Annotated in this window: 44 protein-coding genes (2 of these 44 running past the window's edge); 24 read left to right on the forward strand and 20 right to left on the reverse strand. The window is 62.4% G+C overall.

From position 1 onward, the window contains the following. Positions 1-385: the final stretch of a fatty-acid--CoA ligase gene (locus LB520_RS12705; RefSeq protein ID WP_224637717.1), read on the forward strand. Its footprint begins 1244 nt before the window's first position; 385 of the gene's 1629 nt are visible here — the last part of the coding sequence; the start codon falls outside the window, past its left edge; its stop codon occupies positions 383-385. Positions 386-466: 81 nt separating this feature from the next. After that, a complete protein-coding gene (locus LB520_RS12710) occupies positions 467-1252 on the forward strand; it encodes a DUF1499 domain-containing protein (protein ID WP_224637718.1) in 786 nt (261 codons plus the stop codon). Here LB520_RS12710 and LB520_RS12715 read toward each other — a convergent pair whose 3' ends face one another. Further along, positions 1253-2161, reverse strand: coding sequence for an MBL fold metallo-hydrolase (locus tag LB520_RS12715; protein WP_224637719.1), 909 nt, complete (start codon positions 2159-2161; stop codon positions 1253-1255). A 221-nt stretch (positions 2162-2382) separates the two neighbouring features. On the opposite strand from LB520_RS12715, the gene LB520_RS12720 reads away from it, so the two are divergent. The 6 genes from LB520_RS12720 to LB520_RS12745 all read left to right on the forward strand — a co-directional run bounded on the left by LB520_RS12720 (position 2383) and on the right by LB520_RS12745 (position 11565). Further along, entirely contained in the window at positions 2383-2973 is a 591-nt protein-coding gene (locus tag LB520_RS12720; protein ID WP_224637720.1) for a biotin transporter BioY, read from the forward strand. Positions 2974-3194: 221 nt separating this feature from the next. Then, complete coding sequence (gene rfbA, locus LB520_RS12725) at positions 3195-4085, forward strand: glucose-1-phosphate thymidylyltransferase RfbA (protein ID WP_224637721.1); 891 nt, start codon at positions 3195-3197, stop codon at positions 4083-4085. Beyond that, a complete protein-coding gene (gene rfbC / locus LB520_RS12730; protein ID WP_224637722.1) occupies positions 4078-4632 on the forward strand; it encodes a dTDP-4-dehydrorhamnose 3,5-epimerase in 555 nt (184 codons plus the stop codon). The genes rfbA and rfbC overlap by 8 nt, the downstream gene beginning before the upstream one ends. Positions 4633-4646: 14 nt before the next feature. Continuing rightward, entirely contained in the window at positions 4647-5807 is a 1161-nt protein-coding gene (rfbB, locus tag LB520_RS12735) for a dTDP-glucose 4,6-dehydratase (protein ID WP_224637723.1), read from the forward strand. Continuing rightward, a complete protein-coding gene (gene rfbD, locus LB520_RS12740; RefSeq protein ID WP_224637724.1) occupies positions 5804-6712 on the forward strand; it encodes a dTDP-4-dehydrorhamnose reductase in 909 nt (302 codons plus the stop codon). Before rfbB ends, rfbD begins: the two co-directional genes overlap by 4 nt. Beyond that, positions 6709-11565, forward strand: a complete 4857-nt coding sequence (locus tag LB520_RS12745; RefSeq protein WP_224637725.1) for a glycoside hydrolase family 99-like domain-containing protein — start codon at positions 6709-6711, stop codon at positions 11563-11565. Before rfbD ends, LB520_RS12745 begins: the two co-directional genes overlap by 4 nt. Before the next feature lie 110 nt (positions 11566-11675). Here the strand turns inward: LB520_RS12745 and LB520_RS12750 are convergent, their stop codons facing one another. From LB520_RS12750 to LB520_RS12785, 8 genes are all read right to left on the reverse strand, one after another. Then, positions 11676-12617 carry a hypothetical protein gene (locus LB520_RS12750; protein ID WP_224515514.1) on the reverse strand — a complete coding sequence of 314 codons (942 nt, stop codon included), beginning with the start codon at positions 12615-12617 and terminating at the stop codon, positions 11676-11678. Positions 12618-12997: 380 nt separating this feature from the next. Beyond that, positions 12998-14527, reverse strand: coding sequence for a glucosyltransferase domain-containing protein (locus tag LB520_RS12755; RefSeq protein WP_224637726.1), 1530 nt, complete (start codon positions 14525-14527; stop codon positions 12998-13000). Further along, on the reverse strand, positions 14503-14883 hold the full coding sequence (locus tag LB520_RS12760; RefSeq protein WP_224637727.1) for a hypothetical protein: 381 nt from the start codon (positions 14881-14883) through the stop codon (positions 14503-14505). Before LB520_RS12760 ends, LB520_RS12755 begins: the two co-directional genes overlap by 25 nt. Then, complete coding sequence (locus LB520_RS12765) at positions 14873-15823, reverse strand: WxcM-like domain-containing protein (RefSeq protein ID WP_224637728.1); 951 nt, start codon at positions 15821-15823, stop codon at positions 14873-14875. The genes LB520_RS12760 and LB520_RS12765 overlap by 11 nt, the downstream gene beginning before the upstream one ends. After that, positions 15820-16758, reverse strand: a complete 939-nt coding sequence (locus LB520_RS12770) for a glycosyltransferase family 2 protein (RefSeq protein ID WP_224637729.1) — start codon at positions 16756-16758, stop codon at positions 15820-15822. Before LB520_RS12770 ends, LB520_RS12765 begins: the two co-directional genes overlap by 4 nt. Next, positions 16755-17885, reverse strand: a complete 1131-nt coding sequence (locus LB520_RS12775; protein ID WP_224637730.1) for a DegT/DnrJ/EryC1/StrS family aminotransferase — start codon at positions 17883-17885, stop codon at positions 16755-16757. The genes LB520_RS12770 and LB520_RS12775 overlap by 4 nt, the downstream gene beginning before the upstream one ends. Before the next feature lie 195 nt (positions 17886-18080). Next, positions 18081-18824 carry an ABC transporter ATP-binding protein gene (locus LB520_RS12780; RefSeq protein WP_224637731.1) on the reverse strand — a complete coding sequence of 248 codons (744 nt, stop codon included), beginning with the start codon at positions 18822-18824 and terminating at the stop codon, positions 18081-18083. Positions 18825-18831: 7 nt separating this feature from the next. Further along, positions 18832-19701: an ABC transporter permease gene (locus tag LB520_RS12785; RefSeq protein WP_224637732.1), complete on the reverse strand. Its 870-nt coding sequence runs from the start codon at positions 19699-19701 to the stop codon at positions 18832-18834. Positions 19702-20016: 315 nt separating this feature from the next. Between LB520_RS12785 and LB520_RS12790 the strand changes: the two genes are divergently transcribed. The 3 genes from LB520_RS12790 (at position 20017) to LB520_RS12800 (ending at position 23594) form a co-directional block, all read left to right on the forward strand. Next, on the forward strand, positions 20017-22050 hold the full coding sequence (locus LB520_RS12790) for a UDP-N-acetylglucosamine 4,6-dehydratase (protein WP_224637733.1): 2034 nt from the start codon (positions 20017-20019) through the stop codon (positions 22048-22050). A 92-nt stretch (positions 22051-22142) separates the two neighbouring features. Beyond that, complete coding sequence (locus LB520_RS12795) at positions 22143-23054, forward strand: glycosyltransferase family 2 protein (protein WP_318012090.1); 912 nt, start codon at positions 22143-22145, stop codon at positions 23052-23054. Between the two features lie 3 nt (positions 23055-23057). Continuing rightward, positions 23058-23594: a sugar transferase gene (locus LB520_RS12800; protein ID WP_224637734.1), complete on the forward strand. Its 537-nt coding sequence runs from the start codon at positions 23058-23060 to the stop codon at positions 23592-23594. A 13-nt stretch (positions 23595-23607) separates the two neighbouring features. Here the strand turns inward: LB520_RS12800 and LB520_RS12805 are convergent, their stop codons facing one another. Together LB520_RS12805 and LB520_RS12810 are read right to left on the reverse strand one after the other, a co-directional pair. Then, positions 23608-24552 (reverse strand): NAD-dependent epimerase/dehydratase family protein, encoded by a 945-nt coding sequence (locus LB520_RS12805; RefSeq protein ID WP_224637735.1) that lies wholly within the window; start codon positions 24550-24552, stop codon positions 23608-23610. Continuing rightward, complete coding sequence (locus LB520_RS12810) at positions 24549-25841, reverse strand: O-antigen ligase family protein (protein WP_224637736.1); 1293 nt, start codon at positions 25839-25841, stop codon at positions 24549-24551. Before LB520_RS12810 ends, LB520_RS12805 begins: the two co-directional genes overlap by 4 nt. A 446-nt stretch (positions 25842-26287) precedes the next feature. Here LB520_RS12810 and cysD point away from each other — a divergent pair, with 446 nt between their 5' ends. Genes cysD through cysQ form a run of 3 tightly spaced genes read left to right on the forward strand, consistent with a single transcriptional unit; the run spans position 26288 to position 29920 of the window. After that, positions 26288-27193 carry a sulfate adenylyltransferase subunit CysD gene (gene cysD / locus LB520_RS12815; RefSeq protein WP_224707448.1) on the forward strand — a complete coding sequence of 302 codons (906 nt, stop codon included), beginning with the start codon at positions 26288-26290 and terminating at the stop codon, positions 27191-27193. A gap of 2 nt (positions 27194-27195) precedes the next feature. Then, positions 27196-29133, forward strand: a complete 1938-nt coding sequence (gene cysN, locus LB520_RS12820) for a sulfate adenylyltransferase subunit CysN (RefSeq protein WP_224637737.1) — start codon at positions 27196-27198, stop codon at positions 29131-29133. Between the two features lie 7 nt (positions 29134-29140). Beyond that, positions 29141-29920 carry a 3'(2'),5'-bisphosphate nucleotidase CysQ gene (gene cysQ / locus LB520_RS12825; protein ID WP_224637806.1) on the forward strand — a complete coding sequence of 260 codons (780 nt, stop codon included), beginning with the start codon at positions 29141-29143 and terminating at the stop codon, positions 29918-29920. A gap of 118 nt (positions 29921-30038) precedes the next feature. Here cysQ and LB520_RS12830 read toward each other — a convergent pair whose 3' ends face one another. The 7 genes from LB520_RS12830 to LB520_RS12860 all read right to left on the reverse strand — a co-directional run bounded on the left by LB520_RS12830 (position 30039) and on the right by LB520_RS12860 (position 38443). Continuing rightward, positions 30039-30335 carry a DUF982 domain-containing protein gene (locus tag LB520_RS12830; RefSeq protein ID WP_224637738.1) on the reverse strand — a complete coding sequence of 99 codons (297 nt, stop codon included), beginning with the start codon at positions 30333-30335 and terminating at the stop codon, positions 30039-30041. Positions 30336-30535: 200 nt separating this feature from the next. Beyond that, positions 30536-32704, reverse strand: coding sequence for an amylo-alpha-1,6-glucosidase (locus LB520_RS12835; protein ID WP_224637739.1), 2169 nt, complete (start codon positions 32702-32704; stop codon positions 30536-30538). A 189-nt stretch (positions 32705-32893) separates the two neighbouring features. Next, positions 32894-33988, reverse strand: a complete 1095-nt coding sequence (locus tag LB520_RS12840) for a glycosyltransferase family 4 protein (RefSeq protein WP_224637740.1) — start codon at positions 33986-33988, stop codon at positions 32894-32896. Between the two features lie 466 nt (positions 33989-34454). Next, positions 34455-35597 carry a DegT/DnrJ/EryC1/StrS family aminotransferase gene (locus tag LB520_RS12845; RefSeq protein ID WP_224634033.1) on the reverse strand — a complete coding sequence of 381 codons (1143 nt, stop codon included), beginning with the start codon at positions 35595-35597 and terminating at the stop codon, positions 34455-34457. 254 nt (positions 35598-35851) lie between these two features. Continuing rightward, positions 35852-36775 carry a carbohydrate kinase family protein gene (locus LB520_RS12850; RefSeq protein WP_095766827.1) on the reverse strand — a complete coding sequence of 308 codons (924 nt, stop codon included), beginning with the start codon at positions 36773-36775 and terminating at the stop codon, positions 35852-35854. Then, positions 36772-37218 carry an RbsD/FucU family protein gene (locus tag LB520_RS12855; protein WP_095766828.1) on the reverse strand — a complete coding sequence of 149 codons (447 nt, stop codon included), beginning with the start codon at positions 37216-37218 and terminating at the stop codon, positions 36772-36774. The genes LB520_RS12850 and LB520_RS12855 overlap by 4 nt, the downstream gene beginning before the upstream one ends. A 1-nt stretch (position 37219) precedes the next feature. Beyond that, positions 37220-38443: an ROK family transcriptional regulator gene (locus LB520_RS12860; RefSeq protein WP_140845712.1), complete on the reverse strand. Its 1224-nt coding sequence runs from the start codon at positions 38441-38443 to the stop codon at positions 37220-37222. A 212-nt stretch (positions 38444-38655) separates the two neighbouring features. Between LB520_RS12860 and LB520_RS12865 the strand changes: the two genes are divergently transcribed. The 10 genes from LB520_RS12865 to LB520_RS12910 all read left to right on the forward strand — a co-directional run bounded on the left by LB520_RS12865 (position 38656) and on the right by LB520_RS12910 (position 55068). After that, positions 38656-39690, forward strand: a complete 1035-nt coding sequence (locus tag LB520_RS12865; RefSeq protein WP_224637741.1) for a sugar ABC transporter substrate-binding protein — start codon at positions 38656-38658, stop codon at positions 39688-39690. A gap of 162 nt (positions 39691-39852) precedes the next feature. Further along, the gene (locus tag LB520_RS12870; RefSeq protein WP_095766830.1) at positions 39853-40914 is read left to right on the forward strand and encodes an ABC transporter permease; all 1062 of its coding nucleotides are present in this window, start codon (positions 39853-39855) and stop codon (positions 40912-40914) included. Between the two features lie 2 nt (positions 40915-40916). Next, a complete protein-coding gene (locus LB520_RS12875; protein WP_176477005.1) occupies positions 40917-41699 on the forward strand; it encodes an ATP-binding cassette domain-containing protein in 783 nt (260 codons plus the stop codon). Between the two features lie 142 nt (positions 41700-41841). Continuing rightward, positions 41842-44304 carry a glycogen/starch/alpha-glucan phosphorylase gene (locus LB520_RS12880; RefSeq protein WP_224637742.1) on the forward strand — a complete coding sequence of 821 codons (2463 nt, stop codon included), beginning with the start codon at positions 41842-41844 and terminating at the stop codon, positions 44302-44304. Positions 44305-44458: 154 nt separating this feature from the next. After that, positions 44459-46672, forward strand: coding sequence for a 1,4-alpha-glucan branching protein GlgB (glgB, locus tag LB520_RS12885; protein WP_224637807.1), 2214 nt, complete (start codon positions 44459-44461; stop codon positions 46670-46672). A gap of 63 nt (positions 46673-46735) precedes the next feature. Further along, positions 46736-48004 carry a glucose-1-phosphate adenylyltransferase gene (gene glgC / locus LB520_RS12890; protein WP_140635175.1) on the forward strand — a complete coding sequence of 423 codons (1269 nt, stop codon included), beginning with the start codon at positions 46736-46738 and terminating at the stop codon, positions 48002-48004. A gap of 152 nt (positions 48005-48156) precedes the next feature. After that, on the forward strand, positions 48157-49602 hold the full coding sequence (gene glgA, locus LB520_RS12895; RefSeq protein WP_224637743.1) for a glycogen synthase GlgA: 1446 nt from the start codon (positions 48157-48159) through the stop codon (positions 49600-49602). Positions 49603-49605: 3 nt separating this feature from the next. Continuing rightward, the gene (locus tag LB520_RS12900; RefSeq protein WP_140845715.1) at positions 49606-51234 is read left to right on the forward strand and encodes an alpha-D-glucose phosphate-specific phosphoglucomutase; all 1629 of its coding nucleotides are present in this window, start codon (positions 49606-49608) and stop codon (positions 51232-51234) included. A 196-nt stretch (positions 51235-51430) separates the two neighbouring features. Further along, positions 51431-53428, forward strand: coding sequence for a glycogen debranching protein GlgX (glgX, locus tag LB520_RS12905; protein ID WP_224637744.1), 1998 nt, complete (start codon positions 51431-51433; stop codon positions 53426-53428). Beyond that, entirely contained in the window at positions 53428-55068 is a 1641-nt protein-coding gene (locus tag LB520_RS12910; RefSeq protein ID WP_224637745.1) for an alpha-glucosidase family protein, read from the forward strand. The genes glgX and LB520_RS12910 overlap by 1 nt, the downstream gene beginning before the upstream one ends. A gap of 473 nt (positions 55069-55541) precedes the next feature. On the opposite strand, the gene LB520_RS12915 is transcribed toward LB520_RS12910, so the two are convergent. Further along, positions 55542-57272 (reverse strand): TadG family pilus assembly protein, encoded by a 1731-nt coding sequence (locus LB520_RS12915; RefSeq protein WP_224637746.1) that lies wholly within the window; start codon positions 57270-57272, stop codon positions 55542-55544. Positions 57273-57418: 146 nt separating this feature from the next. Continuing rightward, positions 57419-57671: the 3' portion of a TadE family protein gene (locus LB520_RS12920; protein WP_245340453.1), read on the reverse strand. The gene runs 113 nt beyond the window's last position; 253 of the gene's 366 nt are visible here — the last part of the coding sequence; its start codon lies beyond the right edge, outside the window — the gene reads right to left on this strand; the stop codon is at positions 57419-57421.

The following is a 57671-nucleotide window of genomic DNA, read 5'->3' on the forward strand; positions in this document are numbered from 1 at the left end:
CACCGGCGACGTCGCCCATATCGACGCCAGCGGCTATATGCAGATCACCGATCGCGCCAAGGACGTCATCAAGTCCGGCGGCGAGTGGATATCGACCATCGACCTCGAGAACCTTGCCGTCGGCCATCCGGACGTGGCGGAGGCAGCGGCCATCGGCATCCCGCATTCCAAATGGGGCGAGCGGCCTTTGCTCGTCGTCGTGCGCAAGCCCGGCAAGGAGCCGACCAAGACCGACATCCTCGCCTTCATGAGCGGCAAGGTGGCGAAGTGGTGGATGCCCGACGACGTCGCCTTCGTCGGCGAAATTCCGCACACCGCCACCGGCAAGATCCAGAAGACCAGTTTGCGTGCCCAGTTCAAGGATTACCGCCTGCCGACGGATTGACGAAAAATGTTCGATCTTTCGGCTTCAAGCCGGCGCCAAAAACCGCTAACTCTCGGCCGGGTTGGGGCGATACGGCAAAGAATGGCATCTATTCCTGAACGGCAGACGTCAAGGGCGGCCGGCTGGTCGCGGCGGATCGGGGCATTCTCTCTCGTCCTTTTGCTCACCGCCGTTGCCGCTTACAGGCTGGGTCTCGTCGAGACGCCGCCTTTCCTGTGGGTGCTGGCGCTCGTGGCGCTGCTGGCTGCGCTTGCCCTGTTGCTGGCCGGTCTCGGCCTGGCCAGGGTCTGGAGCTTCGGCGATCGCGGCGGCCGCGATCTCTCCATCGGCGCGCTGCTGGCGCTGCTGGTGCTGGCACCCTACGGCGTCGCCGTCTACTGGGCGACGATCTATCCGCCGCTGCGCGACATCTCGACCGATCTCGACGATCCGCCCGCGTTGGACACCAGCGACCGCACGGCCGACATGAACGAGCTGTCGCCGCCGACCCCGGGCGAACAGGCCCTGCAGGCCGAGGCCTATCCGCTGGTCAGCGGGCGCAGCTACAATCTGCCTTTCGAAACCGTCGTCGACGCTGTCGAAACCGTGCTCGACCGCCGCGACTGGCAGTTGACGGCGCCTTATCCCGACATCAACGGGCAGAGCGAGGCGACGATCAACGCGCTGGCCAGGGGCTTTGTGCTCGGACTACCGGCCGACGTCGCCATCCGCATCACCGACGACGGCGAGCAGGTCATCGTCGACATGCGCTCGGCCTCGCGCTACGGCCGCTACGACCTTGGCGACAACGCCGCCCGCATCACCGATTTCCTTGGCGAGCTGGACCAGCAAGTCGCCGGGCAGGTCGGCGCGGCGCCGGCTGAGTGATCACGCGGCGGGGCTGAAAATGCCGTCGATCGCCGGATCGCCTTCTGTGGCCACGAGGCCGCGTGCAACCAGATCCTCGAGATGGGCAAGCACCGAAAGACCGGCGGCGCCGTATAGCCGCGGGTCGGTGTCGCGATAGATCGCCGCGACCATTTCCGCGATCGTCCGGTCTCCGGCGCGGATGCGCTCCAGGATCGCCCTTTCGCGCATCTTGCGATGCGTCTTCAGGCCGCTCATGAAGCTTTGGGGCGCGGCCACAGGTCCGCCGTGGCCAGGCAAAAGCAAGCGATCGTCGCGCGTCAAAAGCTTGTCGAGGGAGCTCATATAGTCGGCCATGGCGCCGTCCGGCGGCGCGACGATCGAGGTCGACCAGGCCATGACATGGTCGGCTGAAAACAGCGTTCCGGTTCCCTCGAGGGCAAACACGGCGTGGTTGGCGGTGTGGCCGGGCGTCAGCACGGTGCGGATGGCCCAGCCGTTGCCCTCAGTCAGCGCATTGTCGGCCAGCACGACATCGGGAACGAAGGCGAGATCGGCGCTGGCGTCGAGCGGATTGACCTCGCCGATGCGCAAGGGGCGCGCCGGCCGATGCGGGCCTTCGGCAAGCGTTGGCGCGCCGGTGCGCTCCTTCAGCCGCGCCGCCAAAGGCGAATGGTCGCGATGGGTGTGGCTGACAAAGATGTGGCTGACCGGTCGGCCGCCGATCGCCTTGAGCAGTGTTTCGAGATGGGCGTCGTCTTCCGGCCCTGGATCGATCACCGCCAGCGTGTCGCTGCCGACGAGATAGCTGTTGGTGCCGTGGAAGGTGAAAGGACCCGGATTTCTTGCGGTGATGCGCAGCACATCCGGCGCAACCGGAACCGCCCGGCCGTAGGCGGGATCGAAGCTGGTGTCGAATTCAAGGGCCATGCCTGCGGGCTCCGTTGCGATGCGGCAAAGTGATTGCCGTCCGATACGGAAGCCAATATAGGAAAATCAATGGATGTCGCCCAAACTGCGCAGCGGTTTTTGGGAGAACGACATGCATCAAGACAATTTTTAAAGCGCGTCGCCTGAATGCGTTTCTGCGCGATGCGCTTTAAGAGCCAGCTAATCAGCCACCCGGCAAATCAGCCAGAATGGGGAAGACCATGGCAACTGCAACCACGATGCGCCCGCTTGTTTCTCTCAGCCTGCCGGATCGGGGTGTTGCCCGGCTGGCGACCCAGCTTTTCCTGGCGCTCGCCGGAACCCTGCTGCTGACGCTTTCGGCCAAGACCAAGGTGGTGCTCGGCCCGGTCGACATCTCGCTTCAGACGCTGGCCGTGCTGTTGATCGCCTCGGCATTCGGCCTGCGCCTTGCCGTCGCGACTCTCCTTCTCTACCTCGCCGAGGGCGCTTTTGGTCTGCCGGTCTTCCAGGGTACGCCGGAAAAGGGCATCGGTATTGTCTATATGCTGGGCTCGACGGGCGGCTATCTCGCCGGCTTCGTGGTCATGGCGGCGATCGCCGGCTGGGCCGCCGACCGCGGCTGGGACCGCGACCCCTTCAAGCTGTTCGGCGCCATGCTGATAGCGGAGGTTGTCATGATGGCCTTGGGCTTTGCCTGGCTGGCCACGCTGATCGGGCCGGAAAAGTCCTGGCAGTTCGGCGTCCTGCCCTTCATCGTCGGCGACCTGATCAAGGTGGCTTTGGCCGCCAGCCTGGTGCCGGCCGTGTGGACATTGCTCAAGCGCGGCTGAGAACGATCGACGAGAAAAGGGCCGGCGGGCGACAAGCGCCCGCCGGCCCTTTTTCATGGCGCAGTCGGATTTCGCTCGAAACCGCCTTATACCAGATGATAGAAAGCGATGAAGTAACGTCGGGAAGCAGTCAAAGCCGACATTGACAAGCCAGCGCCCGAAAACTAAGCACGGGCAACTTGGCGTCGAGGCGGGGGCCGCGGTAGTTCAAGGAGAGCTTGTTGAAAGGAATTATCCTTGCGGGTGGCAGCGGAACACGTCTTTATCCGCTAACATTAGCGGTTTCTAAGCAAATACTGCCGATCTACGACAAGCCGATGATCTATTACCCGCTGAGCGTGCTGATGCTCGCGGGAATTCGCCAGATTCTGGTCATTTCAACTCCGCGCGACTTGCCGGTCTTCCAGGCGTTGCTGGGCGACGGTTCCGAATTCGGGCTGGAATTGTCCTATGCCGTGCAGGCGGAGCCCAACGGCCTCGCCGAGGCCTTCATCATCGGCCGCGACTTCATCGGCAAGGATAGCGTGTCGATGATTCTCGGCGACAACATCTATTTCGGCGGTGGCCTGTCGCAGCTCTGCCGCGAGGCGGCGACGCGCGATGGCGGCGCCTCGGTCTTCGCCTACTATGTCGACGATCCCGAGCGCTATGGCGTGGTCTCCTTCGACAAGGCCACCGGCAAGGCTCTGACGATCGAGGAGAAGCCGCAAAAGCCGAAGTCCAACTGGGCCGTCACCGGTCTTTATTTCTACGACAACAAGGTAGTCGATATCGCCTCGACGATCCGCCCTTCGGCGCGCGGCGAGCTCGAGATCACCGCGGTCAACAATGTCTATCTCGAGCGTGGCGAGTTGCATGTCCACCGCCTCGGCCGCGGCTATGCCTGGCTGGACACCGGCACGCATGACAGCCTGCTCGAGGCATCGTCTTTCGTGCGCACGATCGAGCATCGCCAGGGCATCAAGATCGCGTGTCCGGAGGAGATTGCGCTGGAGCAGCGCTGGATCAGCGCCGACAAGGTGCTGGATCGCGCCGCGCGGCTCGGCAAGAACGAATATGCCGCCTATCTGCGCCGGCGGGTGGCCGATCTGATGGAGGAGCGCGGTGCTTGAGGTCAGGCGGCTCGGCCTCGACGGCGTGCTGGAGATCGTGCCGAAGCGGCATGGCGATGCGCGCGGCTTTTTCAGCGAGACTTGGAATGCCGAGCGCTTCGCCGAAGCCGGCATCGATCTCGTTTTCGTGCAGGACAATCACTCCTATTCCGCCGCGGCCGGCGTGCTGCGCGGCCTGCATTACCAACTGCCGCCGCGCGCGCAAGCCAAGCTGCTGCGCGTCATCCGCGGCAGCGTGCTCGATGTCGCGGTCGACATCCGCCGTTCTTCGCCCACTTTCGGCAAATGGGAAGCGCTGGAGATATCGGCCGACAAGGGCAACCAGGTCCTGGTGCCGAAAGGCTTCGCGCATGGTTTCGTCACGCTCGTGCCGCATACCGAGGTGCTCTATAAGGTGACCGACACCTATTCGCCCGGGCACGACCGCTCGATCCGCTTCGACGACCCGGCGATCGGCATCGCATGGCCGGAGATCGCGGGCGGCTTCCAGCTTTCGGACAAGGACCGCAACGCGCCGCTGCTCGGCGCGGCGGAGGTGTTCGCGTGAGGAGGGACGGCGGCATGAATTTCCTGGTCACCGGCGGCGCCGGCTTCATCGGCTCGGCCGTGTGCCGGCATCTGTGCGCCAATCCGGCCTACCGCGTCACCAATTTCGACAAGCTCACCTATGCCGGCAACCTCGCCTCGCTGCGGCCGATCGAGAACGCGCATAATTACCGCTTCGAGCACGCCGACATCTGCGACGAGCGCGCGGTGCTGGAGATCCTGCGCCGCGACGATATCGACATCGTCATGAACCTCGCCGCCGAGAGCCATGTCGACCGCTCGATCGACGGTCCAGGCGCTTTCATCGAGACCAACATCGTCGGCACCTACCGCATCCTGAATGCGGCGCTGGAATATTGGCGCGGCCTGTCCGACGAGCGTAAGGCGGGCTTCCGCTTCCACCATGTCTCGACCGACGAGGTCTTCGGCGACCTGCCTTTCGACGGCGGCATGTTCGTCGAGGAGACGCCCTATGCGCCGTCCTCGCCCTATTCGGCCTCCAAGGCGGCCTCCGACCATCTGGTGCGGGCCTGGCACGAGACCTACGGCCTGCCGGTGGTGCTGTCCAACTGCTCGAACAATTACGGCCCCTACCATTTCCCGGAAAAGCTGATCCCGCTGGTCATCCTCAACGCGCTCGACGAGAAGCCGCTGCCGGTCTACGGCGCCGGCGCCAATGTGCGCGACTGGCTCTTCGTCGAGGATCACGCGCGCGCCCTGGAGCTGGTAGCGACCAAGGGGCGGCCGGGCGAGAGCTACAATGTCGGCGGCAATTCCGAGCGCACCAATCTCGGCGTCGTCGAGGCGATCTGCGACCTGCTCGACCTCAGGCGCCCGCGCGCCAGCGGCAAGCGCCATCGCGAGCTGATCACCTTCGTCACCGACCGCCCCGGCCATGACCGGCGCTATGCGATCGACGCCTCCAAGATCGCGCGCGACCTCGGCTGGGCGCCCCGGGAGGATTTCGACAGCGGCCTGGCCCGGACCGTCGACTGGTATCTCGACAACAAATGGTGGTGGGGGCCGATCCGAGAGCAGCGCTATGATGGCGCGCGGTTGGGCAGGGCTACGGCGCGCCCGGTCGAGAACGCCCCGGTCGGCAACGCCCCGATCGGCAGCGCAAAGACCGAAAATGGCCTGGCCGGGAACGCGGCCGAGGGCAGGGTGACCACGTGAGGCTTGCCGTCACCGGACGCGAAGGCCAGGTCGCCGCAAGCCTGGTCGAGGCGGCGCGGGGCCGCGACGATGTCGAAGTCGTCGCCGTCGGCCGCCCGGCGCTCGACCTCGCGCGACCCGACACCGTGCTCGCGGCCCTTGAAGCGGCAAGGCCCGACATCGTCGTTTCCGCCGCCGCCTACACCGCCGTCGACCAGGCCGAGGACGAGAAGGACCTGGCCTTCGCCGTGAACGCAACCGGCGCCGGCAAGGTGGCCGAAGCGGCGGCAAGGCTCGGCGTTCCCGTCATCCATCTGTCGACCGACTATGTCTTCGACGGCGCCAAGGACGGCGCCTATGTCGAGACCGACCCGACCGCGCCGCTCGGCGTCTACGGCGCCTCCAAGCTCGCCGGCGAAGAGGCGGTCGCCGCGGCCAACCCGCGCCACCTCATCCTGCGCACGGCCTGGGTCTACAGCCCCTTCGGAAGGAACTTCGTCAAGACCATGCTGAGGCTGGCCGCCGACCGCGACGAGATATCGGTCGTCGCCGACCAGTGGGGCAATCCGACCTCGGCGCTCGACATCGCCGACGCGATCCTGCATGCGGCGCCGAAGCTGGTCGACGACAGCAATTTCGCCGCCTTCGGCATCTATCACCTGGCGGGCGAGGGCGACACCAACTGGAGCGGCTTTGCCCGTCACATCCTCGACACAAGCCGGGCGTTTGGTGGCCCGCACCCGAAAGTGCGCGATATCGCGACGGCGGACTACCCGACCAAGGCCAGGCGCCCGCAAAATTCGCGACTGTTGAGTGCCAAGTTTGCAGGGGCGTTTGGGTGGCAGGCGCCGGCGTGGCGGGAGTCGAGTGAAAATGTGGTTCGGCGGCTGGGGGGCGGCGAGACGAAACAGGCATTGAGTGCATGAACGAGAATCCATCACCGAGCCAACTGCGCGATGCGAGCGCGCAGTCGGCCGATCAAGCGGCGCCGAAGAAGGGCGCGAAGGCTAAGTCATCGAAGACCAAGCCCGCGAAGCGCACCTGCATCATGGTGCTAGGCATGCACCGCTCCGGGACGAGCGCGTTGACGAGGGCGATCAGCCTGCTTGGCGCGGAACTGCCGAAGAATTTAATTTCAAAAGACAGCAACAATGCGACTGGTTACTGGGAACCGGCAGCATTGAACGCTCTCAATGATCAGATGCTTGCGGAAGCCGGTAGTCGCTGGGACGATTGGCGCGTCTTCGACGCGGCCAACCTTGGCAAGCCTCGTGCCCAATTCTACCGCGCGGAGATCGCTCGCATCCTAGAGGAAGAATACGGCGAAGCTCCGCTTTTCGTACTGAAGGAACCGCGGATATCTCGTTTTGTGCCGTTCTATGCTGACATCCTGAAGTCGATGAAGATCGATGTTCGCTATGTCTTGACTGGGCGTAACCCGCTTTCGGTCCTTGCCTCGCTCGGCAAGCGAGACGGCTTTACGCCGGGTTTTGCGGCACTTCTATGGTTGCGCCACGAGTTGGAGGCTGAGTCCGCCACACGCGGCAAGCCGCGTGTCTTCCTCTCCTACGAAGCGCTTATGCTGGACTGGCGTCATGAAATCCAGAATGTAGCGGCGGTGCTGGCCATCGGCCAACCGCGTACTGTGGACGACATCGCGGCCCATGTGGATGCTCACCTCTCGCGAGAATATCAGCATCATACTGCAGGCGGTGCGCAACTACTGGCCGACGAACGCATCGCCGACTGGGTCAAGGAAACCCATGCCGCCTTGACCGTGCTTCGTAACGACGGACAGGATGCTGAGGCGCTTGCCACGCTCGATAGGGTGAAGGCTGAATTTGACGCAGTATCGCCGATCTTCGGTGACGCGTTCTTTCCTGAGCTCGAGGCACGACAGCGGATCTCGGCACAGGCGCAGGCCGAGCTGCGAATGGTCGCAAACGACAATGCTGAACTGGCCCGGCAACGTGCTGCCGAAATTGAGACTTTGACCGCTCTGGAGCGGCAAAGACACGCCGACTGGGGTGAACGCGAGGCAGAGTTCGCCAGAGAGAAGGCTGAACTTCATCGCTTAATCGGCGAGCGTGACGTCGAGGTCACGCGGCTCGTGCGAGAGGCCGAGCAAAGCATGGCCGAGATTGAAAGGCTCGGGGCGCAAACCGGGTTGCAGGAATATCAGACAACCTTTGCCAAGGAATTGGCGGATCTGAAATCCTTGGCTGATCAACGCGCGGTCCAGATCGACCAACTGCAGGCCGAGTACGACGGACTGCGTCGGCAGGCTCACGAGAGCACAGGCAGATACGAGGAGCTTGAGCGCGAGAACGCCGCTCTTCGCGCCTACGCAACCGGGCTGGAGATGGAACGCGACCACGCCCGTGCCGAGGAAAAGCGGCTGCATGACGTCCTTGACGCGGTGTATAGCAGCACATCTTGGCGAACGACGCAGCCAGTTCGTGCTATCGGATACGGTATCGCCGCGGTTGCGCGTGTTCCTGCGTCGTGTCGTAAGCGTTTGAGCCGGGTTGCCTACGCCTCTTGGCATCAGCTTCCTGTGCCGACGGGCACGAAGCAGAAGTTCAAAGGCGTTGTTTTCCGTTTCTTGCCGTTTTTTTTCAAAAATACCACTGCCTATAAGGCTTGGCGGAGTTCCAACTCTTATGTTGGTGGGTTACCGGCAATTGCCGGCACCGCAGCTGTCGGCTCAGGCGTGCCGAAGCCCGTACACGTTCCGCTGCTGGTTGCCGAGCCGTTGGCGAATAAGCCGGTGCGCGTAATTGCTTTTTATCTTCCGCAGTTCCATCCAATCCCGGAAAACGACGAGTGGTGGGGTACGGGTTTTACCGAATGGGTCAATGTCAAACCCGCGCAGCCACAGTTTTTGGGGCATAGTCAGCCCCATGTGCCGGGCGAGCTTGGTTACTACGATCTCAGAGACAAAGCGGTACAACGCCGCCAGATCGAATTGGCGAAGCTATACGGAATTGAGGGCTTCTGCTTCTATTTCTATTGGTTTGCAGGAACAAGGCTACTCGAAAAGCCGTTGGAGAACTGGCTCAATGACAGGGATTTGGATCTTCCATTCTGTTTATGCTGGGCCAACGAGAACTGGTCCCGTCGGTGGGACGGGCTCGACAGCGAAATCCTCATAGCGCAGAACCATTCGCCAGCGGACGATCTTGCATTTATCAAAGAGGTCGCGCCCTATCTGCGCGATCCCCGATATATCCGAATTGACGGTAAGCCGGTGCTTTTGGTTTACCGACCGAGTTTGCTCCCGGACGCCAGTGAAACGGCTTCGCGCTGGCGCCAATGGTGTCGTGAGAACGGCCTCGGCGAGATCTATCTCGCTTACACTCAATCGTTCGAAAAGAACGATCCGAGACTATACGGCTTCGATGCCGCTGTCGAATTTCCGCCGAACAACTCCGCGCCTCCGAACGTGACCGATCAAGTCATGCCCCTGGCAGACGACTTCGGAACGACTGTTTATGACTGGTCGATTTTTCCGAAGCGCAGCGAACAATATCCTCTCCGCGAGTATAAGCTGTTCCGCTCCGTCTGCCCAGGTTGGGACAATACCGCTCGTCGCAAGAACAATGGAACGGCTTTCATCAACAATACGCCGGATCTCTACAGGCGGTGGCTCGAAAACGCCGCCAAGGACACCATCAATTACATCGACGAGCCAAGTGAAAGACTAGTCTTCGTCAATGCCTGGAACGAATGGGCAGAAGGGGCGCATCTGGAACCGGATGCGCAGACTGGCTATGCGTACCTCCAGGCGACCCGCGATGCATTGGAGGGAGTACGTCATGAAGGGAAAAGCATCGTTGTAGTCTCACACGACGCACATCCACACGGCGCGCAAATGCTTGCCATGAACATGGCACGAGGTTTCGGTGAGCTTGGCTTCAAGTCCGAGTTGATCGTCCTGGGCCACGGCAATCTGCTACGTCGCTTCGCGGAAGTGGCCAATGTACATCTGATCGACCTTGCGGCGGAACCCAAGGCAAAGGTGTTGGAGCGCCTTAAGGCTATCCGACGCGGCGGGGCCGAGATAGCGGTGGTCAATACAACGGTCTCCGGGCTTCTCGTTCCGTTGCTGAAGGCAGCAGGCTTTTGCGCCGTCTCGCTTGTTCACGAAATGCCGGGCGTTTTGAAATCCGTCGGGCTTAAGCGGCATGCTGCCGCGATCGCGAAACACGCCGACGTTTTGGTCTTTCCCGCGGAAATTGTTCGATCCGGATTTGAGAATTTCGTAGGCGGGTCAACCGGGCGGGCGGTGACCCGTCCGCAAGGCTCCTATTTTCGCACGCCATTTCGGGAAGAGGATCGCGTTGCGGTGCGGGATCGGGTGCGCAAGAGACTCGGCCTACGTGAGGACGCCCGCATAGTTCTCACGGTCGGATACGGGGATCACCGTAAAGGGCTGGATCTTTTCGTTGACGCCGGACTCAAGGTAACAAGGGTTAATCCGGATGCGATTGCTGTCTGGGTAGGTTATGTCGATCATGCTCTGCACGCATTTCAAATGCAGCGAATAAAGAATGCTGGGCTTGAGAATCGTTTTGTCTTTGTCGGCTTGGTGGAGGATCCCAGAGAGTACTATTTCTCGGCTGATATATATGTCTTGACGTCGCGTGAAGATCCATTTCCTTCAGTAGTGCTTGAAGCGTTCGATGCGGCAATTCCGGTAGTCGCTTTCGAAGGTGCCGGCGGCTTCCAGGATCTGCTAAAGCGCGATTGTGGTATCCTTGTTCCCAAGTTCGACACTGATGCGATGGCCAGTGCCGTTTTCAGCCTTCTCGACGATCCGGAAAAAGCTGGACGTCTGGCTAAGATCGGCCGTGAAATTGTCCGGCAGGAGTTTGGGTTCAGCCACTATCTCCATGACCTGCTGGCCTATGCCGGAAGGCCTTTGCCGCGGATATCCGTCGTAGTGCCGAACTACAACTACGATCGATATCTCACCGGGCGCCTCGATTCGATCGTGAGGCAGACGGTACGACCTTATGAGTTGATTGTGCTTGACGATGCCTCGACGGATGACAGCGTCAAAGCCATCGAGCAGTTTTTGGCCACCTGCGATATTCCAGCCAGATTGATCAGGAACGAGCGGAATTCAGGCTCGGTATTCCGTCAATGGATGCGCGGCGTTGAAGCTGCGCGCGGCGATTTCGTTTGGATCGCCGAAGCGGATGATCTCGCCGATCCCGACCTTCTGGAAAAACTTCTGCCCGCCTTCGAACGACGCGATGTAGTCATGAGCTACTGCCAGTCGCGGCAGATGGATGGCGATGGGCGCATCTTAAGCGAACATTACCTCGATTATGTCTCCGATATCGACCGGTCCCGCTGGGCTAAACCCTACGTCGTGGACGGACGCCAGGAGATAGGCGAGGCGCTATACCTCAAAAACACCATTCCGAATGTCAGCGCGGTTCTCTTTCGTCGAGAAACATTGCTCGAGGCTCTCGGCGCGGGGCTCGAAGAGATCGCTTCCTACAGGGATGCCGGCGACTGGGTCGCATATCTGCGGCTGCTGGAGAAGGGTGGAATCGCGTTCTATCCGCAGTCGCTCAATTCGCATCGCAGGCATCAATCAAGCGTCACCCGTTTCGACGTCAGACACTTGCAGGAAATCGCCAAGGTGCAAGCCGACACGATCGCGCGTTTCCATCTTGGGGCGTCGGCACAAAGTGCGGCAACTGCCTATGTGCAGCGCCTCTATGAGCAATTTGGCTTGGCAATGCCTGAAAAGCCGCAGGTCTAGAGCATGATCCCGAAAAGTGGAAACCGGTTTTCGGAGAAAAATCATGCTCCAACAAAGAGTTAGATCGTGGGGGCGATTCAACGAAACGCCATCACGATCTAGTCTAGGGCTCACAATAGACCTGCATCAAGTGTCGGCAAAAGGAATGCGGCTGCTTTCGCAAGAAATCCCGTCGCTCTCGCAATTGCCGATTTTTGCAAACTGAACCATCCGCCTTTTGGCTCATGCCGTTGTTCAAAAAGGAAATCTTCCTGAAAGCCGGGGCGAAAGTGCGGCCGGTAGAAAGGCAATGCGCGACGCATCCGATCGACGCAATACCTCACATTTCTCGCTGTCAGCGGATACTCTCCCGGCTCGCTTTGCATGGTCCGGAAAAGTTCGACAAGCAGGCGGTGCTGGTCAGCGGAAGGGCGCGCAACATTCACATGCCTCAAGGCTTCGATCAGGGTGTAGGGCAGCGATTCGTTCCCGCCAACCTGGCTGTAGTCGAACCCATCGCCGGGAACGCCGATCATGGTGAGAAAGTCCCTAAACAACGAACCCTCAACCCACTGCGCTCGATCATATGGAGCCAGCACCAGCTTTGGGATTTTCAACCAGCGCCTGAGAACGTCCAACTGCGACGGGTCATAGGCGAAGGGCTGCTCGTTTAGCGGGCGGGTCCAATGCGTGTCATAATGCCGGACCACCTCGTTGAAAGCTGAGATTACGATGTCGCCTGGGTGGCGTAGATAGGCGATGACGCGAACGTCGTGACCCTTGAGCCCTGATAGAAACTGATCGAGATCTACTTCCGGCTGGCAAAGCATTTCCGAGCTGATGAGCAGCGTTTTGCCTGCCGCCTCTGCGAGCATCGTTGCCAACCGCGACGGGCCATGGTCGATCGATCCTGGCATGAATGCCGCTACCAAAGGGTTGTGGTTTGGCCAGTCGGGGATTGTCGGCTTGTAAAAGACGCCGTGCTCCAAAAGCAAAGAGGCGTTTCGAGCTAAAAAAGCTTGAAGCGCGCTCGTGCCGGTTTTGTGGACGCCGATATGAAGGATAATCGTCATGGAATCGACCTCAGCAGAAGGTCCGCAGCATTGATCATCGAAACCGCAATGTCATTAGAAGATTGTGATATTCCAACGAATCCAGTGCCTAACACTGCGCTTGATGGTTAACTCGCGAGTCGCGCTGGGTACGACCACAGCATCTCGGCCCGGCTGCCGCTGATTTCGATCGCTCGCGGTTCTTACCCGAAGCAGCGCTATGACATTTCCCGAGGAGGTCCGATCTCGGCTTCCTCAGAATATAGACCTCGGTCATGGGGCCACGTTCCCCAATTGGAGAACCCGGCGCAGGGCATCGGCCCTATAAATCAAAACAATCTCAGCGGCGCAATCAACTCGCACAGCATCGAAGGAGTTTCACATGAGCCTTGCCGCGTCCTTCAGCGGTTGGCGACCCTTGTGAGTGCCTGTTGATTTGCGTAGCTCGGGCCTTCGCCAAGCCGGATCAATACAATGTCGCCTTGTATTTCCAGGCTGCCAGGTGCGGGCCATACAGGCATCGTCGAAAGCCGGACAATTGTTTGATCGACTTGCTGGTCCGTCGGGCCGTTTAGGTTAGAATAGCCGAGCAGTTTCATATAGTAGGTGATGCGCCAGGCATTGCCGCCGTCCCACTCGAAGAATGAGTATCCGACGGTTGAACTGGGGGGCCTGGGATAGTTGGTGGCAAACGGCAGCCCGCCGAACACGCACAGAACATACGCGCGCCTGGCGTCAAAGCCGGGCATCGCCGTCAGCCTCTCGTAGATAGCTGCGGCTAGGAGTGTGTCGTGCTTGTCGACAAGATAGCTGGACGCCTGCCGATAATTTTGGATCACCTGGATCTGGAAGATTACCACTCCAAGCAGGATCGCCGACACGATGCTTATCCTGGCATTGCTGCTTGTCACGGCAAGGTAGACGAAGAGCCAGACCGCTATCGGCAGACCTACGAGACTTCTAAGGGGCATGATGCCGGCCGCCAGAACGTGGACGCCGAAAGGAATGAATAAGCAGACCAAAGCGGCTGCGAGCAGCAGCAACCTTGTGCGTGACAACTCCTTGAAAAGCGTCCAGACGCCGAGGATTAACAGCAGCGGAACTGCCCACAAAATGACACCATAAGCGCCACGGTCCAGACCAAGCGCCTCTCCTATCGCTTCCAGTACCCGGCCGGTCACCACCACTGGATGTTGAAAGAAAAAACCCGGCTGGAAAAGCGACTCGAAATATTCACTTCTTTTGGAAATGAACGATTTGAAAATTGCATTGCCGACGGCGTAGAAAATCGCGGAGCCCACTGCCAGGCCACCGACGCGGATCAGGTCTTTCGGCAGCGATCTTTCAATGCCGGCCCGTGCCTGCAGAACGCAGATAGCAACGCCCAATACCAGGATTGCCGGTGCGAAACTCTGATAGATTGAGATCGCAAAACCGCCTGCAGCGACCGCAACGAGGAAGCGCGAACCAGCTGCGCCGATATCTGTCTTGTTGATCAGCCAAATCGCAAGGGCACTTGCAGCCATGCCGATTCCCACCGCAGCGATGTTGGAGTAGAACTCTACGATAAAGAACCAGGTCGGGAAGGCACAGAAGATCGCGAAGCAAGCATATTCGGAGATGGTAAGCTCATGCTTGTCGATGGCGTCCATAACGAGCAGATAAGCGGCAACACAACCGACGCCAAAGATCGCCGGCGCCAGTAATGGCATTACTGGATTTGGGATAAGGAATCTCTCGATCAGGTAGGCCCCCCAACGACCCTGGGCAATCCAGATCGAAGAATCGGTTCTGAAGGCGGCCACCTCTTCGTCAATGGACAGGGAGAAGGAAGCCAACTCGGAAAAGTACATTGCGACAAAGATCGCAAAGAGATTGATAGCCGCCCGGATCGAAGAGGGGCGTATCAGTATCGTCTGCGGAGTATCCATCGAGAAACCAGGAAATTGAGCATCGTGGTGACGACAAGTGTTGCAAAGAACGCCGCCGCTCGGCTTTGCAGCGCTCGTTCGAGAAGATGAAGGGTTACTAAGCCTGCTACAAACACCACCGCGACCGAGCCGCCGACCGCCAGCCGGTCCAGAAAGCCGCTACGCCCGCCGGGAAAGACGCGGTCTGGATAGAACGCCATCACGAATGCGAGGCCTACCAGCCAGGCAATAGTGTAGGAAATGCCCGAAGACAGGATCGTCAGGCCGGCAAAGTAGACGGCACTCGTCAGCGCGGTGTTCAGTCCTCCCGCCGCAAGAAAACGAAGCGCATCCGAGCCTATCCGGTCAGTGGTCATCCGGCCTGACCGTCGCGAGGAAATCCGAATAGTCCCTGATATAGTCGCCTGCATCATATGGATGCGAGGCCATGACGAGCAGGGCGGTATCCGGCTGGAACTTGTACTGGATACCCCATACCCCAGGAGGCAGGTAAAGGCCGATCGAGGGATCTGCCAGCGACACTTCCTTTCTGTCGTGACCGTCATCGACGACCACCGACAGGCGGCCATGGGTGGCAATCAGGAATTGGTGGCACTGGCGGTGCGCATGCTCACCCCTGACCTTGTCCGAAGGTACACCGTAGACAAGAAACGAGCGCAAGGGCTTGAAGGGCAGGTTCTGCCCGAACTCGAGCGGGGCCAGTTCGCCGCGCAGGTCGCTGAAATGCGGTAACCGCCAGAGCTCACATCCGCCGACGCCGAGCGCCATCCTGTCGCCTGCAGCACCGGGGGTCGCTTGCGTCATCACAGGCTCGACCTGCGGACCGGTCTGATAGCCAACGATGACGGCCGGATTTCCAACGACCACGGCGTTTGCCGGCACGTTCTTGGTCACCACGGCGCCGGCGCCGATCATCGCCTGGCGGCCAATCGTTATGCCCGGCAGGATCGTTGCGTTGGCGCCGATCGACGCGCCGTCCTCGACGCTCGTCTGGAGGAACGACTCCGGATAGTGTTTCGAACGCGGGAAGCGGTCGTTGGTGAAGGTCGCATTCGGACCAACGAACACGCGATTGCCCAGCCGAATGCCGTCCCATAGCTGAACGCCGCTTTTAATCGTGACGTCATCGCCAACGGTCACGTCGTTTTCGATGAAGACATGATCGCAGATGTTGCAGTTCGCGCCGATCACGGCCCCAGGGAGGACATGGGCAAACGCCCATATGCGCGTTCCATTGCCGACGCGCGTGCTTTCGCAGATCCCGCGGTCATGGACAAAAAATGGTTTGTCGTTCATGCGGACGTCCCGTCGACAATGCGGCTTATTATCCGCAATGGGCGCGATTTGGTATTTTCAACCGCCCGCCAAAGATAACAGCCAAGGATGCCTTGCACCGCGAGGATCGCTGATCCAAACCCCGCGATCAGCAGCACCAGCGTCGTGTATCCGGCCGGGTCGATTTTGCCGAGCAAGCGGGCGACGACGGTGATTGCCGCAAACACAAGACTGAGCACGCAGCCCGCAATTCCTACCCAAAGTATGAAAACGATCGGAAAGTCGGAAAACGAGAAGATCGAGTCCATCATATATCTGAGCCGGCGCCCAATGCCCCAGGCACTCTTCCCATGTTCCCGCTCGCGCCGCCGGTAAGGCACGAACGCCCGCCTGAATCCGACCCAGAACAGCTGAACCACAAGCGAGCTGTTTGGCTCCTCGATTGACAGGATCGCATCGAGCGCCTGGCGGTTGCAGGCAAATATATCGACCCCGCCGCTCGGCATGCTGGGCATAATCAGCCTGCGGTAAACGCTCCAGAAGGCCCGGGACAGGAAACGTGTCAGAAGGGGGTCGTCGCGGCCGGTTCTGCGGCCAAACACGACGTCGGCCGTGTCCTTCTCCAGCATCGAAAAGAATTCGACAATAAGTTCGGGCGGCTCCTGGAGGTCAGCAGCCATCGCGGCCACATGTTTGCCGGATGCATGCTCAAGCCCCGTCCGAATGGCCGTGAAGGAACCAAAATTCCGGCTGTGAAAGATGATCTTATACCTGTAGCTGGCGTCCTTCAAAGCCCTGACCAGCAGGCCGCCCGACTGGTCGGGCGACCCATCGATGACGAAGACAAACTCGATGTCGCCCTCATACATGGCGTCGAAATCGGCGACGGCCTGCAACAGGGAAGGGATGTTCGGCTCATTGCGGTAAATGGGAAAAACAAGAGAGCGCGCAGTCACATTGCCTCCCAGTCGCTGAGGGCCCTGCACACTTGCTCGACCTCATCATTCGTCATGTCCGGGTAGCACGGGACGGAACAGAGACGACTGATGCTTGCCCTGGAGATCGCAAGATTTTCGGTCCCTTTCATGGGCAGGGCAGCCCAACCAACCTGATCGCAATCGAGCACGGGATAGTGGACATCGGTATCGACGCCGCGCTCTTTCATGAAGGTGCGGAATGCGTCCCGGTCGTCACACAGCAGGACCGCGAGGTGTGCGACGGCGCCATTGCCGCCGTCGAGGAATTTGAGCCGGCGTCCGGTGACGGCCCTAAATCGGCTAACGATGCTGCGGCGTTGTTCGTTGCGGCTGTTCAAGTCCGGAAGGAGCACATCCAAAATAGCGGCCTGGACCTCGTCCATGCGAGAGTTGCGCCCTCCCGGCAGGGCCACATGATATTTGGAACTCCAGCCATATTGATGAAGCTGACGAACGCGGTCCGCCAGTTTTGGGTTGGAGGTGAGGACTGCGCCGCCGTCACCCATCGCGCCGAGATTTTTGGTCGGATAGAAGCTGAAAGTGGCGATGTCTCCAAGTGATCCAGCCGTTTCACCCCTGATGCGAGCACCATGTGCCTGGGCGCAATCCTCGATGAGCGGTATGTGCGACATGCTAGCATTGACAAGTCCTGCCCGGATAGCTGGTACATCGACCACGCCGCCGTAAAGATGGGTAACGACAATGGCAGCCGTGTCGGTACTCACCGCTTCCAGCACCGACTGGACGCTTGCAAGTTGGCTAGCTGGTTCGATATCGACGTAGTGTGGAATGAGGTCGTTGTGCCAGCACGCGCAACTGGCGTATCCCCCGGCATTCGCCGCCACGATCACCTCGCGTCCATGCGCATCGCCAAGCCCGACGATAGAGCGTAAAGCGAGTTCAAGGGCGTCCGTTCCGTTTGCGACGAGGATGCAATCCGAGGCTCCTGCAAACGTCGCAAAGTTCGCTGCGAATCGCTTCCCTGCCGCGCCATTGAGCCACCATCCGGACCGCAGCGTGCTTGCTACTTCGCGCGCGATTTCAACCTCATAGCGCTGGTACAGACGCTTGAGATCATTCATCGGAACGGCATTCGGCTTCATCATCGACAACTCGACAGCGTGTCTTCTTCGTTCCGGCGTGTTCGCCTGCAAAGCATTCGGAAATTCAGATGATTCTAATATAAAGCAACCGAGAATACTTGCATCGCGGAAACAGCGGAAGCCAGAACCGCATGCACAACTATTGAGATTCCGGCTCGGTCGCAACAGGCTGGCGTCATTTTGGGGAACGCTGTGGGCCTAGGGGCTGGCCAATGCCGCTTCGGCAGACCTGATCGGGATCGCCGTCAGCGACTCCACTCGACCGCCTTTGAGGGTCAGCCGCTTCGTACACACGCTTTGAATAAGACCTTCGCTGTGGCTCGCCAGAACGATGATGCCTGCCTTTTCGGCTAGTTCGTCCATGCGCCTCTTGGCCTTTTCCTGAAAAGAAGCATCACCTGCCCCGATCCATTCGTCCATCAGCAGGATTTCCGGTTCAAGCGCTGTCGCCACCGAAAAAGCGAGCCGCGCCGCCATACCCTGGCTGTAAGCCTTGAATGGAAGGTCGATGAAATTGCCGAGCTCGCTGAAGGCAATGATGTCTTCCATCTTTTCTTCGATCTCCGCTTCCGACCATCCGTTGATCAAGCCTCGCAATACGATATTCCGGCGGCCCGTCGCTTCGCGGCGAAATCCGATGTTGATGTTGAAAAGGGCATCGACCTTACCTTCGATCGTGATGTTTCCTCCGGAAGGCTCGTAGATGCCGTAGAGGACCTTCAGCAGTGTGGTCTTCCCTGCTCCGTTCGGTCCGACAAGGCCGAGCCGGTCGCCGGCCTTCAGTTCGAAACCGACGCCGTCGAGCGCCTGAACGAACTGCTTTCGGCCAGAACCTTCAATTCTTCCGCCTGTCGGGCCCAAACGCCGATCCGGCGCCGAAAGCGTCAGTTTTTCGTGCAGCTTGTAGACCAGGCTGACGTTGTCCAGTTTTATGGAAACCATCACAAACTCAAATCAAAAAGACGACATGGCGGCGATATCTGCCAAGCAACAGCAGCGCGATTGCCCACATAACCAAGGCGGTGATGCCGGTGACGGCGAAGGCGTCGCTCGGAAACTCGCCAATGAGGATCGGAGTACGCGCAACGTCCAGGAAGTAAGTGAAAGGATTCCAGAGATATGCATATGTCTGTATGGCGTCTTGCCCGTTATAAACCCAGAAGACAGGTGTAAAGAACATTCCAACGCGCATCAGATTGCCGACGATGAATTCGCTGTCCGGGAAGAATGCGCCGGTAAACGCAAAGACCGTGATGAGGGCTGGTGTAGTCAACAGGATCAACAGCAGTCCCGCAAGCGACCACAGCCACGCAGGCGTCAGCGACGGCCCGCTAATCAGCAGGATGATGACACATCCGACAACTGCATAGCCGGCCCGTATCGCCGACTGTATCGTCAGCCGCATCACATAGACGAACAATGGCAGCGTCGTGCCTTCAATGAAGCTCTCTTCGCGCTTAAAAAGCGGCACGCTCAGGGAGATGACCTCCATGAGGTAAAACCATACCATAAGGCCGATGGCAACGTAAGCAGCGTAACCTGCCGCATCTTTGCCAGCCGGCTGGAACACGAAAACGAATGTTCCCGCGAAAGCGAGATAGTTCACCAGCAACCAGAGCGGCCCGAGCGTGGTGCGCCGATGCTGGTCTCCGATATCTTCATGGGCCAGGGCGATCCATACCCTTCGCAGCTTCATGGCTCTGAATATGTCGTCGAAGGCGCCGTTCAGTGCCGAAATCATCGTTGTGGTGCCACCGCTATTGTTCTGGTGATTTGTCCCTCGCCCCTCACGTCCGCCGTGCACCTCTTTCATGGCCATTGCGACAAGCTTATGGCAGCGTGCTGTGGCTTAGTGAAGCCGGATCGTCACATCGTGACATTTATTAGCTCCCCCTGTTAGGCGCCTGACAGTTTCTCTGAACGACTGGCAATCCAGCCTGAGTTATTCCGGCTTCAAGTCAAATCATTCGCACAATCGAATATTGCCCAAAAAACCTCTAGCCCTCCCGCCCTCCCCGCGCTAAGGCGGTAACCGGGTGACGGGGTTGGGGATTGCAATCTGAAGTGGCGGTGGGCGATGTTTTGTCCGCGGCCGTTCTGATAGTATCCCCGCGCCTGGAGTCAGTACTGCCCAATGACCGCATACGTAGAAGCCGTATCGGAACTCCGACCGAGGATGCGGCGCGCCATCATCATGGTCCAGGATCTCGTCATGGTCCTGGTCGCGGTGGCGCTTAGTCTCATCCTGTCGCAGTCGCGGCTTTCCTTCGACGCGTTCTCCGTCGGCGGGCTGGCCTGCTGGGCGCTCATCGTGCTCATCGCCCATCTGCTGTTCCGATCCAGCGGCCTCTACAACACCGTCTGGCGCTTTGCCTCCACGCCCGACTTCTTCAACATCCTCAAGGGCTGCGGCAGCCTGACGGTGGTGCTCTATCTGGCCTCGCTTGCTTTCCGCTTCTTCTTCCAGCCGGTCGCCGGCCTCAACGAGCGCCAGTTCATCGTCTTCTTCCTGGTCTCCTTCACCATCATTTCGGCGCCCAGGCTCTATTATCGCTTCCTGCGCGACGGCGCGAGCTGGCGCATCCTGCGCCGCGCCGCCGGCGATGCCTCGACCAAGCAGGCGCTGTTCATCGGCCGGCTGGGCGAAGCGGATCTGATCGTGCGCTTCACCCGCACGGCTCAGCCCGCCGAATACGCCATCGCCGGCATCATGGCCACCGAGAGCGCCGCGACGCTCGGCACGCGGATCCAGGGCGTTCCGGTCGTGGCGCTGCGACCGCGCCTGGTCGAGGTGCTGGAAGACTATGTCAAAGGCACGCAAAGCCTCGACCTTCTGATCTTCGGCCAGGGGGTCGAGCGCGAGATCGAAGACTATGCCGAGTTGGTGCGCGTCGCCCGCCACAGCGGCATCGCCGTCGTCCAGTTTGCCGGCCTGTCGGAACTGGGCCAGGGCGGCAAGCTGGTTCTCGATGCCGTCGAGATGGAAACCATCATGCGCCGTTCGGCGGTCGCCACCGATATCACGCGCATCGGCGCCTTCGTCGGCGGCAAGCGCGTGATGGTCACCGGCGGCGCCGGCTCCATCGGCCGCGCGCTCGTCAAGCGCGCGCTGGAGCTGGGCGCCGAGGCGGTGCTGGTGGCCGACAATTCCGAATTCGGCATTTTCCAGCTCGATCAGCAGACCGACGACGCCGACCGCGACCGGCTGACCAGCCGCATCGTCGACGTCGCCGACCGGCCCCACATGACGCGCCTTGTCAGCGAGTTCAAACCCGCGATCATCTTTCATGCCGCGGCGCTGAAGCATGTGCCGCTGCTCGAGGAGAACTGGGAAGCGGCGATCGAGACCAATGTCTTCGGCACGCTCGCCTGCGCCGAGATCGCCGCCGAATGCGGCGTGCCGCAGTTCCTGTTGATTTCCAGCGACAAGGCCGTCGACCCGACCTCGGTGCTGGGCGTCACCAAGCGTGCGGCCGAACAGATCGTATCCTCGCTGCATGAGGCCCAGGCGGCCTCGCCGCCGCCGCGTGCTGGCGTGGCGAATGGCCATGCCGGCCCCGCCGATCTGCGTCATTCGGGCACGAAATTCATCGCCGTGCGCTTCGGCAACGTCTTCGGCTCCAACGGCTCGGTGGCGACCGTCTTCCAGGCGCAGATCGAGGCCGGCGGGCCGGTCACCATCACCGACCGGCGCATGACCCGCTATTTCATGACCATGGCTGAGGCCGTCGATCTCGTCATTATGTCGGCCGCCGATGCCGAGCAGCGCCGGGGCAAGGACGACTACGCCATCTACATGCTCGACATGGGCAAGCCGGTGCCGATCCTCGAAGTCGCCGAAACCATGATCCGCATGGCCGGCAAAAGCCCCTATACCGATATTCCGATCCGCTTCACCGGCATCAGGCCTGGCGAGAAGCTGCACGAGACGCTGCACGCCGAGAACGAGGAGGTGGTCAAGCTCGACACCGCCAAGATCTTCGGCCTCAGGACCGGTGTCGTCGAATGGCCGAGGATCGAGGCGGCCCTGCCGGCGCTGGCGGCCGCGATGCAAGCTCGCGACAAGACCGCGGCACTTGCCATCCTGGCCGGGCTCTATCGGGCGCAAGAAGACATGGGCGGCGTGCGCGAAGAGGCGGAGCCGAAAACGGCCGGGCAGGTCGGTTAAAACTTTGCCGCGGGCCCGCAATTAGCTATTGAAACCTTTCAAGCACCTCGCGGGCAAGTGATTCCAAAGCCGTGACCAGAAAAGATCAGCGCGTGGCCGTTCTCATGGGCACGAAGGATGGCGCGGCCTATATCGGCGAACAATTGGAATCCTTGGCGACGCAATCCTGGCCGCTCGTCGATCTCTGGGTCTCCGACGACGGCTCGTCGGACGCCACGGCCGCGATCGTCGAGGCGTGGCGATCCCGCTGGACCAAGGGGTCGCTGACACTTTTGCAGGGCCCGCGAAGGGGCTTCGCCGCCAATTTCCGCTCCATGATACTCGATCCGCGCATCGATGCCGACTGCTACGCGTTTTGCGACCAGGACGATGTCTGGGAGCCGGATCGGCTGGAGGCCGCCATCCGCTGGATGGAGGGAGAGGACATGGAAACGCCGCTCCTGTTCTGCTCGCGCACGGCGACTATCTCCGAGGCCGGCGCTCCGGCCGGCTACTCGCCGCTCTTTCGCCGCCCGCCGTCCTTCCGCAACGCGCTGGTGCAAAGCATCGCCGGCGGCAACACCATGCTCTTCAACCGCAAGGCGCGCGACCTTCTGGCGAAAGCGTCGGCCAGAACCGAATTCGTCAGCCACGACTGGTGGGCCTATCTCATCGTCACCGCCGCCGGCGGCAAGGTCCGCTACGAGCCGCGGCCGCTGGTCAGATACCGCCAGCACGCGGCAAACCTCGTCGGCGCCAACGTTTCATGGCAAGCGAGGTTATCAAGGCTGGGCCGTCTGTTCAAGGGCCAGTTCGCCGCCTGGACGGACACCAATCTGCGCGGCCTAGCCGTCAACCGCGACCTCATCGCGCGCGACGCAGCGCTTTGCCTTCGCCTGTTCATCAGGGCGCGCAAGGGCAATGTCTTCAGGCGCTTCGGCCTGCTCGGCAAAAGCGGTGTCTACCGGCAGACATTCATGGGCACGGTCGGGCTCTATGTCGCTTTCCTCTGGCGCCGGATCTGAGCCATGACGGCAAAGCGCGCGCTCGACCTGGCGGTCGCCGTTCCGATGCTGGCGCTGGCGTCGCCCGTCCTGCTTGTCGCGATGCTGGCGATCCGGGCGACGTCGGCCGGCCCCGCCGTCTTCTCGCAGATCCGCGTCGGCCGGGGAGGAGCCCTCTTCGCCTGTCACAAGCTGCGCACCATGTATCGGGAAACCCCTTCCCTGCCCACCCACGAGGCGCCGTCCGGTTCGGTCACCGCGGTCGGCAAGGTTCTGCGCGCAACCAAGATCGACGAACTGCCGCAGCTCTGGAACGTGCTGAAGGGCGAGATGAGCCTTGTGGGTCCTCGTCCATGCCTGCCGACGCAGGCGGAGCTGATCGAACGGCGCAAGGAACTGGGCGTGCTCACCGCACTTCCGGGCATCACAGGGCTGGCGCAGGTCAAGGGCATCGACATGTCCGATCCAAGACTTTGCACTGAAACCGATGCGGCCTACGTCAAGGCCGCCTCGACCGGCCTGGACCTCAAGATATTGCTGGGCACGTTCTTCCGCACATAGAGCGGTTCACCGCTCACGGAAGCGGCGAACGGCTCCTCTGTCGTGCCAGTTCTTCAAGCCGGCCGAGTGTGTCGGCCTCCCGTTCCCAGCCTTCCGACGCAAGCAACAACGAATCGCAGACCTGCGTCGCCACCAGAGCTTGCCACGCGGCCCGTCTGCCGCTGAGCGTGGCCAGCATCCGGAACGGCCAGGCCGGCACGGGAAGAAGCCGGGCCGGCCGGCCATATCCGCGCCGGAACGCGGTGACGATTTCGGACATCACAGCCGGAGAAGCATCGCCCAGCACATAAGTTGGGAGCGGCGCCGTGGGACGGCTCAAAAGATGCGTCACGGCGCCGGCCACGGCGTCATGCGAGACGAGCGAGCGAACCGCCGTCAGAGCGGCTGTCGGCAGCGGCAGGCCGGTGGCGGCCAACCGCATCAGCCCGCGCAGATTTCCCTTCATGCCTTCGCCATAGACCGGCGGCAAACGCAGCGCGGTCGCGCCGGCGCGTCCGGCCGTTGCAAAAGCCTCCAGCATTGCGATCTCGCCTTCGCGCTTGGAGCGCCCGTAGGCGCATTGCGGGGCAGGGGGCGTGGCCTCGTCGATCGTGCCGCTGAACCCTGCGCCCACCACGGCGCGAATCGAGGAGAGATAGACGAAGCGCCCGTCGATACGCGTGGCCGCTGCTTGGGCCAGCCGTCCGGTCAGCGTCGCGTTGACGGCTCGCAAGTCGGCCGCGCCGGCACTGCGGTCATTATTGAGCGCCGCGCAGTGAACGACATGCGTCACGTCACACATCAGGGCCAGAAAGGCCTCCTGCGGTGCATCGGTACCGGGCAGCGCGACGGCATCGTCCTCGCCTGCCAGCCGCTGCGGCAGGCGCGATGCAATCCGTATGTCGAATCCGGCCTCGCCCAACCGGCTGACGATCCGGCGTCCAATGAAGCCCGTCGCGCCGGTGACCAGGACCTTCATGGTTGCGGGCTGGCGCCCGGCGCCATGGTGGGCGCGCTTTTTCCGGTCGGTTCTATCGTCCGTCCGGAAGCGAGGTAGGTTCCCGAGATCAGGAACACCATTAGCGTCGCGTCGAGGATATCGTGGCCGACCAGGATTCCGGCCATTCCGCCGGTGAAATAGGTGATGACGGCGACAAGAATCATCGTCGCGCCGAACCTCTCCACCGGATCGGCGCTGCGGCGCAGCGTCCGTGCCGCATTCCGTGCGGCAACGACGAAGATCGACGCCAGGGCCAATGCCCCCAGCAGGCCGGCCTCGACCAGCGCCGTCAGGAAGCCGTTGTGGAAATGGCTGAAACCCTGCTGTAGGCCGAACTGGTTCTGCAAGCCGTGCTTCATCAGCGCCCGGCTCGCCGAGATGCCGTGGCCGAAAATCGGCATCTCGCGAAACGCGGCAAAACCGATTTCCCACATCGCCACGCGCAAGCCGAGCGCGGTCGAATGGTCGCCATTGGCATTCAGCGCATCCCAGTCGCTGACCAGGAAATCGGCCCGGTCCAGGATGACGCGAGAGCCGATGGCGGCAATCACAAGGGCGACCACGACGCCGATCGCCACGAAGCGCGCCACGCTGGCGCCGGTAAACCGGCGGCGGTTGATGAGGAGCACGACGATGCCGGCAATCGGCACGGCCATCCAGATCATGCGCGATCCCGAATAGACGATCGCCAGGGCTCCGGCTATCGCTGCCAGGACCAGCAGCTTCCATCGTTTCTCGATGCCTGACAGCGCGCCGGCAAGGCATGTCATGGCGGCAAGGCACGTGACGGTAGCGAAGACGATCGGATTGCCGGCGCCGCCCTCCGCCCTCACACCGAGCCGGTGGGACTGGAACACGGCCATCGCCAGCGCGCCGAAGCAGGCCGCGGTGCTGGCCAGAATGGCGATGCGTGCCAGCGCGGTCTTCTCGGTGATGCTCCACGTCGAATAGGAGAGGGGGAAAAGCAGGAAGGTGATCAACGGCAGGAAGAACCGCAAATCAGCAGCCAGCGTGCCGTTGACGATCGAAGCGAGAACCATCGCCGCGCAATAGGCATAGATCGCCGCCGTGACGGCGAGCATCGGCCGGTCGATATTGAAGCGTCGCCGCTTCGCGGCCACCAGCGTCGCCGACCACACGCCACCGGCATTGAAGGCGATGCTGACCAGCGATCCAAGCACCGGCGGCGAAAAAAAGCAGACGATCGAGAAATAGATGTTGATCTGTGCGGGCGTGAGATGGCGCCGGAGCGTTGTAGACGGGTTCAAATGCTTGCTTCGCAATTTCCAGGTTGCGCCCGGATCCATGGAGCCAGCCAAAGGCCGCCTCGCTGGTCTCCGTTTGCCGCGCCTTGCCCGTTCCCCGAGCCCATATAGCGGCTGGCGCCGATCCGCGATAGTGCGGTCGACAATGTCGCGACAGAAATCCCCTGGTCCGGTCAGGATCGGGGAGCTGTCTGGACACCACGGCTTTTCCCCGCTCGGCGTTTTCAATGACTCCGGCAGGATTTTCCGCTTTGCCGGCCTTGCTTGGAAAATTCGTTCTCCAATCACCGCGCGCCGTGTGGGTCTTGCATTGTTATCGGCGGCGCCGATCTGTTAGAACGCCCGCACGAAACAGTTTGTCCGAAGTGAAATCTGCGCCTGGGCGGCATCGGATTGCCCCTGCGATGCAAGATTTCCGCTCCACGGCACGAGAGAACGCTCGACGCTCCATGAATATCGCGCTCACGCATCTGCAGCGGCTCGAGGCCGAATCCATCCACATCTTCCGCGAGGTCGCGGCGTCTTTCTCCAAGCCGGTGATGCTCTATTCGGTCGGCAAGGATTCCTCGGTGCTGATGCATCTGGCGATGAAGGCCTTTTATCCGGCCAAGCCGCCTTTCCCGTTCCTGCATGTCGACACCACCTGGAAATTCCGCGAGATGATCGCCTTTCGCGATCAGATGGCGCAGAAGCTAGGCTTCGACCTTTTGGTCCACGTCAACGAGGACGGCGTGCGCGACGGCATCAATCCCTTCGACCATGGTTCCAACACCCACACCCATGTCATGAAGACGGTGGCGCTGCGCCAGGCGCTCGACAAATACGGTTTCGACGCCGCCTTCGGCGGCGCCCGCCGCGACGAGGAGAAGTCGCGCGCCAAGGAGCGCATCTTTTCCTTCCGCAACGCCCAACATGCGTGGGACCCGAAGAACCAGCGGCCGGAAATGTGGAAGATCTTCAACACCCGTATCGCGCCGGGCGAATCGATCCGCGTCTTTCCGCTGTCCAACTGGACTGAGCTCGATATCTGGCAGTACATCCTGCAGGAGAACATCCCGATCGTGCCGCTCTATTTCGCCAAAGAGCGGCCGGTGGTCGAGCGCGACGGCATGCTCATCATGAAGGATGACGACCGCATGCAACTGCATCCCGGCGAGGCGGTCGAGAACCGCCTGGTGCGCTTCCGCACGCTGGGCTGCTATCCGCTGACCGGCGCGATCGAGTCGGATGCCGACACGCTGGAAGCCATCGTCGGCGAGATGCTGACCGCACGCACCTCCGAGCGCCAGGGCCGCCTTATCGACCGCGACGAGGCCGGCTCCATGGAAAAGAAGAAGCGCGAAGGGTATTTCTGATAATGCGCCACATGATGGCCAAGAGCCTCGCCCCGACCGATTCGATCCGCGACTACATGGCCGCGCAGGAGAAGAAGTCGCTGCTGCGCTTCCTCACCTGCGGCTCGGTCGACGACGGCAAGTCGACGCTGATCGGCCGGCTGCTCTCCGACACCAAGCAGATATTCGAGGACCAGCTCGCCGCGCTCGAAAAGGATTCGCGCAAGCACGGCACCACCGGCGACGACATCGACTTCGCGCTGCTGGTCGACGGGCTGGAGGCTGAGCGCGAGCAAGGCATCACCATCGATGTCGCCTATCGCTTCTTCGCCACGCCGAAGCGCAAGTTCATCGTCGCCGACACGCCCGGCCACGAGCAGTACACGCGCAACATGGCGACGGGCGCCTCTACCGCCGATCTCGCGATCGTGCTGATCGACGCGCGCCAGGGCGTGCTTCGTCAGACCCGGCGTCACTCCATCATCGCCTCGCTGCTCGGCATCCGGCATATCGTGCTTGCGGTCAACAAGATCGACCTCGTCGGCTTCGACAAGACGGTGTTCGACCGGATCGTCGCCGACTACGGCGAATTCGCCAAGGAACTGGGCTTCATGAGCGTCGCGCCGATCCCTATGTCGGCGCGCTTTGGCGACAACGTCACCAGCCGCTCGGAGCGCACGCCCTGGTATTCCGGGCCGTCGCTGATCGAGCATCTGGAAACCGTTTCTGTCGACGAGGCCGCCGTCGAGCTGCCGTTTCGCTTCCCCGTCCAGTATGTGAACCGTCCGAACCTCGATTTCCGCGGCTTTGCCGGCACCATCGCCTCGGGCACCGTCTCTGAAGGAGACGAGGTCGTCGTCGCGAAATCCGGCAAGGCGTCCCGGGTCAAGCGCATCGTCGCGCAAGGCGGCGACCTCGAGCAGGCGGTCGCTGGCCAGGCGATCACGCTCGTCCTCGAGGACGAAGTGGAGGTATCGCGCGGCAACTTGCTGGTGTCGCCGGCCGCGCGTCCGCAGGTCGCCGACCAGTTCGCCGCCAACATCGTCTGGTTCGACGAGCAGGCGCTGCTGCCCGGCCGCTCCTACATCCTGCGCACCGAAACCGACCAGGTGAGCGCGACTGTCACCGACCTGAAATACCGGGTCAACGTCAACGATTTCGCGCATGAGGCGGCGAAGTCGCTCGACATCAACGAGGTCGGCGTCTGCAACCTGTCGACGCGCGCGCCGATCGCTTTCGATCCCTTCGCCGAAAACCGCACCACCGGCGCCTTCATCCTGATCGACCGCATCACCAACGCCACCGTCGGCGCCGGTATGATCCTGCATTCGCTGCGCCGTGCCGAAAACATCCACTGGCAGTCGCTCGATGTCGGCAAGCGCGGCCGTTCCGACCTGAAGAACCAGCGTCCGGCAGTGTTCTGGTTCACCGGGCTCTCCGGCTCAGGCAAGTCGACCATCGCCAATTTGTTCGAGAAGAAGCTGTTCGCGTCCGGCCGCCACACCTATATCCTCGACGGCGACAATGTCCGCCACGGCCTCAACCGCGATCTCGGCTTCACCGACGCCGATCGTGTGGAAAACATCCGCCGCGTCGCCGAGGTGGCCAAGCTGATGGCCGATGCCGGCTTGATCGTCATCGTCTCCTTCATCTCGCCCTTCAGCGCCGAACGGCGCATGGCGCGCGAGCTGATGGCCGAGGGCGAGTTCGTCGAGGTGTTCGTCGACACCCCGTTCGAGGAATGCGCCCGCCGCGATCCGAAAGGCCTCTACGCGCGCGCCTTGAGCGGCGAGATCAAGAATTTCACCGGCGTCGATTCTCCCTATGAGACGCCGGAGAACCCGGAAATTCACCTGCAGACTCTGGGCAGGAGCCCGCAGGAGATGGCGGAAGCCTTGGAACGCTGGCTGACCGAGCGCGACATTGCCGAGGAGCAGTATGACAATGGCGGCGGCATCTGACGAGGCGATGCTCGGCGTGTTCGAGCGCCTGGCGCTGGAAGCGGGGCGCGAGGTGATGCGCGTCTTCCACGAAGGCTGCGCCGTCGACAGCAAGGCCGATTCTTCGCCGGTAACGGAAGCCGACCGCGAAAGCGAGAAGATCATCCTGGCCGGCCTGCGCGCCGCCTATCCGGACATCCCCTGCGTGGCCGAGGAGGAGGTCGCAGCGGGAATTGCAACGCCCGATCTCGACGGCGCCTTCTTCCTGATCGATCCGCTCGACGGCACCAAGGAATTCGTCAACCGCCGCACCGATTTCACCGTCAACATCGCGCTGATCCGCCATGGCGTGCCGGAAGTCGGCGTCGTTTTCGCGCCGTGCACGGGACGCTTTTTCTCCGGGCGACCCGGCAAGGCCGAGGCGCTGGAGGTCGATGCCGACTATCGCATCGCCGGCCGCCGGCCGATCACGGTGCGGGCAGGGGGCACGCCGCTCGCGGTCGTCGCCAGCCGCTCGCACAACACGCCGGAAACCGAGGAATTCATCCGCGATCTCGGCGCCGCGGAAATCGTCTCGATCGGCTCGTCATTGAAATTCTGCCTGCTCGCCGCGGCGGAAGCCGATGTCTATCCGCGCTTCGGCCGCACCATGGAATGGGACACGGCCGCCGGCGACGCAGTGCTGCGCGCCGCCGGTGGCATGACGCGCACGCTGGACGGCCAGCCGCTCGTCTACGGCAAGCGCAACCAGGCCAGCGACAGCGATTTCGCCAACCCGCATTTCATCGCGACGGGGAAGGGCGCGTAACCTCGCCGCTTGAGGGGGGATGGCCGGCAGGTCAGAAGGGGATCCGCGCCGACGTTTGCGTTTCGCTCCGGCGCGTTTCGTCGCAAGCTGCGCCTGACGAGGAGCCCTTTCGAGCCCCTCACAAGAGGTCTGCGTTGCTGATCTTTGGCCCAGTCATCCACGGCGGTGCTGTGGGCACCTCCTCGATAACGCCAACCTTGCGGGCCCAAGTCGTAAAGGCCTTGTGCGCGGCCTCGACTGGTTTCCGACCGTCATAGGCCGAGTAGCACGCCTCGCAGGCCGCCGCGTGAAGCAGGCCGCGTCTCTCCACAGGCCATTCTTCCAAAAACTCAATGGCATCCATCACGCAGTCGATCTTTTGGATGTAGCCATTCTCCCCTACGAAAACTGACTGCTTGAAAGCATCACTTTCCATAGTGACCTCCCTTCAACAACTGACCCCGTTGGTCATTTCCGCAGATGCACCGCTAACATTCGAACACCTGCACGCCCGGCTGGGGACAAGAGAAAAGATTGGAAGCAGCTCTTTTCAGTTCAAGAGGAGGCTGCGAGACATCACCAGCAGCACCTGGATGCTACAGTGAGCATCGATAGCAGGCCCTGCTGTCCCGGTTGCTAAGAGCGAACGACCAGCGGCACTAGGCCCTCGTGCCGCTCGCCGAGATAGCAGACGACCCGGTCGCCGACGCGCTGGAAATTGAGGTCGACCTTCGCCTCGCCCACGGTTAAGTGCCGGATGACGATGTTGTCGATGCCTATCGGCAACCGTGGGCGTTCGACATTGATCTCGCGCTTCCAACCATCGATGCGGATCCCCAGGCAGGCCTGCAGCATCATGAACGCGGAACCGGCCGACCATGCCTGCGGCAGACAGGCGACGGGATAGGCGATCGGCGCATCCCCGATCGCCCGCGTAAAGCCGCAGAATAGCTCCGGAAGCCGCATATTGAACCGGACCGCCGCCTCGAACATGCTGCTCATAAGCTTCACGACGCTGATGCGCTCCTGGTAGCGGGCTAGCCCGGCGGCACAGATCGCCGTGTCATGCGGCCAGATCGAGCCGTTATGATAAGACATCGGATTGAACGGGATCTCATCGTCGGCCAAGGTGCGAACGCCCCAACCGCTGTGCAGATGCCCCGACAGCAACTGCTCGGCAATTGATTTCGCCCGTTCTGCCGAGGGCAGCCCTACATAGAGCAGGTGACCCGCGTTGGAGGCGCGCACCGCGCATTGCCTGCCTTCTCCATCGATTGCCAAAGCGTAGAAATTGCGGTCCGGCATCCAGAACCGGGCCTCCACTGCGCTGCGTATTTTTTCTGCCATGGCGCTCCAGTGCGCCGCCTTTGCGGCGTCTCCGCGTTTGGCTGCCAAGGCGGCCATGCCTTGATAGGCTGCGAAGACGTAGCCTTGCACCTCGACCAGTGCGATCGGACCGCGAGGTATTTTGCCGTCGGCATGGAAGATAGCGTCGGCGCTGTCCTTCCAGCCCTGGTTGAAGAGACCCGTGTCCGCCGCCCTATTATAGGTCACGAAACCGTCGCTGTTGCGGGCACCGACTTCCTCCATCCACGCGATTGCTGCGCACAGCGAATCCCACATGCGATCGACGAACTCGTCATCGCCCGTGCGATCGGCGTAGGACCAAGCCAGGTAGACATAGAGCGGAGTGGTGTCGACGCCGCCATAATAGCGGCCGAACGGCAGCTCGCGCAGTATAGCCATTTCCCCTTTGCGCGTTTCATGCATGATCTTGCCGGGCTCGGCATCGTCGAACACAGAGGTCTCCGTCGATTGATAGCGGCCAAGGAACGCCAGCACGCCGCGGGCAAGCCCGGGGTTGAGCCACAGCATTTGCAAGGCGGAAATGACGCCGTCGCGGCCGAAGGCAGTCGAAAACCAGGGAATACCGGCGTACGGATATGGCCCGGTCTCCAGATCGGTGGTCAGCAGGGCGATGTCGGCACGTGTGCGCGTGAGCCAGTCATTGAACACGCGGCCGGAGCTGAAAACAGTGGCGCCCTGTCGACGCTTTGAGCGCATTGCAAATCGCGCTCGCGCCGCGGCGGCGCGGAACCGATCACTGGACGGGATTTCTTCGTTCTGACCGACTTCCAAATACAGCGCCTTTTTGTCGTGCCTCCCCACCAGAATGAGAAACTCTGCATGATGGGGATGGATCTGGTCGGGCCTCATCGAAAACGCGATGACGGATTGGCGCGCCACATTATCGAGGCCCTCGTAGCAAAATGTCACGCCTGACTCGCCGACCAAGGCGTCATGTGCGCGACCGCGCCGGCTGCGCGTAGTGCCGCGCACCTCGAACATGTCACGGAAATCGGCATCGAAGTCGAACCGGACCGGCAGCAACACCTCACGCGCGGAGTAATTCGTGAAAGTGACTCGCTCGTACATGCGGTCGTGCCAGATGAATCTGGTCCGCTCGATGTGCACGACCCCAGGCAGCGTTTCACTGCCGTCGGGCCCGATGGTAGCCAAATTTGTGAGATTGGCGGTGAATAGGATGTTGTCCTGCGACAGCGACGCTCCGAGCAGCGACGGCATGCGGCCGCCTATGAACAGCCGGAAACGCGACAGCACTCGCGTATCATCGCGGAAAAGCCCGTCGCCGCTGCCGCGTATGTCGCCATAGCTGTCCGCGACGACGAAGCAGTCCTCATGCTTCAGCGCAAATTGCCTATGCGGCTCGCGCGGGGCCGATTCATCGAGTGCGGGGAGAGCGACCGCTGGATTAAGCTTGCGTTCTTCGACTTCGATGCTCATCTCATCCCTCCTGTTCAGACGGCCGATGCAGGCGCTCATCCCATATGCCTGCGCCCGACCATGCTGCGATGCCTATGATCCCGAGAGCGTCATTGAAATCTTGGCGGATATTCGGCAAAGCTTCCGCTGTTCGAGTCCGATCGAATGCGGCGGGCGATTCTAACCGCCAACTCGTCTCAAGCGGTGCTGTTAAAAAGTGCTGGCTATTTCAGCCGCGTTTTCGGCGAACCCGTTTCGCGAGCCGAGTGGAAATTGCTCGTCGCGCGCCAGCAGGCGGTAGATCCCCAAATAGTCGGTGCACATGCGCCCGACCGTGAATCGCCTTTCAAAAGTTTTCCGCACACGTGCGCGATCGAGACTGCCTATCCGCCGCACAGCTTCGACGGCTTCGTCAATGCTTTCCACTATCAGTCCGGACACGCCATGATCGATGACCTCCGGAACGGCTCCGCGGTTGAAGGCAACCACCGGGGTGCCGCAGGCCATCGCCTCGATGGTCACGAGGCCGAACGGCTCCGGCCAATCGATCGGGAACAGCAGCGCCGTCGCATTGCCCAAAAATTCCGCCTTCGCACGCTCATCAATCTCGCCAATGAACTCGACATTCGAATGTCGAACCACCTGGGGTTCGACCTTACCGCTCCAGAATGATTGGTCCACTGCGTCGATTTTGGCCGCGATCTTGAGCGGCATCCCGACGCGCGCGGCGATTTCTATCGCGGCTTCCGGGCCTTTTTCGGGTGAGATGCGACCGAGGAACGCGAGGTATCCAGAGGCTTTCGGCCGGAATGGGAGGATATCGTTCGGCAGGCCGTGATAGACCGTTCCAAGCCAGTTGACCGGCGGCATGGGCCGGCGCTGGTCATCCGAGATCGAGACCAGTGGAATGTCGTTGAACATCGCGTAAAGCTGCGCCAGGTCCGGAAGGTCGAGCCGGCCATGAAGCGTGGTAACGGTTCGCTGCGCGAACTCTCGAATTATCGGGAAATGGAGAACGTCGACGTGGAAATGCAGCACGTCGAATTCATTCGCCCGTCTGCGAACCTCTTCAAGCATCATGACGTGGTAAGGAATGGGATTCTGTGCTTTCTGATTCAGGCGTAGCGCAACGTCGCAACATGCCACCAGTTTGGCCGAAGTACGTGAATCGCCGCTGGCGAACAAAGTCACGTCATGGCCCCTTCGAACCAACTCTTCCGTTAAATAGGAAACGATGCGCTCGGTCCCGCCATAGAACTTGGGTGGCACGGACTCAGTCAGGGGTGCGATCTGGGCAATCTTCATGTGCAGGGCATCCTGGAACGAAAGTCGGCCTTCAACGAACCGGGACGGCAGCGGTTACTCCTTCTCCCGGTTCGCCGTTCTCGCGAACTTTCGGACTGCTAATTTGTTCCCGGCATCAATCACTTCGCCGTGGCATCGTATGCAAAAGGGAAAGGGCGGAATGTAAACTGCCGGACGGGCAAGCCCGTTGGCGAACATGGCGGCGATCGAGGCGCACGGTCAGGCTGACAAAGAAAGACCGCAGAGCATGTACACTGCGGCTGATGCAGTGCGGCCGCATTCAGGCTTGGCCTTGCTAATCAATGAGGAACATCCGCCCGCTTGATCCGCGAGCATCCCCGATTCTGATAGCGCCACATTCGCATCCCGAGATATGCACCGGTACCCCATCTGAGCGTGAAGAAACCGCGGCTGTTAGTCCTATGCGATGGCGACCCTCTGTCGCCTTGAGCGACACTGAGGGAGATCAGGCCGCCGCTACATGCGCCGAGTTCGAGCCGATGTAATTCCTGATCGTCTCGATAATCCGGTCCTGATCGGCCTCGCTCAAATAGGCGTGCATCGGCAGGCAGAGGATCTGCTTCGGCAGTTGTTCCGAGACGGCAAGGCCGGTCGGTGTCCGCGGATAGTGCTTGTAGGCGACCTGCTCGTGCAGCGGCTTCACGTAATAGATCACCGACGGGATGCCGTTTTCGCCGAGATGCGCCTTGAGCCCGTCGCGCTTCGGGGTCTCGATGGCGTACTGCGCCCAGGCCGAGCGGCCGTGGCCGAGATTGCGTGAGGCCTTGACGATGTCGCCAAGGCCCTTGGCATAGCGGTCCGCGACCACCTGCCTGGCCACCATCTCGTCCTCGAGGATGGCGAGCTTTTCAATCAGGATCGCCGCCTGCAGCGTGTCGAGGCGCGAATTGATGCCGACGCGGACATTGTCATATTGCGTCTCGCCCTTGCCGTGGAAGGCGAAGGAACGCAGCTTGTCGGCCAGCGCAGCATCATTGGTGAACATCGCGCCGCCATCGCCGTAGCAGCCAAGCGGCTTCGCCGGATAAAAGCTGGTCGAGCCGACATGGCCGAAGGCGCCGCACATGGTGCCGTCGGCGGAACCGCCCATCGACTGCGCAGCGTCCTCGATCACCAACAGGTTCTCGCGCTTGGCGATCGCCATGATCGCCTCGTAGTTCGCGGAGAGCCCGAACAGGTCGACCGGGATGATCGCCTTCGGCTTCAGCCTACCTTCCTTCTTGATCATCTCGATCGCCGCCTCGAGGCTGGCGATGTCGATGTTATAGGTGTCGCGGTCGACGTCGACGAAGACCGGCTCGGCCTTGGCGAGCGCCACCACCTCGGCGGTGGCTGCGAAGGTGAAGCTCGGCACGAACACGGCATCGCCCGGGCCGATGCCGGCGGCAAACAGCGGCAGGAGCAGCGCGTCGGTGCCGTTGGCGCAGGCGACCACATGCTTGACGCCGATATAGGCGGCAAGCTTGTTCTCGAATTCCGTGACCTGCGGCCCGAGGATATAACGGCCGTCTTCGACGACGTGGTCGATCGCGGCCTTCAGCCGGTCGCGGATACGTTCGCGCTGCGCGCCAAGATCGATGAACTGCATGTCGCCCTCGAAACTGCCTGTAAGACCGGCCCGCTGGTAACAGACTTGAACCGGCTGAGAAAGCCGGTGGCGGCCGGCGCAAATTGCTCAGGTGTCGCAGCCTGTTGCCGATTTTGCCGGCGCAATCCCTGAAAAACCCGGAAATCCGAGCTTTGAGAGGCGTTTTCCGGCCCCTCTTGTCGCGTCGTTCCGCCGGTGGGAAACATAAAGTGATCGGCCGCGAAGGGCGGATTCGCGTCCGCTCCCACCCTGGATCAGGCGATTTCGTGCCGCCAGGGCGGGTTGGCGCCGGCCCGCGAAACCGTCACCGCCGCCGCCTTGGCGCCGAGCTCCAGCGCCTGCCGGATCGCATCTTCCGGCAGGTCGCCGATCGCCGCTTTGGTGAGCAGGCCCTGCTCGTGCAGGGAGGCCAGAATGCCGGCGTTGAAGGTGTCGCCTGCGCCGACCGTGTCGATGACCTTCACTTTCTGCGGCATGACGGTGACCTTGTGCGCCTTGCTGTAGCCGACGGCGCCTTCGCTGCCATGGGTGACGACGATCAGCTTCGGCCCGCGCTCCAGCCAGTTGCGCACCACATCCTCATGCGAGCCGGCCTCATCGAACCATTTGAGATCCTCGTCGGACAGTTTAACGATGTCGGCCATCGCCATCATCTCGCGGATACGCCTCAGATGCTTCGCCTTGTCGGGGATGAAATTCGGCCGGATGTTGGGGTCGAGCATCATCACCCGACTCCGGTGCTCGCGCCGCATGAATTCCTCATAGGCCGATCCCGCCGGCTCGGAGATCAGGCTGATGGCGCCGAACAGCATCGCCTCGATCTCGGGCCCGAGCTTCGGCAGGTCCTCGATGGTCAGCATGCGCCCGGCGGTGTTCTCGTCATAAAAGGTGTAGGTCGCCTGGCCGTTGGTGAGCCGCACGAAGGCGAGTGTCGTCGGACGCGGCGAGGTGTGCGCATAGGTGGAGCTCACCTTGCTTGCGCCGAGCGCCTCGCGGAACTGGCCGCCGAACAGGTCGGAGGAGAGGCCGGAGAAGAAGCCGGCCGGAGCGCCGAGCCGGCCGAGCGCGATCGCCGAGTTGAACACCGCGCCGCCGACATAGGGCGCGAAGGCCGCTTCGCCTTGCGTCGTGGTGCGCGGCAGCATGTCGATCAGGGCTTCGCCACAGCAAAGGATCATGTCGTCTTGGTCTCCGGCGGATGGATCACGCCCTTGCGAATGATGATGTTGGCAAAGAGCCTGGGTTCGCTGGTCGCAACGATGGCGTGCGCCGCCTTGACGCGTGCATAGAAGTCGGGCCCGGCCAGAGCAACCACCTTGTGGCCCGGCGCACGCCTGGCGCAAACCGATTCCATCTCATGATGCACGGCGTCGGCCAGCGCCGGGTCGCCCTTCACCGAGGCACGAAACAATGCCTCCGGCACAGCCTCGTCCACCGGCAGCACACTAAGCACGGCGTCGAGGACGGCTATGACGTGGTGGCCGTCGGCGCGAATCAGCCGCCGTGCCTGTTCCTCGGCCGGATAATTGCCGTCGACGATCGCGATCTCGTCGCCATGGCCCATTGCCCTGAGCGTCGCCAGGAACTGGGGCCCGAGCAGCGACGGGATGCCGATCAGCATGTCAGGCGCCTCCGGACGTGTGAGGCCCGATCAGGAAGCGCTCGGAGAGCGGCAGGCTGGCGCCGCCCATGGCGCGTGCGTGAATGCCGACCGTTCCCTCGCGCACGACAGGCAGTTTCAGTCCTTCGGCATCGACACGGGCGATCGCTTCCGTAACGGCATCGACCAGCCGGCGCCGCACATCGAGCGGCATCCAGCCGTCGATAACCGCCGCTTCGAAATCGATGACCGACGAGGCAGCGACAATGGCATAGGCCAGCGCCCGCGAGGCGCTGGCGATCCACTCGTCGAGATCGGCGCCGATCTCGCCCCATTCCTGCGGCGAGGTCCACAGATAGGAGCCGTCGATGCCCTTGGCGGAGAGCGCCTTTTCCAGCATCGCGATCGAGGCGACGTCGATGAGCTGCGTCGGCTTGCCGTCCGGTCCGGGCACCGGCATCGAGCCCAGTGCGCCGGCGTTGCCGTTCGGCCCGCTGTAGAGGCGGCCATTGAGCACGATGCCGCCGCCGGCGAAGGCGCCGATATAGAAATAGACGAAATCGCGCGCTGCGCCCGCTCGTCCGAAGACGAGCTCCGCGCCGCAAGCCGAAGTCGCGTCGTTCTGCAGGTAAACCGGGAACTCGCACTGCCCCTGGATGTCGGCGCGGATGTCGCGATGGCGCCATTCGTCCATGATCTCGCGCGGCGCGCCGGCGGTATCTGCCCAGTTCCATAGCTCGAACGGCATGGCGATGCCGAGCCCGGCAATGCGCTTGTCCTGCGCCGGCGTCAGTTCGCCGCGCATCGTCTTGATGCCGGCGGTGACGAATTCGACAGTCTCGCGCGGTGCGGGATAGCGGTAGGAATGCTGCAGCATGGCGCGCACATTGCCGAGGAAGTCGATCAGCACGAGCTCGGCCGAGCGCCTGCCGATCTTGAGGCCGATGAAAAAAGCGCCTTCCGGATTGAGCGCCATCGGAATCGAAGGCTGGCCGATCTTGCCGCGCAGCGGCGCCTGGCGCACAAGCAGCTTGTCTTCCTCGAGCTCGCGCATGATCACCGACACCGTCTGGGCCGACAGCCCGGTCATGCGCGCAATGTCGGATTTGGCCAGGCTGCCATGCTGGCGCACCAGGGACAGCACGAGCCGCTCATTGTGGTCGCGCATGCCGCTCTGGTTGGTGCCGCGGTGCAGCCGGCTCTCCAAAGCCTCGGGCGAACCGTGCCTCGCAATGCCGGTCTCCACCCTGTTTCCTCCCGTCTGTTTCCCCTCGATGCTTTTCGTTCAGAATGGGTGAACAGCGCAAGGCTGTCAATAATAAATAAGAGTGATTTAATTATTGACAGCCGTTGCGGACTGGTGTCTTTTGATCTGGCGTCCACGCTGGGAGAAATGGTTGGATGCGTTTGAGGCGCCGGGTTGGCTGGCGTCCGGAATGGTTCCACTGGGAGGAAATCGTGACCAAGAAATCGCTGCTGAAATCCACCGTATTCGCGGCGGCCGGGCTGGGCCTGCTCGCATTTGCCTCGTCCGCGTCGGCCGCGGGCGTCGGCGCCTGCCTGATCACCAAGACCGACACCAATCCCTTCTTCGTCAAGATGAAGGAGGGTGCGACCGCCAAGGCCAAGGAACTCGGCGTTGACCTCAAGACCTATGCCGGCAAGATCGACGGCGACAGCGAGAGCCAGGTCGCGGCGATCGAAAGCTGCATCGCCGACGGCGCCAAGGGTATCCTGATCACGGCTTCCGATACCAAGGGCATCGTGCCGACGGTGAAGAAGGCGCGTGACGCCGGCCTGCTGGTGATCGCTCTCGACACGCCGCTCGATCCGATCGACGCCGCCGACGCCACTTTCGCAACGGACAATCTCGAAGCCGGCAAGCTGATCGGCGCCTGGGCCGCCGCTACGCTTGGCGACAAGGCCAAGGACGCCAAGATCGGCTTCCTCGACCTGACCCCCTCGCAGCCGACCGTCGACGTCCTGCGCGACCAGGGCTTCATGATGGGCTACGGCATCGACGTGAAGGACCCCAACAAGATCGGAGACGAAACCGATCCGCGCATCGTCGGCCATGACGTGACGAACGGCAACGAAGAGGGCGGCCGCAAGGCGATGGAGAACCTTCTGCAGAAGGACAACACCATCAACGTCATCCACACCATCAACGAGCCGGCCGCTGTCGGCGCCTATCAGGCGCTCAAGGCCGTCGGCCTCGAGAAGCAGGTGCTGATCGTCTCGGTCGACGGTGGCTGCCCGGGCGTGAAGTCGGTCACCGAAGGCGTCATCGGCGCCACCTCGCAGCAATATCCGCTGCAGATGGCGGCGCTCGGCATCGAGGCGATCGCCGCCTTCGCCAAGGACGGCTCCAAGCCCAAGCCGACCGAAGGCAAGAACTTCTTCGACACCGGCGTCAACCTTGTCACCGACAAGCCGGCCAATGGCGTCAAGTCGATCGACACCAAGGAAGGCCTGGCCAAGTGCTGGGGCTGATGCTCTGAGAGGTCCACGAACCGTGCGGCTGGGGGCTTGATCCCCGGCCGCATCGGGTGGACGATGCGCTTTCGTCAAAGCGCGACAATCCTGGCGACAAGACCGGAATAGGCGTCGACGGCGTGTGCGGCAATGAGAGGCCGTATGCAGACGGGAGGACATATGTCTCAGATACAGGAATTCGAGAAAGTACTTACGGGAAGCGACACCAGCGTCGCCGCCTTCGACGAGCACAAATCGGCCGTCAAGCGCGCCCAGCACTTCCTGCATTCCACGCCGGCGGCGGTGCCGCTGATCGTGCTGGTTCTGTCGGTCATCATCTTCGGCATCGCCATCGGCGGACGTTTCTTTTCGTCCTACACGCTGACGCTGATCCTGCAGCAGATCGCCATCGTCGGCATTCTCGGTGCCGCGCAGACATTGGTCATTCTGACCGCTGGCATCGATCTCTCGATCGGCGTCATCATGGTGATTTCGGCGGTGATCATGGGCAATTGCGCGGTGACCTATGGCATGCCGGCCATTCTCGCCGTGGCGATTGGGCTTGCCGCCGGCGGCGCCTGCGGACTGCTCAATGGCCTCCTGGTCGCCTACATGAAGCTGCCGCCCTTCATCGTCACGCTCGGCACCTGGAACATCGTCATGGCCACGAATTTCATCTATTCGGCCAATGAGACGATCCGCGACACCGACGTCGACGTCCAGGCGCCGCTGCTGCATCTGTTCGCGGTGAGCTTCAGGGTCGGCTCTGCCGTGCTGACGCTTGGCGTCATTGCCATGGTCCTGCTGGTGATCCTGCTGTGGTATGTCCTCAACCACACCGCATGGGGCCGCCATGTCTACGCCGTCGGCGACGATCAAGAAGCTGCGAAACTGTCGGGCATTCAGACCAAGAAAGTGCTGATGATGGTCTATGCCCTTGCCGGGCTGATCGCCGCTTTCGCGGCTTGGGTCTCGATCGGCCGCAACGGCTCGGTCTCGCCGTCGGCCGCTGTCACCGACTACAATCTGCAGGCCATCACCGCGACGGTGATCGGCGGCATCTCGCTGTTCGGCGGGCGCGGCTCGATCCTCGGCACGCTGTTCGGCGCCATGATCGTCGGCGTCGTCTCGATGGGCCTCAACATGCTGGGCGCCGATCCGCAATGGAAGGTGCTGCTCACCGGCGTGCTGATCATCGGCGCCGTGGCGATCGATCAATGGATCAGAAAGGTTTCGGCATAGTCATGACCCAGGAGCCCATTCTCACAGCGCGCGGCCTGATCAAGCGCTATGGCCGCGTTACCGCCCTCGACAATGCCGATTTCGACCTCTATCCGGGCGAAATCCTCGCAGTCATCGGCGACAACGGCGCGGGCAAATCATCGCTGATCAAGGCGATCTCCGGCGCGGCGGTGCCCGACGAAGGCGAAATCCGGCTTGAGGGCAAGCCAGTTGCCTTCAAGTCGCCGATGGAGGCCCGGGAAGCCGGCATCGAAACCGTCTACCAGAACCTCGCCCTGTCGCCGGCGCTGTCGATCGCCGACAACATGTTTCTCGGCCGCGAGATCCGCAAGCCAGGTCCGCTTGGCAGTTGGCTGCGCATGCTCGACCGTCCGGCGATGGAGAAGCGTGCTCGCGACAAGCTCACGGAGCTCGGCCTGATGACCATCCAGAACATCAGCCAGGCGGTGGAGACGCTTTCGGGCGGCCAGCGCCAGGGCGTGGCGGTGGCGCGTGCTGCCGCCTTCGGCTCGAAAGTGGTGATCATGGACGAGCCGACGGCCGCCCTTGGCGTGAAGGAAAGCCGCCGCGTGCTTGAGCTGATCCTGGACGTCAAGAAGCGCGGCCTGCCGATCGTTTTGATCTCGCACAACATGCCGCATGTCTTCGAGGTGGCGGACCGCATCCACATCCACCGGCTTGGAAGGCGTCTCTGCGTCGTCGATCCTAAGCAGATTTCCATGTCGGATGCGGTGGCGCTGATGACCGGCGCCAAGAAGCCGCCGGAGGACGCGCTGGCGGCTTGATCCCCACGACATGTCCCTGTTGCCGCAGGCGGGCTGATGGGTCGGTTGAGTAAATCGATTGAACCTATGCTGCAACGCACTAAGATGGGCTGGGAGGAACGGTGAAAGCCGCTATGATCAGGCCAGTTGAACGAGAGGCAGCATGACATCCGCCATGACGATCGAAGTCCCTGTTCTCGACAATCCCGACCCCAAGACGCTCGCCGAAGAAGTCTTGATGTCGCTCAAATACCGGGTCGGCAAGGACACAACCGTCGCCACGCCCTATGACTGGCTGACCGCTTCGATCAAGGTGGTGCGCGACCGCATCGTCGATCAATGGATGCAGGCGACCAAGGAGGCTTACGACCAGCAGGAAAAGCGCGTCTATTACCTTTCGCTCGAATTCCTGATCGGGCGCCTGATGCGCGACGCCTTCTCCAATCTCGGCCTGATGGAGAACATGCGCGAGGCGCTGTCCTCGCTCGGCGTCGACCTCGACCTGATCGCGGGGCTCGAGCCGGACGCAGCACTAGGCAATGGCGGCCTTGGCCGTCTTGCCGCCTGCTTCATGGAAAGCATGGCGACCGTCGACATCCCCGCCCATGGCTACGGCATCCGCTACGCCAACGGCATGTTCCGCCAGGAAATCCACGGCGGCTGGCAGGTCGAATTGCCGGAGACCTGGCTCGATCACGGCAATCCCTGGGAGTTCGAACGGCGCGAGCGTTCCTTCGAGGTCGGCTTCGGCGGCTCGGTGGAATCGATCACCTCGAAGGACGGCCGGCTCGAACGCCACGTCTGGAAGCCGACCGAGCATGTGTTGGCCGTCGCCTACGACACGCCGGTGGCCGGCTGGCGCGCCAGGCGCGTCAACACGCTGAGACTCTGGTCCGGCATGCCGATCGACCCGATCCTGCTCGACAAGTTCAATGCGGGCGACCACATCGGCGCGCTGGCCGAGAGCAACAAGGCCGACGCGCTGTCGCGCGTGCTTTATCCTGCCGATTCCCACAGGGCCGGCCAGGAGCTGAGGCTGCGGCAGGAATATTTCTTCTCCACCGCCTCGCTGCAGGACATCGTGCAGCGGCATTTGAGCCAGTATGGCGACCTGAAATCGTTGCCCGACAAGGCGGCGATCCACTTGAACGACACCCATCCCGCGGTCGCCGTGCCGGAGCTGATGCGGCTCCTGATGGACGTCCACGGCATGGACTTCGACCAGGCCTGGGACATCACCAAGCGCACCTTCGGCTACACCAACCACACGCTGCTGCCCGAGGCGCTTGAAAGCTGGCCGGTGCCGCTGTTCGAGCGTCTGCTGCCGCGCCACATGCAGATCGTCTACGCCATTAATGCGCAGGTGCTGCTCGAGGCCCGCGCCACCAACCAGTTCTCGGGCGATCAGATCGCCCGCATCTCGCTGATCCAGGAAAATGGCGACCGCCGCGTGCGCATGGGCAATCTGGCCTTTGTCGGCTCGCATTCGACCAACGGCGTCTCGGCGCTGCACACCGAGCTGATGAAGGAGACGGTGTTCGCCGATCTCCACAAGCTCTATCCCGATCGCATCAACAACAAGACCAACGGCATCACGCCCAGGCGCTGGCTGATCCAGTGCAATCCCGGCCTGACCTCGCTTGCCCGCGAGGCGATCGGCGACCGCTTCATGGACGACATCGAGGCAATCAAGGATCTCGATCCGCTGGCCGATGACGCGGCTTTCCGTGAGAAATTCGCCGGTGTGAAGCGGCAGAACAAGGCGCGGCTCGCCAATCTCGTCGCCGACCGGCTCGGCATCAGGATCGATCCGTCGGCGCTGTTCGACATCCAGGTCAAGCGCATCCACGAATACAAGCGCCAGCTGCTCAACATACTGGAAGCGATCGCGCTGTACGATCAGATCCGCTCGCATCCGGAACGGGACTGGATGCCGCGCGTCAAGATCTTCGGCGGCAAGGCGGCGCCCAGCTATCACAACGCCAAGCTGATCATCAAGCTGGCCAACGACGTCGCGAAGGTCATCAATGGCGATCCGTCGGTGCGCGGCCTGCTGAAGGTGGTGTTCGTGCCGAACTACAATGTCAGCCTGGCCGAGGTGCTGATGCCGGCCGCCGATCTCTCGGAGCAGATTTCGACCGCCGGCATGGAAGCTTCGGGCACCGGCAACATGAAGTTCGCTCTGAACGGCGCCTTGACCATCGGCACGCTCGACGGCGCCAATGTCGAGATCAAGGAACATGTCGGCGACGACAACATCTTCATCTTCGGCCTCACCACCGCGGAGGTCGCCGAACGGCGCAACAATGGCTACAATCCGCGCGGCGTGATCGAGACCTCGTCCGAGCTGTCGCAGGCGGTATCGGCCATTTCCTCCGGCGTCTTCTCACCCGACGATCCCGACCGCTATCGCGACCTGATGAACGGGCTCTACCAAAGCGACTGGTTCATGGTGGCGGCCGACTTCGATTCCTATGCCGCCTGCCAGCGCGAGGTCGACGCCGTGTGGCGCAACAGCCCCGACTGGTACGCGCGCGCCATCCGCAACGTCGCCCGCGTCGGCTGGTTCTCGTCCGATCGCACAATCCGCCAATATGCGAAAGACATCTGGAACGTGCCCGTTTGATATGATTGCATGAGCCACAAAGAATGTGGCCAGATGCATGTCGCCCAAAAGTGCGTAGCGGTTTTGGGACCACGACATGCACCAAGACAAAGAACGGCGCATGCCGGAGCGAGGCATGTGCCAGAACAAGGTGCCCGGGGAGGGCGACCGTTTGATGAGGAAGCCGCGCGCGACCGCTGCGACAAGCGGGCCGGACGGACTGGCGCCAGCCGGCGATGTCGCGGCGATTGTCGCCGGAACGCACGGCGATCCTTTCGCGGTCCTGGGCGTGCATGAAGCCGGCAAGGGCTTCATTGCCCGCTGCTTCGTGCCCAATGCCGAATTCGTCACCGCCTACACGCTGACCGGCAAGGAGGTCGGCGAGCTTTCCCGCAGCGACGATGCCGGCTTCTTCGAGGGCAAGGTCTCGATCCGCAAGCGCCAGCCGCTGCGCTATCACGCTAGGAATGCCGGCGGCGATTGGTGGCTGACTGATCCCTATTCCTTCGGCCCGGTGCTCGGTCCGATGGACGACTATTACATGGCCGAGGGTTCGCACTTACGGCTGTTCGACAAGCTCGGCGCCCACATCGTCGATCATGAGGGCGCCACCGGTGTCCATTTCGCAGTCTGGGCGCCCAATGCGCAGCGCGTCTCCGTGGTCGGCGCCTTCAACGAATGGGACGGCCGCCGACACACGATGCGCGACCGCAAGGACACGGGCATCTGGGAGCTATTCATTCCCGATATCGGCGCGGGCAAGCCCTACAAGTTCGAGATCATCGGGCCCGACGGCGTGCGCCTGCCGCTGAAGGCCGACCCGTTCGCCTTCGAATCGGAATTGCGCCCGGCGACCGCGTCGGTGACGGCGCCGCCCATAGCGCATCAATGGGGCGACGAGGCGCATCGCAATTATTGGCAGAAAGCCGATCCCCGGCGCGAGGCGATCTCGATCTACGAGGTCCATGCCGGCTCCTGGCAGCGCCGCGACGACGGCACGTTCCTCTCCTGGGACGAACTCGCCGCGCGGCTGATCCCCTACGTGGTCGACACTGGCTTCACCCACATCGAGTTCCTGCCGATCTCGGAGCACCCCTATGACCCATCCTGGGGCTACCAGACCACCGGGCTTTATGCGCCGACAGCCCGCTTCGGCGACCCCGACGGCTTCGCCCGTTTCGTCGATGGCGCGCATCGCGCCGGCATTGGCGTCATCCTCGACTGGGTGCCGGCGCATTTCCCGGTCGACGAGCACGGGCTGGTGAAATTCGACGGCACGGCGCTCTACGAGCATGCCGACCCGCGCCAGGGCTTCCATCCCGACTGGAACACGGCCATCTACAATTTCGGCCGCCGCGAGGTAGTGTCATTCCTGGTCAACAACGCGCTGTTCTGGGCCGAGAAATACCATGTCGACGGCTTGCGCGTCGACGCGGTCGCCTCGATGCTCTACCTCGATTATTCGCGCAAGGCCGGCGAGTGGATCCCCAACGAGAAGGGCGGGCGCGAGAACCTGCAGGCCGTCAGCTTCCTGCAGAAGATGAACAAGGAGGTCTACGGCCACCACCCCGGCGTGATGACGATCGCCGAGGAATCGACCTCATGGCCGAAAGTGTCGCGTCCCGTGCATGAAGGCGGCCTCGGCTTCGGCTTCAAATGGAACATGGGCTTCATGCACGACACGCTGGAGTATCTCTCCAAGGAGCCGATCTTCCGCAAGCACCATCACAACGACATCACCTTCGGCCTGGTCTACGCCTTCTCGGAAAATTTCGTGCTGCCGCTTTCGCATGACGAGGTCGTGCACGGCAAAGGCACGCTGCTCCACAAGATGGCAGGCGACGACTGGCAGAAGTTCGCCACGCTGCGCGCCTATTACGCCTTCATGTGGGGCTATCCCGGCAAGAAGCTCTTGTTCATGGGCCAGGAATTCGCCCAGCGGCGCGAGTGGAGCGAGGAACGCGCGCTCGACTGGGACCTGCTGGAATTCGCGCCGCACCGCGGCGTCTGGCAGACGGTCCGGGATTTGAACTACCTCTATCGTTCGCGTCCGGCGCTGCATGCGCGCGACTGCGAGCCGGAGGGCTTCTCCTGGCTGATCGTCGACGACCGCGACAATTCGGTCTTCGCTTGGCTGCGCAGCGCGCCGGACGGCAATTCGATAGCTGTCATCTCCAATTTCACGCCGGTGCCGCGCGAGAACTATCGCGTGCCGCTGCCGAAGGCGGGAAAATGGCGCGAGATCATGAATACCGACGCCGAGGTCTATGGCGGCTCCGGCATGGGCAATAGCGGCATGGTCGAGGCAAGCGGGGAAGGAGGCGGCGTATCGGCGACGATGCTTTTGCCGCCGCTGTCGACGATCATGCTGGAATTCGTCACGGATTGAAGCAGATGATGTCTCATCCTGCTCTTGCAACAGTCCGGGCAGCTTGTTTGGGAGGGTAACAGAATGGCAGAGATCAGAAGAACCCAGCCGCTGGCACGCGATGCCATGGCCTATGTGTTGGCCGGCGGCCGCGGCAGCCGCCTCAGGGAGCTGACCGACCGGCGCGCCAAGCCGGCGGTCTATTTCGGCGGCAAAACGCGCATCATCGATTTCGCCCTCTCCAATGCGCTCAACTCCGGCATCCGCCGCCTCGGCGTCGCCACCCAGTACAAGGCGCACTCGCTGATCCGCCACCTGCAGCGCGGCTGGAACTTTCTGCGGCCCGAGCGAAACGAAAGCTTCGACATCCTGCCTGCATCGCAGCGCGTCTCGGAAACGCAGTGGTATGAAGGCACGGCCGACGCCGTCTACCAGAACATCGACATCATCGAGGCCTACGGCCCCGAATACATGGTCATCCTCGCCGGCGACCACATCTACAAGATGGATTACGAGCTGATGCTGCGCCAGCATGTCGACGCCGGCGCCGACGTCACCGTCGGCTGCCTGGAAGTGCCGCGCATGGAGGCGACCGGCTTCGGCGTCATGCATGTCGACAAGAAGGACAACATCATCGCTTTCGTCGAAAAGCCGGCCGATCCGCCCGGCATTCCAGACAAGCCGGAATTCGCTTTGGCCTCGATGGGCATCTATGTCTTCAAGACCAAGTTCCTGATGGAGCAGCTGCGCCGCGACGCCGCCGAGCCCGGCTCCAGCCGGGACTTCGGCAAGGACATCATCCCTTACATCGTCCAGCACGGCAAGGCGATCGCCCACCGCTTCGCAAAATCCTGCGTGCGTTCCTCGCACGAGGCCGAACCCTATTGGCGCGACGTCGGAACGGTGGACGCCTATTGGGAAGCCAATATCGACCTCACCGACATCACGCCTGAGCTCGATCTTTACGACCGCGACTGGCCGATCTGGACCTATGCCGAATTAAAGCCGCCGGCAAAGTTCGTGCATGACGAGGACGGCCGCCGCGGCGAGGCGATCTCCTCGCTTGTCTCCGGCGACTGCATCGTTTCCGGCGCCTCGCTGCGCCGCAGCCTGATCTTCACCGGCGCGCGCATCAATTCCTATTCCAAGCTCGAGGAAGTGGTGATGCTGCCCGACGTCCAGGTCGGCCGCAACGCGAGCCTCAAGCGCGTCGTCATCGATCACGGCGTCCACATCCCGGAAGGACTGGTGGTGGGTGAGGACCCGGCGCTCGACGCCAAGCGTTTTCGCGTATCGGAGAAGGGCATCTGCCTGATCACGCAGGACATGATCAACAAGTTGTCGACCCCGTAGGGTCGATCAGCAGCCTGTCGGCCTGATGAGGTTGATCGGCTGTCAACCTGGCAAGGTTGATCAGCAGGTTGACGAGGTCGATCAGCAGGCTGACGACTGGATCAACAGGTTGTCACTTTGACCTGTCATCTTGAGATCGGAATGTGGAGCGCATGCAGGTTCTGTCGGTCACGCCCGAAATCTTCCCGCTGATCAAGACCGGCGGGCTTGCCGACGTCGCCGGCGCCTTGCCGATCGCGCTGGCCGGCAAGGGTGTTGCAATGCGCACGCTGGTTCCCGGCTACCCCGTGGTGATGGCGGCCTTCGCCAAGAAGAAGGCGGTCTACCAATATCCGCTGCTGCAGGGTGCTAAGGCTTCCATCCATGCCGTCAAGATCGGCGATCTCGATCTCTTCGTTTTGGACGCGCCGCATCTCTTCGATCGCCAGGGCGGCCCTTACGGCACCGCCGCGGGCGCCGACTGGCCGGACAACTGGCGCCGCTTCGCCGCGCTCAGCCAGGCCGGCGGCGACATTGCCGGCGGCGCGATCTCCGGTTACCAGCCCGACATCGTTCATGCCCATGACTGGCAGTCGGCGATGACGCTTGCCTATATGCGCTACGGCAAGGCGGTCGGCGTGCCGTCCCTGATCACCGTGCACAACCTCGCCTTCCAGGGCCAGTTCGGCGCCGGCATCTTCGGCGAGCTCGGCTTGCCGAGCGTGGCCATGCAGCTCGACGGCGTCGAATATTATGGCGGCGTCGGCTTTCTCAAGGCCGGCCTGCAAGCCGCCTGGGCCATCACCACGGTCAGCCCGACCTATGCGCAGGAAATCCGCTTGCCCGAATTCGGCATGGGTCTCGACGGGCTGATCAACATGCGCTCCACCGATCTCTACGGCATCGTCAACGGCATCGACGTCGACATCTGGAACCCGCAGACCGACAAGCATCTGGTCGCCAATTATTCGGCCGAGACGCTTGCGGCCCGCGGCAAGAACCGCAAGGCGGTCGAAGAGCGCTTCGGTCTGGAAGCGGATGGCAGCCCGATCGTCTGCGTCATCAGCCGGCTGACCTGGCAGAAGGGCATGGACATCCTGGCCGCGGTCGTCGACGGCATCGTCGCCGCCGGCGCGCGGCTGGCGATCCTCGGCTCAGGCGACGCCGGCCTCGAAGGCACGCTGCTTGCCGCCGCCGCCCGGCATCGCGGCCGCGTCGGCGTCGTCGTTGGTTACGACGAAGACCTTTCGCACATCATGCAGGGCGGTTGCGACGCCATCATCATTCCGTCCCGCTTCGAGCCCTGCGGCCTCACCCAGCTCTATGGCCTGCGCTATGGCTGCGTGCCGGTCGTCGCCAGGACAGGCGGTCTGGCCGACACCATCATCGACGCCAACGAGGCCGCCTTGTCGGCCGGCGTCGCCACCGGCTTCCAGTTCGCGCCCAACAATGGCGGCGCGATGCTCCACGCCATCCAGCGGCTGGTCGAGCAGCATGCGCGGCCCGCGACCTGGGCCTCGATCCAGCGCCAGGGCATGAAGGCCGATGTCTCCTGGGACAAGAGCGCCGAAAAATACGTCGAACTCTATCGCTTGCTGCTTTCAAAAAGGGCTGCCTGAGGCATGATCAAAACCGTCCCCACCAAACCCTATACCGACCAGAAGCCAGGCACCTCCGGCCTGCGGAAAAAGGTGCCGGTGTTCCAGCAGGAGCACTACGCCGAGAACTTCATCCAGTCGATCTTCGATGCGCTGGACGGTTTTCGGGGCAAGACGCTGGTGATCGGCGGCGACGGCCGCTTCTACAATCGCGAGGTCATCCAGAAGGCGATCGCCATCGCCGCCGGCAACGGCTTCGGCAAGGTGATGGTCGGGCAGGGCGGGATTCTGTCGACGCCGGCCGCCTCCAACATCATCCGCAAATACAAGACCTTCGGCGGCATCATCCTGTCGGCCAGCCACAATCCGGGCGGCCCGCACGAGGATTTCGGCATCAAGTACAATGCCGGCAATGGCGGCCCGGCGCCGGAAAAGATCACCGACGCGATCTTTGCCAAGTCGAAGCAGCTCAAGAGCTTCAAGATCGCCGATATCGGCGCCATCGACATCGACACCATCGGCACCGTCAAGGCCGGCGACATGACGGTCGAGATCTGCGACCCGGTCAAGGACTATGCCGAACTGATGGAAAGCCTGTTCGACTTCAACGCGCTGAGGAAGCTCTTCAAGTCGGGCTTCCGCATGCGCTTCGACGCCATGCATGCGGTAACCGGCCCCTATGCCAAGGAGATCCTCGAACGCCGGCTCGGCGCGCCGGACGGCACCTGCCGCAACTTCAAGCCGCTGCCCGATTTCGGCGGCCACCACCCGGACCCGAACCTGGTGCACGCAAAGCACCTCTATGACGAGATGATGGGGCCCGACGCGCCGGATTTCGGCGCGGCTTCCGACGGCGACGGCGACCGCAACCTGATCATCGGCAGAGGCATCTTCGTCACGCCGTCGGACTCGGTGGCGATGCTTGCCGCCAATGCCAAACTGGCGCCGGGCTACAAGGACGGTCTGAAAGGCATTGCCCGCTCGATGCCGACCAGCGGCGCCGCCGACCGCGTCGCCGAAAAGCTCGGCATCGGCATCTACGAGACGCCGACCGGCTGGAAGTTCTTCGGCAACCTGCTCGATGCCGGCATGGCGACCATTTGCGGCGAGGAAAGCGCCGGCACCGGCTCCAACCATGTGCGCGAGAAGGATGGGCTGTGGGCCGTGCTTCTGTGGCTCAACATCCTCGCTGCGCGCGGCGAGAGCTGCAAGGACATCGTCACCAAGCATTGGGAGACCTACGGGCGCAACTATTATTCGCGCCACGACTACGAGGAGGTCGAGAGCGATCGCGCCAATGCGCTGGTCGACGAATTGCGTGCCAAGCTGGGCTCGCTGCCCGGCACGACCGTGCGCGGCCTGAAGATTGCCAAGGCCGACGATTTTGCCTATCGCGATCCGGTCGACGGCTCGGTGAGCGAGCATCAGGGCATCCGGATCCTGTTCGAGGGCGGCTCGCGCGTCGTGCTTCGCCTCTCCGGCACCGGCACGTCAGGGGCGACGCTGCGCGTCTATATCGAGCGCTACGAGCCGGACAAGGCAAGGCACGACCTCGACACGCAAGAAGCGCTCGCCGATTTGATCGCCGCCGCCGACGACATCGCCGGCATCAAGAGCCACACCGGCCGCAACAAGCCGAGCGTGATTACTTGAGGGTGGCGTGGCGCGACTCCCCCTTCTCCCCTTGTGGGAGAAGGTGTCGCCGAAGGCGACGGATGAGGGGTGCTCCAGCTTGGCGCAAACCGGCGCTCGCATCGCCGGCGCCTCATTTCTTCCAACACCCCTCATCCGTCTCGGCGCTGCGCGCCGATCCACCTTCTCCCACAGGGGGAGAAGGGGAGGCGCTCGCATGACCTTCGGCGCCACCATCACCCCCGAAGGCATCCGCTTCGCCGCCTGGTCCTCATCCGCGAGACGCCTGTGGGTCTCGCTTTTCGACGACAGCGGTGCGCGCGAGATCGACCGGCTGGAGCTCAACCCGGAAGGGGGTGGCGTGCACGCGCTCCTTGTCTCCGGCCTTGGCGACGGCGCGCGTTACGGCTTCCGCGCCGACGGCGACTATGCGCCGGAGCGCGGCCTGTGGTTCGACCCGAACAAGCTTCTCACCGACCCCTATGCCATCGAGGTCGATCGTCCATACCATTATCATTGGCGGCTTGCCGCCAAACGCAACGAAGGCGCCGACACCGCTCCGCTGATGCCGAAGGCGATTGCGCGTTCGCTGCCCAAACCGGTGCCGCCCCAGCCGCCGCTGTTCCGGCCTGGCGGGCTGATCTACGAGCTCAACGTCCGCTCCTTCACCAAGCTGCATCCGGACGTGCCGGAAACCCAGCGCGGCACCATCGCGGCGCTCGCCCATCCGGCAGTCGTCGAGCACCTGAAGCGTCTTGGTGTGTCGGCCGTCGAATTGATGCCGGTCACCGCGTCGATCGACGAGCGGCATCTGCCGCCATTGGGGCTGAGCAACGCCTGGGGCTACAATCCCGTCACCTTCATGGCGCTCGATCCGCGCCTCGCGCCCGGCGGTCTCAAGGAACTGCGCGACACCGCCGCCGTGCTGCGCAAGGCCGGCATCGGCACCATCCTCGACCTCGTCTTCAACCACACCGGCGAAAGCGACCGGCTCGGGCCGACTTTGTCGCTGCGCGGACTGGATGCGATAGGCTACTACCGGCACCAGCCGGACGGCAGGCTGGTCAACGACACCGGCACCGGCAACACCGTCGCCTGCGACCATCCGGTTGTGCGCGAGATGGTGCTCGACACGCTCCGTCACTTCGTCCGCTTCGCCGGCGTCGACGGCTTCCGCTTCGATCTGGCGCCGGTGCTCGGCCGCGTCGACGGCGCCTTCGATCCGGAAGCGCCGCTGCTTCGGGCCATTGCCGGCGATCCCGTGCTCTGCGACCGCGTGCTGATCGCCGAGCCTTGGGATATCGGTCCGAGCGGCTACCAGCTCGGCAATTTCCGGCCGCCATATCTGGAATGGAATGACCGTTATCGCGACGATGCCAGGCGCTTCTGGCGCGGCGAGACCGGCGCGATCGGCGCCTTGGCCACCCGGCTTGCAGGTTCCTCCGACGTCTTCGGCAGGGAAGGCCAACCGGCGAGCCGTGCGGTCAATTTCATCGCTGCACATGACGGCATGACGCTGGCCGACATCGTCGCCTATGAGCGCAAGCACAACGACGCCAACGGCGAGCACAATCACGACGGCCACAACGACAATTTGTCATGGAACAACGGCGCCGAGGGCGAGACGGACGACGCGGCGATTGCCAAGGCGCGCTTCGATGACCAGCGCGCGCTGCTGGCGACGCTTTTCGCCTCGCGCGGCACCATCATGCTGACCGCCGGCGACGAGTTCGGCCGCACGCAAAAAGGCAACAACAACGCCTATGCGCAGGACAACGCCATCACCTGGCTCGACTGGGCCGGCCGCGATCAGGCGTTGGAGCGATATGCCTCATCGCTCTCTGCGATGCGTCGTGCCTTTCCCGCGCTGTCGGACACGCATTTCCTGACCGGAAAGCCGGCTGATGCTTCGGCCATTCCGGATGTCGAGTGGCTGACGGAGACGGGCGCGCCGCTCGACGAGACGGAGTGGAACGATCCCGATCGACATCGCCTCGTCATGATGCTCGGCGATAGCGGAGGCAGTCGCCTTGCCGTCATGATCAATGGCGACCGCCGCCAATGCGTCTTCACCTTGCCGGTCCGGGACGGCTACGAGTGGCGCCCGGCGATCGAGGCGCAGCCGGTCGATCTTGCGCGGCCGCTGCCCGGCCGCAGCGTCAATTTCATGATCGAGCGGCGTGCCGCTCAATCGCGCAACGGGAAGGGCTTGTGATGGCTGCCGAAAATTCCGGGCAGGGGAGCGAATGGTGGCGCGGCTGCGTCATCTATCAGGTCTATCCACGCTCCTTCCAGGACACGACCGGCAACGGCAGCGGCGACCTCAAGGGCATCACCGCGCGGCTCGCCCACATCGCGTCGCTCGGCGTCGATGCTGTCTGGCTCTCGCCCTTCTTCAAGTCGCCGATGGCCGACATGGGCTACGATGTATCCGACTATCGCGACGTCGATCCGATGTTCGGCACATTGGAAGATTTCGACGCGCTGGTTGTCGAGGCTCACCGGCTCGGCCTGAAACTCATCATCGACCAGGTGATCTCGCATTCTTCCGACAAGCATGAATGGTTCGTCGAGAGCCGCGCCAGCCGCGACAATGCCAAGGCGGACTGGTACGTCTGGGCTGACGCCAGGCCGGATGGCAGCGCGCCCAACAACTGGCAATCGCTGTTCGGCGGGCCGGCCTGGGAATGGGACGCCACCCGCCGGCAATACTACATGCACAATTTCCTCGCCGCTCAGCCGGATCTGAACTTCCACAATCCGGACGTTCAGGACGCGCTTTTGGACACCGTGCGCTTCTGGCTGGAGCGCGGCGTCGACGGCTTCCGGCTGGACACCGTCAACTACTATGTCCACGACCGCTGGCTGCGCGACAACCCGCCCTTGGCCGCGAGCGTCGCCGGCACCAATGGCGCCACCAGCACCTACGCCTTCCAGGAGCATCTTTTCGACAAGACGCGGCCCGAAAACCTCGACTTCTTGAAACGTTTCCGCGCGCTGCTCGACGAATATCCAGACCGCGCTGCGGTCGGCGAGGTGGGTGACGAGGAGCGTTCCCTGCAGACGCTCGCCGCCTATGTCTCCGGCGGCGACAAATTGCAGATGTGCTACACGTTCGACCTGCTCAGCCCGCAATTTTCCGCCGCCCATGTGCGCGGCTGCGTCGAGGCGTTCGAGACGACCGCCCCGGACGGCTGGGTCTGCTGGGCCTTCTCCAACCATGACGTGGTGCGCCATGTCAGCCGCTGGACACGGCCCGGCGAGAGCCCCGACGCGGTGGCCAAATTCTCGATCGCGCTGCTTGCCTGCCTGCGCGGCTCGATCTGCCTCTACCAGGGCGAGGAACTGGGCCTTGAGGAGGCGGAACTCGCCTATGAGGATCTGCGCGATCCCGTCGGCATCCGCTTCTGGCCGGGCGTGAAGGGCAGGGACGGCTGCCGCACGCCGATGGTCTGGGAAGCGGAGGCCGAGAATGCCGGTTTCTCGACGGCCGAGCCCTGGCTGCCGGTGCCGCAGGCGCATCGCACCCGGGCGGTCGACATCCAGGATGGCGAGGGCGGTTCCGTGCTCGCGGCCTATCGATCGATCCTTGCCCTGCGCAAGCATCATCCGGCGCTGATCGCGGGCTCCATCCGTTTTCTCGAGGCCGAGGGCGATGTGCTGGCCTTCATCCGCCATCATCAAGACGAGAAGTTGTTATGCGTCTTCAACTTCGCCGGTGAACCGGCGAGCTGGACGCTGCCGTCTGATCTCGGAGCGGTTGAGCCAATCGACTTCGAAACGACCAGTGTGGTCACCGGCGAAGACGATTTGTCACTGCCGCCGCTGGGTTTCTTTATGGGGCGAACCAGCTAGGCCGCGAGCTGATGCCCCCAACAAAAGCCGTCCCCAGGCGCGATCGGGTTGCAAAGGCCTTAGCGAAGTTGCATCCTAGCCAAATATTTGGCCGAGGTTAGGTTGTGCATATCGAGCTCACCAATGAAGTCGCATTCGGGGAACCTCCGCCTTCAGTAGTGGTGTCCTGCACGTTGCGTGAGGTGCGAGATTTGTCGTCGAAGTTATTGCTCCAAGATATTTTCGACATCTCATCCGAATTTAACGCAACGTTTTCGGGAGGTATATCTGGACTTCAGGTATCAGTTTCTGAGGGTGATGAGCACTTGATTAAGATAGAGGCTGGAAAAGCATCGATATCGTTATCTAGAGGGAACGTCCGGGCTGTTTCAGAAATGCTAGACGCAGTTAAGTCGCCGGGGCAGACCATATATGTCGATTTCGACGGGCTAAACCTCTTTGAAGAGGCAAATTTAATTATCTATACAATCTGACTACTGCACCAGCACAGAACGCCCGCAGGTCGCGCCGGTCACGCGCACGTCGGCCTCGCCGACATGGACGCCCAGAGCTCCAAGCACATTGTAGAGAAGGTCGTCGACCGGCGCGGTCACGCCGTTGAGCAGCGTCGTCACCGCCGGCTTCACCGTGCCGAGCAGGGCTGTCACGTCGAGGCCGAGCCCCAGCGCATTGACCGAGAGCGTCAGATTGTTGACCAGCGATGTCGTCAGCGACTGCGTCAGGTTCTTCGTCGACACCGTCTTGATCGCCTTGTTTGCGATGTCGGTGGCGTTGTAGGTCAGGTTGGTCGGCGTCATGTTGGTGACCGAGAAGGCCGACGAGCCGGTCACCTGCAGCAGCGGGACGAGCAACAGCTTCAGGTCCGCGATATCGGCGTCGGAGAAGGACTGCGGCTTGGTGAAATCCGCGAAGCCGCTGGCATTGCTGTTGGCGAGATGGGCTGAGACCACGCCCGGCTGCGCGGCGATCGAAACCTTGATGCTGGAGGGACCCGTCGGGCAAGTGATGTCGGTCAGCTTCGCTTCGGCATAGGCCACTTCGACGTTGAGCGGCAGGTGGACGGCGACAAGACTGGTGCCGCCGCCGAGATTGGAATTGCCGAGTGTCACGCTGGCGTTGAGCTTGATGCGGGTCTGCGCCGTGCGCACCACGGTGCCTGCCTCTCCCACCGCCAGCCAGGCCGAATTCTGCATCGGCTCGCCGATGGCGATCGAAAGCGTCGTCGATGCCAGCCCCGGGATAGTGGCGCCGAGATCGACCGCCACCTGGTTCGTGCCGTTCGCCAGGGCGGCAGCCGCGGTGAGCATGCTGAGCGCGCTGGCTGTCACGTTGAGGCCGGCCGGCTTTTGCCCGATGCCGAGATCGCCGACGGAGCCGAGATCGATGAGGGTGCTGAGCGGAATCCTGACCGTATTGCTGGCGCTGGAGGCCATGGTCTGCAGAGCGAGTTTGGCTGTGCGGTCGAGCCCCGGCACATTGGCCATTGCCGTGGCGATCTGGCCGATCGTTGCTTTGGAGGCGAGCACGTCGTTGTAGGAAACGCCGGTCAGATGCAGTTGCGTCGCCAGCGCATCGGTGAACGAAAGAACGTCGACATCGGCCGACACCAGTGAATTGTAGTCCATCACGCTGAGCGAGATGTTGCCGCCGAGAAGGCCCCCGAGAAGCGCGTTGAGAATGCCGCCATTGAGACTGGCGAGCCGCGAGCCGACCGAAAAAGCCGCTTGCGGCTGCGCGCTGGCGATAGCGGTCGTACCGAGAGTGGGCGGCGCCATGATCGAGCCGGCGAAATAAAGCGTACCCTGTTTCTTGAGCGTAACCTGGACCGCATTGTAGGGCAGCTTGCCCGCCTCGAACCGGCTGCCGGCGGCAATGGTGCTGACGCCCGTGTAGCGCCCCGGCACGACCTGGACGACGGCCTTGCTGGCGGTCGGCGCCACGGTCGCGCCTTGTTGCTGCACGGCGACCGAGGTGATGCCGTTGTCGCTGAGCGCGGTCAGCACCGCCTGCTGGGCGTTGGTGATGTTCGAGGCCGCGGTGATTGCGGCAAGGTCGACGATCGACTGCGCGGCGCGGCGCTCGTTGTAAAGGGAACCTTCGTCGATCGCGAAGGCGGTCAGCGCCAGCGCCACCGGCGTGCACAGCGCGGTCATGACGGCGAAATTCGCGCTCCGGTCGGCGAGCAGCCGTCGCGTCGCCGCCATGAAAGCAATTCCAGGAAAAGTGCGAAGCGGTTGAGTTCGGCGACCTCGCCGTAGCCTTCCGTCCGGAATTGCGTCACTGAAAACAGATGGAGCGGTCTGGCCTTTTCGGGAAACGATAAGCCGCTCCAGCCCCCCCTTGATGGGCATCATATGCCTCCGACGCGGATCGTCGATTGACGTTGGATCGTCGTGCCCGGCAGCGGCAGCGTCCGGAACAGGTTCCAGATCGGCAGGTTGCGCGCATCGTAGGTGACCGAGACGACGAACTGGCTGCCGTCGACGGCGCTGTCCTGCGCGTTGACGGTCAGCTTGTTGGCGTCGACGAACGGATAGCCCGAGACATCGTGAGTGATGAAATCGGTAACCAGCGCCTGCCGCTCGGTCTGGTTGAGGCCGGCA

This window comes from Mesorhizobium sp. CA12 (genome assembly GCF_020165255.1).
Lineage (GTDB): Bacteria > Pseudomonadota > Alphaproteobacteria > Rhizobiales > Rhizobiaceae > Mesorhizobium.

What these genes read in the sequence shown, in the direction of transcription:
- LB520_RS12710 (WP_224637718.1), top strand. Translation starts at nt 467, where the DNA reads ATGGCATCTATTCCTGAACGGCAGACGTCAAGGGCGGCCGGCTGGTCG.
- LB520_RS12715 (WP_224637719.1), bottom strand. Translation starts at nt 2,161, where the DNA reads ATGGCCCTTGAATTCGACACCAGCTTCGATCCCGCCTACGGCCGGGCG.
- LB520_RS12720 (WP_224637720.1), top strand. Translation starts at nt 2,383, where the DNA reads ATGGCAACTGCAACCACGATGCGCCCGCTTGTTTCTCTCAGCCTGCCG.
- rfbB (WP_224637723.1), top strand. Translation starts at nt 4,647, where the DNA reads ATGAATTTCCTGGTCACCGGCGGCGCCGGCTTCATCGGCTCGGCCGTG.
- LB520_RS12745 (WP_224637725.1), top strand. Translation starts at nt 6,709, where the DNA reads ATGAACGAGAATCCATCACCGAGCCAACTGCGCGATGCGAGCGCGCAG.
- LB520_RS12750 (WP_224515514.1), bottom strand. Translation starts at nt 12,617, where the DNA reads ATGACGATTATCCTTCATATCGGCGTCCACAAAACCGGCACGAGCGCG.
- LB520_RS12755 (WP_224637726.1), bottom strand. Translation starts at nt 14,527, where the DNA reads ATGGATACTCCGCAGACGATACTGATACGCCCCTCTTCGATCCGGGCG.
- LB520_RS12760 (WP_224637727.1), bottom strand. Translation starts at nt 14,883, where the DNA reads ATGACCACTGACCGGATAGGCTCGGATGCGCTTCGTTTTCTTGCGGCG.
- LB520_RS12765 (WP_224637728.1), bottom strand. Translation starts at nt 15,823, where the DNA reads ATGAACGACAAACCATTTTTTGTCCATGACCGCGGGATCTGCGAAAGC.
- LB520_RS12775 (WP_224637730.1), bottom strand. Translation starts at nt 17,885, where the DNA reads ATGATGAAGCCGAATGCCGTTCCGATGAATGATCTCAAGCGTCTGTAC.
- LB520_RS12780 (WP_224637731.1), bottom strand. Translation starts at nt 18,824, where the DNA reads ATGGTTTCCATAAAACTGGACAACGTCAGCCTGGTCTACAAGCTGCAC.
- LB520_RS12785 (WP_224637732.1), bottom strand. Translation starts at nt 19,701, where the DNA reads ATGGCCATGAAAGAGGTGCACGGCGGACGTGAGGGGCGAGGGACAAAT.
- LB520_RS12790 (WP_224637733.1), top strand. Translation starts at nt 20,017, where the DNA reads ATGACCGCATACGTAGAAGCCGTATCGGAACTCCGACCGAGGATGCGG.
- LB520_RS12800 (WP_224637734.1), top strand. Translation starts at nt 23,058, where the DNA reads ATGACGGCAAAGCGCGCGCTCGACCTGGCGGTCGCCGTTCCGATGCTG.
- LB520_RS12805 (WP_224637735.1), bottom strand. Translation starts at nt 24,552, where the DNA reads ATGAAGGTCCTGGTCACCGGCGCGACGGGCTTCATTGGACGCCGGATC.
- cysD (WP_224707448.1), top strand. Translation starts at nt 26,288, where the DNA reads ATGAATATCGCGCTCACGCATCTGCAGCGGCTCGAGGCCGAATCCATC.
- cysN (WP_224637737.1), top strand. Translation starts at nt 27,196, where the DNA reads ATGCGCCACATGATGGCCAAGAGCCTCGCCCCGACCGATTCGATCCGC.
- cysQ (WP_224637806.1), top strand. Translation starts at nt 29,141, where the DNA reads ATGCTCGGCGTGTTCGAGCGCCTGGCGCTGGAAGCGGGGCGCGAGGTG.
- LB520_RS12830 (WP_224637738.1), bottom strand. Translation starts at nt 30,335, where the DNA reads ATGGAAAGTGATGCTTTCAAGCAGTCAGTTTTCGTAGGGGAGAATGGC.
- LB520_RS12835 (WP_224637739.1), bottom strand. Translation starts at nt 32,704, where the DNA reads ATGAGCATCGAAGTCGAAGAACGCAAGCTTAATCCAGCGGTCGCTCTC.
- LB520_RS12840 (WP_224637740.1), bottom strand. Translation starts at nt 33,988, where the DNA reads ATGAAGATTGCCCAGATCGCACCCCTGACTGAGTCCGTGCCACCCAAG.
- LB520_RS12845 (WP_224634033.1), bottom strand. Translation starts at nt 35,597, where the DNA reads ATGCAGTTCATCGATCTTGGCGCGCAGCGCGAACGTATCCGCGACCGG.
- LB520_RS12850 (WP_095766827.1), bottom strand. Translation starts at nt 36,775, where the DNA reads ATGATCCTTTGCTGTGGCGAAGCCCTGATCGACATGCTGCCGCGCACC.
- LB520_RS12855 (WP_095766828.1), bottom strand. Translation starts at nt 37,218, where the DNA reads ATGCTGATCGGCATCCCGTCGCTGCTCGGGCCCCAGTTCCTGGCGACG.
- LB520_RS12870 (WP_095766830.1), top strand. Translation starts at nt 39,853, where the DNA reads ATGTCTCAGATACAGGAATTCGAGAAAGTACTTACGGGAAGCGACACC.
- LB520_RS12875 (WP_176477005.1), top strand. Translation starts at nt 40,917, where the DNA reads ATGACCCAGGAGCCCATTCTCACAGCGCGCGGCCTGATCAAGCGCTAT.
- LB520_RS12880 (WP_224637742.1), top strand. Translation starts at nt 41,842, where the DNA reads ATGACATCCGCCATGACGATCGAAGTCCCTGTTCTCGACAATCCCGAC.
- glgB (WP_224637807.1), top strand. Translation starts at nt 44,459, where the DNA reads ATGAGGAAGCCGCGCGCGACCGCTGCGACAAGCGGGCCGGACGGACTG.
- glgC (WP_140635175.1), top strand. Translation starts at nt 46,736, where the DNA reads ATGGCAGAGATCAGAAGAACCCAGCCGCTGGCACGCGATGCCATGGCC.
- glgA (WP_224637743.1), top strand. Translation starts at nt 48,157, where the DNA reads ATGCAGGTTCTGTCGGTCACGCCCGAAATCTTCCCGCTGATCAAGACC.
- LB520_RS12900 (WP_140845715.1), top strand. Translation starts at nt 49,606, where the DNA reads ATGATCAAAACCGTCCCCACCAAACCCTATACCGACCAGAAGCCAGGC.
- glgX (WP_224637744.1), top strand. Translation starts at nt 51,431, where the DNA reads ATGACCTTCGGCGCCACCATCACCCCCGAAGGCATCCGCTTCGCCGCC.
- LB520_RS12910 (WP_224637745.1), top strand. Translation starts at nt 53,428, where the DNA reads ATGGCTGCCGAAAATTCCGGGCAGGGGAGCGAATGGTGGCGCGGCTGC.
- LB520_RS12915 (WP_224637746.1), bottom strand. Translation starts at nt 57,272, where the DNA reads ATGGCGGCGACGCGACGGCTGCTCGCCGACCGGAGCGCGAATTTCGCC.